44 protein-coding genes, 3 tRNA genes and 2 pseudogenes are annotated in these 45,977 nt (G+C 59.2%); 12 read left to right on the top strand and 37 right to left on the bottom strand.

Annotated elements, in window-relative coordinates:
- A pseudogene (locus tag OVO38_RS11245) lies at positions 1 to 224 on the top strand (phytoene/squalene synthase family protein); the annotation flags it as partial.
- Between the two features lie 3 nt (positions 225 to 227).
- Here OVO38_RS11245 and OVO38_RS11240 read toward each other — a convergent pair.
- Genes OVO38_RS11240 through OVO38_RS11230 form a run of 3 tightly spaced genes read right to left on the bottom strand, consistent with a single transcriptional unit; the run spans position 228 to position 2,220 of the window.
- The gene (locus tag OVO38_RS11240) at positions 228 to 815 is read right to left on the bottom strand and encodes a hypothetical protein (protein ID WP_147453259.1); all 588 of its coding nucleotides are present in this window, start codon (positions 813 to 815) and stop codon (positions 228 to 230) included.
- Between the two features lie 5 nt (positions 816 to 820).
- Positions 821 to 1,747 (bottom strand): ornithine cyclodeaminase family protein, encoded by a 927-nt coding sequence (locus OVO38_RS11235; RefSeq protein ID WP_267208534.1) that lies wholly within the window; start codon positions 1,745 to 1,747, stop codon positions 821 to 823.
- A 23-nt stretch (positions 1,748 to 1,770) separates the two neighbouring features.
- Entirely contained in the window at positions 1,771 to 2,220 is a 450-nt protein-coding gene (locus OVO38_RS11230) for a hypothetical protein (RefSeq protein WP_267208533.1), read from the bottom strand.
- Positions 2,221 to 2,344: 124 nt separating this feature from the next.
- On the opposite strand from OVO38_RS11230, the gene OVO38_RS11225 reads away from it, so the two are divergent.
- The 3 genes from OVO38_RS11225 to OVO38_RS11215 all read left to right on the top strand — a co-directional run bounded on the left by OVO38_RS11225 (position 2,345) and on the right by OVO38_RS11215 (position 4,255).
- A tRNA-Asn gene (locus OVO38_RS11225) sits at positions 2,345 to 2,417 on the top strand.
- 131 nt (positions 2,418 to 2,548) lie between these two features.
- Complete coding sequence (locus tag OVO38_RS11220) at positions 2,549 to 3,547, top strand: NADP-dependent oxidoreductase (protein ID WP_267208532.1); 999 nt, start codon at positions 2,549 to 2,551, stop codon at positions 3,545 to 3,547.
- Positions 3,548 to 3,556: 9 nt separating this feature from the next.
- Complete coding sequence (locus OVO38_RS11215; protein ID WP_267208531.1) at positions 3,557 to 4,255, top strand: type 1 glutamine amidotransferase domain-containing protein; 699 nt, start codon at positions 3,557 to 3,559, stop codon at positions 4,253 to 4,255.
- Positions 4,256 to 4,414: 159 nt separating this feature from the next.
- Here OVO38_RS11215 and OVO38_RS11210 read toward each other — a convergent pair whose 3' ends face one another.
- The 3 genes from OVO38_RS11210 to OVO38_RS11200 form a co-directional block, all read right to left on the bottom strand.
- On the bottom strand, positions 4,415 to 4,840 hold the full coding sequence (locus OVO38_RS11210) for a hypothetical protein (RefSeq protein ID WP_267208530.1): 426 nt from the start codon (positions 4,838 to 4,840) through the stop codon (positions 4,415 to 4,417).
- Between the two features lie 2 nt (positions 4,841 to 4,842).
- Positions 4,843 to 5,292 carry a Panacea domain-containing protein gene (locus tag OVO38_RS11205; protein WP_267208529.1) on the bottom strand — a complete coding sequence of 150 codons (450 nt, stop codon included), beginning with the start codon at positions 5,290 to 5,292 and terminating at the stop codon, positions 4,843 to 4,845.
- 342 nt (positions 5,293 to 5,634) lie between these two features.
- On the bottom strand, positions 5,635 to 5,841 hold the full coding sequence (locus tag OVO38_RS11200; protein WP_095275560.1) for a hypothetical protein: 207 nt from the start codon (positions 5,839 to 5,841) through the stop codon (positions 5,635 to 5,637).
- 152 nt (positions 5,842 to 5,993) lie between these two features.
- Here OVO38_RS11200 and OVO38_RS11195 point away from each other — a divergent pair, with 152 nt between their 5' ends.
- Positions 5,994 to 8,417, top strand: coding sequence for a DEAD/DEAH box helicase (locus OVO38_RS11195; protein ID WP_267208528.1), 2,424 nt, complete (start codon positions 5,994 to 5,996; stop codon positions 8,415 to 8,417).
- Positions 8,418 to 9,035: 618 nt separating this feature from the next.
- Here OVO38_RS11195 and OVO38_RS11185 read toward each other — a convergent pair.
- Positions 9,036 to 9,470 (bottom strand): hypothetical protein, encoded by a 435-nt coding sequence (locus OVO38_RS11185; protein ID WP_267208527.1) that lies wholly within the window; start codon positions 9,468 to 9,470, stop codon positions 9,036 to 9,038.
- A gap of 85 nt (positions 9,471 to 9,555) precedes the next feature.
- Between OVO38_RS11185 and OVO38_RS11180 the strand changes: the two genes are divergently transcribed.
- On the top strand, positions 9,556 to 10,395 hold the full coding sequence (locus OVO38_RS11180; RefSeq protein WP_147453294.1) for a hypothetical protein: 840 nt from the start codon (positions 9,556 to 9,558) through the stop codon (positions 10,393 to 10,395).
- 506 nt (positions 10,396 to 10,901) lie between these two features.
- On the opposite strand, the gene OVO38_RS11175 is transcribed toward OVO38_RS11180, so the two are convergent.
- The 5 genes from OVO38_RS11175 to OVO38_RS11155 all read right to left on the bottom strand — a co-directional run bounded on the left by OVO38_RS11175 (position 10,902) and on the right by OVO38_RS11155 (position 15,454).
- Entirely contained in the window at positions 10,902 to 11,336 is a 435-nt protein-coding gene (locus OVO38_RS11175) for a hypothetical protein (protein ID WP_267208526.1), read from the bottom strand.
- Positions 11,333 to 12,022, bottom strand: coding sequence for a hypothetical protein (locus OVO38_RS11170; protein WP_147453295.1), 690 nt, complete (start codon positions 12,020 to 12,022; stop codon positions 11,333 to 11,335). Before OVO38_RS11170 ends, OVO38_RS11175 begins: the two co-directional genes overlap by 4 nt.
- Positions 12,023 to 12,107: 85 nt before the next feature.
- Positions 12,108 to 12,593: a hypothetical protein gene (locus OVO38_RS11165; RefSeq protein ID WP_147453296.1), complete on the bottom strand. Its 486-nt coding sequence runs from the start codon at positions 12,591 to 12,593 to the stop codon at positions 12,108 to 12,110.
- 225 nt (positions 12,594 to 12,818) lie between these two features.
- Positions 12,819 to 13,511: an ornithine cyclodeaminase family protein gene (locus tag OVO38_RS11160; RefSeq protein ID WP_267208525.1), complete on the bottom strand. Its 693-nt coding sequence runs from the start codon at positions 13,509 to 13,511 to the stop codon at positions 12,819 to 12,821.
- A 167-nt stretch (positions 13,512 to 13,678) separates the two neighbouring features.
- Entirely contained in the window at positions 13,679 to 15,454 is a 1,776-nt protein-coding gene (locus tag OVO38_RS11155; protein WP_267208524.1) for a DUF726 domain-containing protein, read from the bottom strand.
- A gap of 367 nt (positions 15,455 to 15,821) precedes the next feature.
- On the opposite strand from OVO38_RS11155, the gene OVO38_RS11150 reads away from it, so the two are divergent.
- Complete coding sequence (locus OVO38_RS11150) at positions 15,822 to 16,259, top strand: hypothetical protein (protein WP_122086449.1); 438 nt, start codon at positions 15,822 to 15,824, stop codon at positions 16,257 to 16,259.
- Between the two features lie 63 nt (positions 16,260 to 16,322).
- Here the strand turns inward: OVO38_RS11150 and OVO38_RS11145 are convergent.
- A tRNA-Ile gene (locus tag OVO38_RS11145) sits at positions 16,323 to 16,396 on the bottom strand.
- Positions 16,397 to 16,519: 123 nt separating this feature from the next.
- On the opposite strand from OVO38_RS11145, the gene OVO38_RS11140 reads away from it, so the two are divergent.
- A tRNA-Asn gene (locus tag OVO38_RS11140) sits at positions 16,520 to 16,595 on the top strand.
- A gap of 220 nt (positions 16,596 to 16,815) precedes the next feature.
- On the opposite strand, the gene wecC is transcribed toward OVO38_RS11140, so the two are convergent.
- The 11 genes from wecC to wecB form a co-directional block, all read right to left on the bottom strand.
- Positions 16,816 to 18,054, bottom strand: a complete 1,239-nt coding sequence (gene wecC, locus OVO38_RS11135) for a UDP-N-acetyl-D-mannosamine dehydrogenase (RefSeq protein ID WP_267208523.1) — start codon at positions 18,052 to 18,054, stop codon at positions 16,816 to 16,818.
- A 103-nt stretch (positions 18,055 to 18,157) separates the two neighbouring features.
- Complete coding sequence (locus OVO38_RS11130) at positions 18,158 to 18,970, bottom strand: ABC transporter ATP-binding protein (protein ID WP_267208522.1); 813 nt, start codon at positions 18,968 to 18,970, stop codon at positions 18,158 to 18,160.
- The gene (locus OVO38_RS11125; RefSeq protein WP_267208521.1) at positions 18,954 to 19,901 is read right to left on the bottom strand and encodes an ABC transporter permease; all 948 of its coding nucleotides are present in this window, start codon (positions 19,899 to 19,901) and stop codon (positions 18,954 to 18,956) included. The genes OVO38_RS11130 and OVO38_RS11125 overlap by 17 nt, the downstream gene beginning before the upstream one ends.
- Positions 19,902 to 20,070: 169 nt before the next feature.
- Entirely contained in the window at positions 20,071 to 21,714 is a 1,644-nt protein-coding gene (locus tag OVO38_RS11120) for a heparinase II/III domain-containing protein (RefSeq protein WP_267208520.1), read from the bottom strand.
- 3 nt (positions 21,715 to 21,717) lie between these two features.
- Entirely contained in the window at positions 21,718 to 22,674 is a 957-nt protein-coding gene (locus OVO38_RS11115; protein ID WP_267208519.1) for a hypothetical protein, read from the bottom strand.
- Entirely contained in the window at positions 22,667 to 23,533 is an 867-nt protein-coding gene (locus OVO38_RS11110) for a hypothetical protein (protein WP_267208518.1), read from the bottom strand. Before OVO38_RS11110 ends, OVO38_RS11115 begins: the two co-directional genes overlap by 8 nt.
- Positions 23,526 to 26,168, bottom strand: a complete 2,643-nt coding sequence (locus tag OVO38_RS11105; protein ID WP_267208517.1) for a glycosyltransferase — start codon at positions 26,166 to 26,168, stop codon at positions 23,526 to 23,528. The genes OVO38_RS11110 and OVO38_RS11105 overlap by 8 nt, the downstream gene beginning before the upstream one ends.
- Before the next feature lie 4 nt (positions 26,169 to 26,172).
- Positions 26,173 to 26,502, bottom strand: coding sequence for a hypothetical protein (locus tag OVO38_RS11100; RefSeq protein ID WP_267208516.1), 330 nt, complete (start codon positions 26,500 to 26,502; stop codon positions 26,173 to 26,175).
- 92 nt (positions 26,503 to 26,594) lie between these two features.
- Positions 26,595 to 28,163 carry a glycosyltransferase gene (locus OVO38_RS11095; RefSeq protein WP_267208515.1) on the bottom strand — a complete coding sequence of 523 codons (1,569 nt, stop codon included), beginning with the start codon at positions 28,161 to 28,163 and terminating at the stop codon, positions 26,595 to 26,597.
- A gap of 4 nt (positions 28,164 to 28,167) precedes the next feature.
- Positions 28,168 to 29,466, bottom strand: coding sequence for a glycosyltransferase family 4 protein (locus OVO38_RS11090; protein ID WP_267208514.1), 1,299 nt, complete (start codon positions 29,464 to 29,466; stop codon positions 28,168 to 28,170).
- A 368-nt stretch (positions 29,467 to 29,834) separates the two neighbouring features.
- Positions 29,835 to 30,983, bottom strand: a complete 1,149-nt coding sequence (wecB, locus tag OVO38_RS11085) for a non-hydrolyzing UDP-N-acetylglucosamine 2-epimerase (RefSeq protein WP_095537276.1) — start codon at positions 30,981 to 30,983, stop codon at positions 29,835 to 29,837.
- A gap of 125 nt (positions 30,984 to 31,108) precedes the next feature.
- Here wecB and OVO38_RS11080 point away from each other — a divergent pair, with 125 nt between their 5' ends.
- Entirely contained in the window at positions 31,109 to 31,381 is a 273-nt protein-coding gene (locus tag OVO38_RS11080) for a hypothetical protein (protein WP_267208513.1), read from the top strand.
- On the opposite strand, the gene OVO38_RS11075 is transcribed toward OVO38_RS11080, so the two are convergent.
- Together OVO38_RS11075 and OVO38_RS11070 are read right to left on the bottom strand one after the other, a co-directional pair.
- On the bottom strand, positions 31,296 to 32,345 hold the full coding sequence (locus tag OVO38_RS11075) for an exopolyphosphatase (RefSeq protein WP_416358593.1): 1,050 nt from the start codon (positions 32,343 to 32,345) through the stop codon (positions 31,296 to 31,298). The genes OVO38_RS11080 and OVO38_RS11075 overlap by 86 nt on opposite strands.
- Positions 32,342 to 32,908 carry a DUF501 domain-containing protein gene (locus OVO38_RS11070; protein ID WP_267208512.1) on the bottom strand — a complete coding sequence of 189 codons (567 nt, stop codon included), beginning with the start codon at positions 32,906 to 32,908 and terminating at the stop codon, positions 32,342 to 32,344. Before OVO38_RS11070 ends, OVO38_RS11075 begins: the two co-directional genes overlap by 4 nt.
- A gap of 85 nt (positions 32,909 to 32,993) precedes the next feature.
- Here OVO38_RS11070 and OVO38_RS11065 point away from each other — a divergent pair, with 85 nt between their 5' ends.
- On the top strand, positions 32,994 to 33,854 hold the full coding sequence (locus tag OVO38_RS11065) for a hypothetical protein (RefSeq protein WP_267208511.1): 861 nt from the start codon (positions 32,994 to 32,996) through the stop codon (positions 33,852 to 33,854).
- Positions 33,855 to 34,054: 200 nt separating this feature from the next.
- On the opposite strand, the gene OVO38_RS11060 is transcribed toward OVO38_RS11065, so the two are convergent.
- The 7 genes from OVO38_RS11060 to OVO38_RS11030 form a co-directional block, all read right to left on the bottom strand.
- Positions 34,055 to 34,537, bottom strand: coding sequence for a DUF4411 family protein (locus OVO38_RS11060; protein WP_267208510.1), 483 nt, complete (start codon positions 34,535 to 34,537; stop codon positions 34,055 to 34,057).
- A gap of 3 nt (positions 34,538 to 34,540) precedes the next feature.
- The gene (locus OVO38_RS11055; RefSeq protein ID WP_267208509.1) at positions 34,541 to 35,695 is read right to left on the bottom strand and encodes an ImmA/IrrE family metallo-endopeptidase; all 1,155 of its coding nucleotides are present in this window, start codon (positions 35,693 to 35,695) and stop codon (positions 34,541 to 34,543) included.
- A 203-nt stretch (positions 35,696 to 35,898) separates the two neighbouring features.
- Complete coding sequence (locus OVO38_RS11050) at positions 35,899 to 36,504, bottom strand: FtsB family cell division protein (protein ID WP_267208508.1); 606 nt, start codon at positions 36,502 to 36,504, stop codon at positions 35,899 to 35,901.
- Positions 36,505 to 36,558: 54 nt separating this feature from the next.
- Positions 36,559 to 37,176 carry a hypothetical protein gene (locus OVO38_RS11045; protein WP_267208507.1) on the bottom strand — a complete coding sequence of 206 codons (618 nt, stop codon included), beginning with the start codon at positions 37,174 to 37,176 and terminating at the stop codon, positions 36,559 to 36,561.
- 60 nt (positions 37,177 to 37,236) lie between these two features.
- A complete protein-coding gene (locus OVO38_RS11040; RefSeq protein WP_267208506.1) occupies positions 37,237 to 39,351 on the bottom strand; it encodes a CAP domain-containing protein in 2,115 nt (704 codons plus the stop codon).
- 179 nt (positions 39,352 to 39,530) lie between these two features.
- Complete coding sequence (eno, locus tag OVO38_RS11035; RefSeq protein WP_267208505.1) at positions 39,531 to 40,808, bottom strand: phosphopyruvate hydratase; 1,278 nt, start codon at positions 40,806 to 40,808, stop codon at positions 39,531 to 39,533.
- Between the two features lie 132 nt (positions 40,809 to 40,940).
- Positions 40,941 to 41,753, bottom strand: coding sequence for a lytic transglycosylase domain-containing protein (locus OVO38_RS11030; RefSeq protein ID WP_244213342.1), 813 nt, complete (start codon positions 41,751 to 41,753; stop codon positions 40,941 to 40,943).
- A 161-nt stretch (positions 41,754 to 41,914) separates the two neighbouring features.
- Here OVO38_RS11030 and OVO38_RS11025 point away from each other — a divergent pair, with 161 nt between their 5' ends.
- Positions 41,915 to 42,352, top strand: coding sequence for a hypothetical protein (locus tag OVO38_RS11025; RefSeq protein WP_233125598.1), 438 nt, complete (start codon positions 41,915 to 41,917; stop codon positions 42,350 to 42,352).
- A gap of 6 nt (positions 42,353 to 42,358) precedes the next feature.
- Here the strand turns inward: OVO38_RS11025 and OVO38_RS11020 are convergent, their stop codons facing one another.
- Complete coding sequence (locus tag OVO38_RS11020) at positions 42,359 to 42,961, bottom strand: MazG nucleotide pyrophosphohydrolase domain-containing protein (protein WP_267208504.1); 603 nt, start codon at positions 42,959 to 42,961, stop codon at positions 42,359 to 42,361.
- 43 nt (positions 42,962 to 43,004) lie between these two features.
- Here OVO38_RS11020 and OVO38_RS11015 point away from each other — a divergent pair, with 43 nt between their 5' ends.
- Positions 43,005 to 43,640 (top strand): hypothetical protein, encoded by a 636-nt coding sequence (locus tag OVO38_RS11015; protein WP_095555706.1) that lies wholly within the window; start codon positions 43,005 to 43,007, stop codon positions 43,638 to 43,640.
- A gap of 68 nt (positions 43,641 to 43,708) precedes the next feature.
- Here the strand turns inward: OVO38_RS11015 and OVO38_RS11010 are convergent, their stop codons facing one another.
- The 3 genes and pseudogenes from OVO38_RS11010 to OVO38_RS11000 all read right to left on the bottom strand — a co-directional run.
- Positions 43,709 to 44,191, bottom strand: coding sequence for a hypothetical protein (locus OVO38_RS11010; RefSeq protein ID WP_267208503.1), 483 nt, complete (start codon positions 44,189 to 44,191; stop codon positions 43,709 to 43,711).
- A gap of 101 nt (positions 44,192 to 44,292) precedes the next feature.
- The gene (locus tag OVO38_RS11005; RefSeq protein ID WP_267208502.1) at positions 44,293 to 45,351 is read right to left on the bottom strand and encodes an HNH endonuclease signature motif containing protein; all 1,059 of its coding nucleotides are present in this window, start codon (positions 45,349 to 45,351) and stop codon (positions 44,293 to 44,295) included.
- A 108-nt stretch (positions 45,352 to 45,459) separates the two neighbouring features.
- A pseudogene (locus OVO38_RS11000) lies at positions 45,460 to 45,977 on the bottom strand (DNA primase); the annotation flags it as partial.

Below are 45,977 nucleotides of genomic sequence, written 5' to 3'. Positions count from 1 at the left end.
CCCACCCCTTCATCCCCCAAATCCGCACCGAACTCGCCCAGGCCAAGGAGCAGATCCCCAATCTACCGGCCCGGGTCCGCCCGGCGGTACGCGCAGCCACCGCCCTCTTCGAAGAACTCACCGACCGCATCGAGGCGACTCCTCCGGCCCAGCTGCGCACCACCCGCGTGCGCGTGCCCAATCACCGCAAGCTCGCGATCGCGGCCCGGGCGCTGCGTCAGTAACAGCTACACCGCGCAGTTGAGCAGCTTGTCGGTGAACTCCTGGGGCGCGCCCTGCTCGCGCAGGCGGCCGGTGTTGTAGCACTTGAAACCGGTCTCCGTCTTGCCGTCGGGCTCGACCACGTGCCACTGCTCGCCGTCAGCGCGGAAGGCGACGATCCAGTCGGTCTGGTTCGCGCCCGCGACCGCCCACTTGCCGTCGCAGTAGTCCACGTTCGTACCGGTGTGGTTGGGCCACCCGGGGACGAGCTGATCAAACGCGCCCGGCTGGCAGGAGGCGGCCTTCGCGTGGCTACCATTGGCCGCGCCGGCGCCGAGCGCCGGGATGGCGATGCCGGCGGCGCCCGCCAGCGCGGCGAGCTCGCCAAGCCCCGGAACCTCCGGGATCTCCAAACCGGGGACGTCGATAAGCCCCTGCGAGACGGCGACGTAGCTGCCGGCACCGACGAGCGCCAGCACGCCCAGGCTGATGCCGGCGATGGCGCCGGGGCTCAGCGACGAAGACTCCCGGGCCGGTTCGGCGGCGTAGGCGGGGCAAACGGCGGTGGCGGCGACGGCGGAGGCGACACCGAGGGAAAGCAGCGTGTTCTTCATGCCCACTACTCTAACGGGTTTTCGGCCGCCTGCGCGACGGCCTGGGCGGTGGCGAGGTCCTGCCACGGCATGCCCACCGTCTTGAACACCACGCGGCGGTCCGGGTCGAGCGCGACCTCGCCGCGCACCACCTGGGCCATCGTGATGAGGTCCTCGCGGCGCACGGTGCCTTCCTCGGTGGCGAGCACCACGTCGCCGCCCTCGCGGTAGGCCACGGTCGGGTCCTCCACGATCACCTGGGCATCGGTGAAGACGTCTGCGGCCAGCTCGCGGGCGTCCGCGGTGTGGGCGCCGACGGCGAGGACGGTGGCGTCCTTGCGAAGCTCCGCGCCCGTGACGATGGGTTCAGGCGACGTGGTCGCCGTGATGACCAGGCCGGCGCGGGCGAGTGCGTCCTGCGCCGCCGCGGAGCCGGACGCGGCCCAGGGGTAGGCCAGGTCGGCAGGCTCCGTGCGCGAGATGAAAGTGATGCGCGGCTCGCGCACCCCTTCCAGGACGCTTTCCAGGGTCGCGGCGTGGCCGAGGCCCTGCGCCCCCGTGCCGAAAATGGCCACGTCCAACGGTTCGTTCGAGGCCGTGAGCCGGTCCAGCACCCCAGCGATTGAGGCTGCGGGGGTGCGGAGGGTGGTGAGCGCGGTGGCGTCGATAAGCGTGTGCGGCGTGAGCGTCTCGGAGCCCATGAGCAGGTAGGACCCCTGCACGAGCGGGACGTCCACCGTGGAGCCCGCGGGCTGGATGCCCAGGATTTTCACGCCCACCGCGGTGCCGGCCGCCGACGGCATGAGGTGCATCTCTCCGTGCGGGAGCGGCACCTTGGTGCGGAGCGGGTCAGTGGCGGGGTCGAAACCCGCGGCGAGGGTCTGGCGCAGCTTCTCGACGGCCTCCGCCGGCGACACCGTGCGCAAGACGTCATCGTGATCAATAAAACGCATGGGCCCACCCTACGTGGAGGCGACTAGACGCGGCCCTTGAGCGAGGCTGCGCCGTCGTCGAGGTGGCGCGAGTCGTCCTTGTCCCTGTCCTGGTCCTGCTTCGGCTGCGGCGAGGGCAGCACGCCCGGCAGCGGGTTGGGGATCATGCCCTCCTGCACCATGTAGTAGCCGGTCACCGCGACCGCGCCGAGGCCAAACAGCACGGAAAGAACAACCTCCGTGGTGGTGGACTTGCCCTGCTCGGAGGAGCCGCCCTTGCCCGCGACCAGGTCGTCCAGGCTGGAGCCCGCGGCCTTTTCGTAGTTGTTCTTCACCGAGCTCATGCTGTCCAGGATCTCGGACGCGTCCTGGCGGACCACGGGCCTACCTCCCAGATTGACGGTGTCCCCATTCGCGGCGTGGGCGGGTGCGGCGGTGAGCGAAGCGGTGGCCACCGTGAGCGCGGTGGCGGCGGCGATGATGCGTGAATTCATGAATCAAACACTAACACTTGCGCATGCCTTATGCGCGATTTACCCCCTCTGAACAGGCGATTTTGTTTTTCTCCGGATATGCGCCAAAATGATTAACCGTTGCACAGAGCAACAAAGAAAATATTCCTCCATAGCTCAGTTGGCAGAGCATTCGACTGTTAATCGAAGGGTCACTGGTTCGAGCCCAGTTGGAGGAGCAGTACTTGCAAGACCCCGCGCTCCCCACGGAGTGCGGGGTTTCGCGTTTGGTCTGCGGGCATGGAATAGCGAAGCCCCGCACTGCGTTCCTACGAATACTCAAGTGCCACAACCATGAAGGAGGAATGCGTTGACTACAGCCAAACAGTGGGTTCTCGCCTCTCGCCCCGAGGGGGCGCCGAATAGCGAGAACTTCCGTCTCGAGGAGGTAGAGCTGCCAGAGCTGGCCGATGGCCAGATCCTTGTCCAGAACACCTTCGCCAGTGTCGACCCGTACATGCGTGGCCGGATGAACGACACGAAGTCTTACATCGAGCCGTTTCAAATCGACCAGCCGCTGACCGGCACTGCGGTCGGCACAGTCGCAGAGTCCCGCTCGGACAAGTTCAAAGTGGGCGACACTGTCCGGCACTTTGCCGGCTGGCGCACCCACGCTGTATTGCACGAGGACCAGGCGGAACGCATTGACACCAGCATTGCTCCTGCCGAGGCATATCTGGGCATCCTCGGCCTGACCGGTTTGACCGCGTACGTCGGGCTGACCGCCGTCGGCGAGATGAAGCAGGGCGATGTCGTGTTCATCTCGGGTGCGGCGGGCGCTGTGGGTTCCGCAGCAGGCCAAATTGCGAAGCACCTGGGCGCAGCGAAGGTGATCGGGTCTGCGGGTTCCGCGGAAAAGATCGACTACATCACCGGCCTCGGCTTCGATGCAGCGTTCAACTACAAGGACGGCGACGTCAAAGGCCAGCTCGCCAAGGCTGCGCCCGAGGGCGTCGACGTCTATTTCGACAACGTCGGCGGTGATCACCTCGAGGCCGCGATCGCGAACGCGAATACGTTCGGCCGCATCGCGATGTGCGGGGCGATCGCCCAGTACAACGACACAGAGCCGGCGCCGGGCCCGCGCAACCTGGGACTGGCCATCGGTAAGTGTCTGACGCTGCGCGGATTCGTGGTTGGCCAGTACTCCCACCTTGCCGAGGAGTTTCAGCAGAAGATCGCCCCACTCGTCGTCGATGGATCAATTGGCTACGAGACCACGGTGCGCGAAGGCATCGACAGCATGCCGAAGGCGTTCCTCGAGCTGTTCGAGGGCGGCAACACCGGCAAAATGATCGTCAAATTTTAGGAGGACACCATGACCAAGGTACTTATGATCGTTTCAGCAGCAGAGCATTGGACGCTTAACGACGGCACGCTCCACCCCACCGGCTTCTGGGCCGAAGAGCTGGTGACCCCGTATGCAATCTTCACCGATGCTGGCTGGGACGTGGACGTGGCAACGCCGGGCGGGGTCGCTCCGACCGTTGACAAGGTAAGCCTGGATGACAGCGCGGGCGACGCGGAGACCCTTGCGGCGGTAAAGACGAAACTTGAGGCGTTGGAGCCAGTTCTGGCCAAACCGCTTGATCTCGACGACGTCGAGTCCGAAAACTACGACCTCGTCTTCTACCCCGGCGGGCATGGACCGATGGAGGACCTTGCGGTCAACGAGACGTCCGCCCACATCCTCACCGAGCGCATGGCAAGCAACGCGCCAGTGGCCCTTCTTTGCCACGCCCCGGCCGCTGTCCTGGCCACTGAGAATGCGCAGGGTGGCTCCCCGTTCTCCGGGCGGACAATGACGGGGTTTTCCAATGATGAAGAACGCGCCGCTGGGCTCGCCGACAAGGCGCCGTGGCTGCTCGAGGACCGTCTCGTGGCGCTGGGGGCGGAGTACACCAAGGCACCGGAGGCGGGCGCGCCCTACGTCGCCGTCGACGACAACCTCTACACCGGGCAGAACCCGGCATCGTCGAAGGAACTCGCAGAGCGCCTCGTGAAAGACCTTGCCTAAACTGAGACGATAGGCCTCGCCGCCCATTGGGGCTACAGCGCTTGAATTCTTACAGCTGACTCTTCACCCCAAAGGGCGGTTAAGGCTCATTTCCGCCACCGCAGATGCTGTTCGCCCTACCGCAACTGCGCTAGGGCTTCTTGCGCTGCTCCGGGCCAACTATGAGTGGTTGTAAAGATCGTTGTATTCCTTTTCGATCCAGATGAGGTAGAAAATGGCCCCATCCCTCCAACCAACAAATGGCAGGTTTCCTTGATGACGGAAAACTCTAAATTTTTCTACGTCCTGGAACTGCCGGGGAATTGCTGGCTTGATTTGGCTACTCGGGATAAACTCCGACCCCAATCCATGTCTCTGGTGCTGCGCCAACTCTTTCCACGTGAACGACGATCGTTTATGCCACTTTTCCAGAAAGGCGAGGCGCATAGAGTCGTCCAAGGGACTAAAACCCCAATCCTTTTGAAGAAACCTCATCGAAAGGAGCGGATACTCGTCTTTTTGACCGCGCAGTAAAGCTAAAACATCTTGATCAGGAGCACTTGGCTTTCCTCGGGAAGGCCGAGACCCCTTACGCTTAATACTCATTCCTAACAGAAATGCTCTTTGAGGTCGGCGTCAGAGATCTCCGCTCCTCGCTCGCCGTCTACGAAATTCTTCTGCCACGGGGACTCAGCATGGGTCTTGTTGCGCAATGCCCAGGCGGAGTATGGGCCGTATTTATCCCAGGTTTCGATCAGCACTTGCTCAACATCGCGGAAATCGTCCCAGTTAAAATCTTTCGAGACGAACTCGTTGGGGTCAATAGGAAGCTTTCCATAGCTCTTGACCTGGTGATAAATGTCGACCACCACTGGCCCATGAGCCCAAGCCTCCATCCGATCTGCAAAGAGCGAGAGTCCGGCTGAGGATCGCATGTACAGCCCTTTTGCGTAGTAGAGGAGCTTTTGCAGCTTAAGTTGCGTAATGTCCGCACCATCAACTTCTTCGGCCCATGCTACAAACCATTCAGCAATTTGCCGTGCGCTTAACTGTTTCATTGTGCTCCTCCTCTCGTCGCATCGCCAACGATACATCACCTGCTTGACACCAATGCTATTACGTAAGATGCTCGGCAGATTGTGGCTTCAATAATTTGAACCCAAAAATCTCACTTGCCGAAGCAGAAACGTCAATGCCATATTGTCCCGCTCCATGAACGAGCGGTACAAGAAGATCCCCCCACAACCGTTCCACGATCTTCGTTTAACTCAACTGAAGCCGCGACGTCATTCGGAGTCTCAAGGGGGAAACTCGCAAGAACAAGATCTAGCGCATTTTGGAGGAATTTTACCGCTTCCTGTGCCTTCCGATCCGAATATTGTTGAGCCCCCGCCCAAAGTTCAGTCTTCCTGCAAAAGAATCTTTACGCGACGCAATTCATCGTAGATGGCGCGTTCTTGTTGAGTCAGAGACCCTGAATCCGCTAAGACCCGTAGGTTTTCCGGTGCAGCATCTTTTTCGCCTAACAACGCTTCGAGCTCGGACAAAAGGCTCCGCTTCCGGGCGCTCAGCTCTGCATCATTCGTACGCTGCAATTCTAACTGCATTTGGTTCCTCCTCCTCGCGAAAATTCGACCCACATACATACTTCGGAGTGGCAATCGTTTATCACCATAGCGGTAATCGCTCTATTCCAAGCTCTCCGCACCAATTACACTGACCTCGTACAATCCCACACTCTCGACCCCGTGGAGCTCTCATGCCGAATACGCACGATCTCGAGGCTCGCGTGCAGCTTCTCGAGCGCGCGCTCGCCAAGCTGCTCGGCACCGACGACTTCGAGACTTTCCTCACGCAATCAGCGCCCACAGCGACCAACCGCGCCACCAAATCCAATAGCGCCAGCACCACCAACACCGAAGATTCCGCTCCACAGCCCCCACTCGCTGCCGAAACTGCGCAAGAAGCCGAAACCGCAGCACAACCCGAAACTGCACCATTCGGAGCCGCAAAAATCACCAACACCTCCTCCCCCGACGCCAAGCTCCGCCTGTTCGCGGACTACTTTCGCGGCCGCGAGGACGTGTTCGCCACCGCCTGGCGCAACGGCGAGAAGAAGGGCTGGTCACCCGCCTCCTACGGACGCTACGACCGGAACAACCCGAATCTCAAGCCACTCACTTCGAAGGTCCTCGAGCAGCACCTCCGCCGCGACAACACCCTCCACGTCGGCCTGTACCCGCTGTGCAAGGGCGACACCTGCTTCCTCCTGGCGTGCGATTTCGACGATGCCGACTTCCGCACCGCGGCCCGCGCATACGCCACAACCTGTCGCGAGTTCGGCCTGGACCCACTCATCGAGCTCTCCCGCTCCGGCACCGGCGCACACGTATGGCTCTTCTTCAACGAGCCCGTTCCGGCCTCCCTTGCCCGAACCGTAGGCATCGGACTGCTGGCCAAGGCCAGCCCGAAGCAGTACTTCGCCAGCTTCGACCGCTTCTTTCCTTCCCAGGACACGCTGCCTGGCAAGCGCCGCGGCTTCGGCAACCTGATTGCACTTCCGCTCGCCGGTCAGCATCGAGCCGAGCAGCGCACCGTCTTCGTCAACAACGAATTCGAGTCCGCCGACGACCAGTTCGCCGCCCTCGCCAACACCACCAAAGCCTCCATACAACAGCTCAAAAAGATCGCCGCGGCCCTCCAACCAGACCCGGAGACCCAACTGCCCCAACCGCCCACAAAGGCAGAACTCAAAGCGCTCAAGCGTTCCGGCAACGTCCGAGTTACGCACGATTCCCGAGTCCATATCAGTCTCGAAGGCGTCGACGCCACCACCGCACTTCGTCACCTCGGCGCGATCCCCAACCCGCAGTTCTACATCCGCCAGGCCCAACGGCTGTCGACCTACCAGACTCCGCGCCTGATCATCCGTTTCGACGAACACGACGGCACGCTCACCCTCGACCGCGGTGCTCTCGACGAAGCCATCAGCATCCTTAAAACCGCCGGCTACACCGTCACCCGGCGCAGCAAAACCCCAAAGCCGCGCACCATGCCCACGGAGTTCACCGGCGAGCTGCGGTCCGAACAGCGCGCAGCCGTCGTCGCAATGCGCAAACATCGCACCGGCATCCTCGTCGCCCCGCCGGGTGCGGGCAAGACCGTCATGGCCTGCGCGTTGATCGCGCATCGCCAAGTCCCTACCGCCATCATCGTGCCCAACGTGGAGCTCGCCGCCCAGTGGCGCGACGCGCTCACCACCTTCCTCAAGAGCCCCGCAAACAGCCCCACACAAAGCCCCACCATCGGCCAGTACGGCGGTAAGGCGAAAAAGCTGAGCGGCAACATCGACATCATCACATCCCAGTCGATCAGCCGTACCGACTCCCGCACGGATTTCCTCGCCGACTACGGCTACATCATCATCGACGAGTGCCACCGCGTCGGCGCCGCCGGCCTTACCCGCGTGCTTGCAGACCTCAACGTCCGCTTCGTCACCGGGCTTACCGCCACTCCGTTCCGCTCCGACGGCCTTGACGCTCTCTTACCGCTTGTCTGCGGCCCGATCCGTCACACCATGGAGATTGAGCGCCCGGGCCCAAAGCACTACGTCGTGCAGACCACCGAGTTCACCTTCGACGAGCCACACCTCTACTGGCCCGACCTCGACAACGCCCTTGCCGCCGACCCCGCCCGCAACGCTCTCATCGCCGAAACCATCGCCCGCGCCGCCACCAGGGGTAAGAACGTCCTCGTCCTGGTGAAGCGCCGCGAGCACATCACCACGCTCGAAACGCTCCTCGCCCGCAACCACCCGGACCTCCCCATCCCCGTCTTCACCCTTCACGGCGCGCAGCAGACGAAAGACCGCACAGCAACCCGCAGGTCGCTCACCACCGCGCCCCGTTTCGTGCTCATCGCCATGACGCAGATCGCCGGCGAGGGCATAGACCTCCCGGCTCTGGACGCCCTCGTCTTGGCCGCCCCAGTCGCGTTCAAAGGCAACATCATCCAACAGATCGGCCGCGTCACCCGCGACGCCTCAACCTCCGCCACCATCTTCGACTTCCACGACCACCGCGTGCCCGCGCTCACCGCCGCATTCCGCAAGCGCAGCCGCGTCGTGCGCCAGCAAGGCTTCACCCCAGGGCTTTCGCTTATCGACGCCTGCCCGATCCCATAAGTGACACGTGCTATGTATCATCCAACCATCCCGGACCGTCTCCATGAAGCCACGTAACAACGCTGCATTCGCCGGTGCCACCATCACTCTGCAGCCACACTGGGCGACTTTTCAACGAGCGCCAATGGGCTACACTTCGAAGTGTTTGGGCCACGTAGTTAGTAACGGCGTGGTGGGTTTCTGGTAACGCTCGGGCGGGTATCGAGTAACAGCCGAGACAGTGCGCCTTAAACGTGCCGTGGGCCCTACTAGCTGTCCGCTCAGCCGATTCGACGTGCTGAGCTACGAGCTAGCGATGTCATGTCTAGGGACTTTTTGGACAAGGAGTCCCTAGACATGACATACGGCAGCTAAGCACTGGACGCTTAACGACGGCACGTCCCACCCCACCGGCTTCTAGGCCGAAGAACTGGTCACACCCTAGAGCGCGCCGGTGGGCTCGCCGACAAGGCGCCGTGGCTGCTCGAAGACCGGCTCGTCGCCCTCGGCGCTGAGTACGACTAGGCGCCGGAGCCGTGGGCGTCCTACGTCACTGTCGACGGCAACCTGTACACCGGGCAGAACCCGTCCTCGTCGCGTGAGTTCGCGCAGCGCCTAGTCAAGGATCTCGCCTAAGCCTCACCCCGCTTGGGCCTGGCCGGCGACAGCCCTCGCCACCGCCAGGTCCTCCCACGGCATCCCGACGGTCTTAAACACCACCCGCCGCGCCGGATCCAGCGCCACCTCCCCGCGCACAACCTCAGCCATAGTCGCCACATCCTCCCACGCAAGCGCCCCCTTCTCCACCGCGATCGCCACATCGCCGGCCTCCCGCCGCGCAGCCTCAACATCCTCCACAATCACCTGCGCGCCCCGCAGCACATCCTCATGCAACTCCCGCGTATCCACCGTGTGCGCCCCCACAGCAAGCACCGTCGCATCAGCTCGCAATTGCCCATCGACGACCACAGGTTCCCCCGCAGAAGTCGCCACCACAACCAACCCGGCCCGCCCCAACACCTCATCAGCCTCGGCACTGCCCGACTCGCCGAAAGGCGACGATTCCGGAAGCACTTCCGCCGCCGCTGGATACCCGTGTCCATCCCCTATACTCGAGCCTAATAAGCTGCGAAGAATGACCGGAGATTAGGGCCCGAGAATGCACACGCACATCAACTACTCACGACCGTTTCCCTCGGAGTGGTTAGGCGCTTTAGCACGACTCTGTCGCGAGATTTCCCAGCTAATGAAGCTTGTTGGCGACGTGGATCCGGATCTCGACGCCGCTGTTAAAGCTCGCATAAACGCGTACTTCGAAGACTCCGACTTCAATGTCGCCATGACACCGGAGGAATTGACTCGATCGATTACAGAGTTATGTGGCGGGTCGCTTCATTTCCTTAACAGGACACTGGACAATGATTTTGTCTCGCCAGTGATTGTCGCCCCTCTCTCCCGATCAGTGGTCGAAAACTGCAGCCTCCTTCTTTTCATTAACTCTTTCGGCGACATCGAAAGAACTTTTTGGGCGATGCGGGCGGTAACCTTGGACATAAAGGAGGACAAGCAACGAGATCTGGTTCCAGAGGTCGACGAAGCTCTCACCACCGCGGTGGCTGTGCATATTAATCGTCATCGAGGCCAAGATTTCAAAGTCCCCGGTTTTGGAAAGCTAGTCGCAAACACGCTTGGCGACGTAGCGGAAACCAACTTGTACAAGCTTCTCAGTAGCTATACACATCGAAATGCTTGGACTGCCTACAAGCACTTTATCTTCAATCAACATGCCCCAGCTAGACTCGAGCTACTTTCCGCCCGTTTTGTGATTAGCGCATTACGCTCGGCGGTTCTCGCCACTGAGTCGGTAGCAAGTTTTCGACCAAACGATGACGTGAAAGAGTACCTAGACTATCTCAACAATTTGATCCCTTATCTAAATACAGTTGAGCAATCTCTGAATACTTGGATGAAGACTAACGGCATTCAGCCGGCACTTTAGGTCATCCAGTACCGTAAACGTGCTTGAAGTAAGAAAATGGGGCGCCGTGGTGACTTTCCGGTAGCGCTCAGGTGGGAATCAGGTAGCGATCTACCTCGGCGATGCGGACTGCCCCAAGTTTCACCTTATACGGCAGCGCCTCGATTCACCCTCGATCCCAGACGACACACGTGCGCCATCAGATGACTGATCATCGCGCTGCTTAGGGTTCAATCAGCGGCTTGCTTATCTCGGAAGTGCCGGGGCTCACGGATCACGCTACCCAGCGTTCCGGCTACTTCAGTGGCCTCTACCGGATTAGCACTGAAACGCAACCAGCTAGTCACGGCATCGGTACCAGGAACAAGATCGCAACAGCCAACACGGGCGATGGCCGGCTTGCAGTTGATGAGTTCGAAACCTCAGCTGGAAACTTCGTACGCACAATATGTAGTCCGCGAATCAGACGTTCCCTCGACAACGCTGGACGCAGGCTAAAGCGGCACCTCGTCCAGCCACTCCCCCACCTAACGCAAAGTGTCTATCGGGAGCAACACCGGCAGTAGAGGAAGTTCATTGGTCAGTTCGTGAATTTTTTGTCGTACAAACGGGAACAAGGCGGGGGCGACATAAGATTCGATGATCTCACTTTTTCGATCGGCATCGTGAATGGCAGCTTCTGCTTGCCCCTCTGAGATGGACAAATCAACTTCGTACCAGAGCTCAATTTCTGCCAGCACTCGATCCAGGTCACCATCGGCATAAAAAGTGGTCTCTGCTCTGGCGCGTACTCGCGCACCTTCTTCAATCTTTCTGCCCTGAAATTGGCCCAATTCGAACTGAACACGGACGCCTTCATGCGGGATCTCGTATTTCAGAGCATCTGCCTTTATGGAAACCAAGCGGATGTCCACTACAAAACAATCATCCGCCGCTTTAAACCCTGCGTTTCCCGCACTCACGATGTGGCACCCTTCCCAGCAACTTCAATCCTTCGGCCCCTTTCAGCCCGTCCCGACACGATGGGCTGCGCCGAGAACGAAAAGTCCCAGTACCCCTCCGACCATTCCTCGTGGGTTGAGGATCGAACAGTCGCAGTTGATTCTTTAACCACCGCAGAAATACCCGCAACCAAGAGAGATTCCCACTCTTCCGATACCGGCTCAGTCTCTTTAACCAAAAAGGCGTCGATACTCCGCACTAACTCGGGAGTCGGCAGCTCTAGCCCAAGATCGATCTTGGCCACGTCAAAGAGCCATTCATTAACGGAGTACAGACTCCAGATCTTTTGTGGACGTTCTCCCGCTCCTACACACCCCTCTTCCCTCGGGAAGGAATAGTCAGGGTTCGTCACCCACTTCATCACTGCCTGGCGGGTCAAGCCCACTAGGCCCGCAATATCAGAGGTGTTAACTAGAAGAGGCTCAACTCTGTCGAGAACCAATCCGTCGTGGGCTTTGAGTTTGTGGAAGACATCGGTCGCTTCGCTAAAGGCGTTCTGCTGTTGCCCTTCAAGAACTATCTCCGCAACAACAACGCCGTTCGATAGGACAAACGAGACTTCCGGGACCCGTTCTTCGATGGCATCGATCCGCTCTTCATCGGAGAAGTCGATTCCTCTGACTTGCAATCTCACGACGGTTGCCATCTTCATCCCCTCTCAACAAGCGTCGAGTTGTCAATTGACAACTAGTAAATCAGTGTATTGCAGAACAAACAAACTCGCAGCGCCGTTACCGCTCCTGCCTCCCCATTTTGCCCCGGACCCTTTCCAGCCGCTCCCGAAGCTCAACGTAGCGGTTCCATGCCTGTGCCACGTTCGGGTGAGGGGGTTTATCTTTGTAGAGAGGAACCATCTCCTCCCGGGCAACTTTCAAGGACTTCTCTGCGTAGTCGCCTATCGACGATGCATTCGCCTCCACGCGATCTTCTGTTGTACCCTCAAAGCCTGCTCCCCTCAGAAAAGCCCTTGCCTTTTCTTCACATTCTATAGCGCCCTGAATGAGCGTTTCCGCGTTCTGCAAAGCTGCTTCACAGAACTTTTCTTCAGCCGTGAGCAGTTCGTCCGCCGCACAAATTAGACGTTCCGCCTTGTCTAATGCCTCAATCGCTCCCTGCAGCCCATCCCCGTGCCCAGAAGAATGCCCACACAATCGTATGGTTCGGTCGGCTTTCCTTGCTTCCCTCGTTGGGTTCTTCGGGGTTGAGTCAAATCGCACGCGGCACTGCTTTGCCGGGCACACAATCACGAATCCTCCGTGACTATTCTTCCGCTTGGCGGACCACCCGAGGGACCTAGCCTTTTGCGCCTGAACATTTAAGTCTTTGTGAGGATGGCGCGGCCACGCATCTTCTGGCCCATACGTTTTCCCGACCACTCCACTCCTCCCGAACGCGAATCTACAAAGACTGTATCATCCGCAGTTTCGAAGGCACGTTCGTAATTAAGTATCACACCCCGCGACCCGCTCCCCAGCGATCACCTTCGCCACCGCCAGGTCCTCCCACGGCATCCCGACGGTCTTAAACACCACCCGCCGCGCCGGATCCAGCGCCACCTCCCCGCGCACAACCTCAGCCATCGTCGCCACATCCTCCCACGCAAGCGCCCCCTTCTCCACCGCGATCGCCACATCGCCGGCCTCCCGCCGCGCAGCCTCAACATCCTCCACAATCGCCTGCGCGCCCCGCAGCACATCCTCATGCAACTCCCGCGTATCCACCGTGTGCGCCCCCCCCACAGCAAGCACGGTCGCATCAGGGCGCAATTGCCCATCGACGACCACAGGTTCCCCCGCAGAAGTCGCCACCACAACCAACCCGGCCCGCCCCAATACCTCATCGGCCGCAGCACTCCCCGACTGGGCCCACGGGTAGGCCAGATCCGCCGGCTCACTCCGCGAGGTAAACGTCACCGACACCTCCCGCACCCCCTCAAGCACATCCACTATCGTGCGCGCATGCGCCCGCCCCTGCACACCCGCGCCCACAATCACGCACTCCAACGGTTCACTCGACGCCCGCAACCGGTCCAACACCCCCGCCACCGCCACCGCCGGCGTCCGGATTTCCGTCAGCGCCGCGGCATCCATCACGACCTCCGGCGTGAGTGTCTCCCCGGAGAAGCTCAGCCCCATTTCGGTGCACTCCGGCGGCGGAGCCACCATCTTCGCAACCCCAGGCGGTGACCTCTTCGTACTCGACACCGCCAAAATGATTCCAGCCGGGTCGGCACAACCGCCAAGGTGCTGTTCCCCGGCTTCTCACGCACGGTTCCAAAGCACCGATTCGTAACGGCCCGCTCCTACGCACCTGTTACCGGGCCGCTGCCTACCAGCTCCACATTCTCGTAGTAGTCGGAGTGCGACTGCACCACGTCGCTCACGTCGTGATTTTCTACAAAAGGCGCCTCGGCGCCTGCAAAACCGATGGGTTTGCTGCCAAGCATTGCGGCAGGATAAAGGACGCCGAGAACCTTGTCTTTACCCGAATGGTAGTTGTGGATCACGCCTGCGAAATGCTCACCGTATAGATCGCGCTGAGGATCTGGACCGATTGCGGCACCGAGCAAGTGGACTGCCTCGACCTGAACTTGCTGTTCTGCATCCCCGGTACCAGCAAGCGCGGTCGCCAGATTTAGCATGACTCGGCCTCCCAAACTGTGTCCAACCAGGACGACGGACTCCAAATCTGTTCGCTGCAATATGGCAGCCAAAGCCAACGCCGTCTTGTTCGCGCGGTTGACTGCGGTATGCCATGGGTTGGACACGAGATCCACCGCGCCTATCGCTAGGCCTACGGGGTTAGCACGCCTAGCAATCTTTTTGCTTGCACGCTTAACCACTCCCTTAAGCGCAGCTCCCCCGGCTGCACCGGCACCTGGAGAAAGAAAGGACACAAGTTCCCGACGTTCTTTGCTACCCCATTCGACGAGGTAGATGGGTGAATTGGAGTAGGCAGATTCGACCGCTTTTACTTCCTTGCGCCAATCTGGATCCTTTTCCGTGGTGAACCCACGGGCTATGAGCACCGGTGTGCCATCTCCTTTTCGCACCCGCCGAATATCGAAAGAATTGTCCTCACCCAGGTAAGAGTTCAACGCCTGCACCCCAAACGCTGACCCCAAAAGACCACCGGCAGCGGCCACAACCATACTGCCCCCGGCCATACCCAGCCCACCGGCGGCTAAGGACCCGAATCCCAGCGCCGCAAGACCCGCGTTTGTTGCAGCAGCACCTGATAGCCCCAAGACAGTCGTACCAACAGCACTGCCCACTATAGGCGCGAGTGCGAGCCCACCTGACGCGCCAATCGCCAACGTTGCTACAGCCGTGGCAGACAGCTTTGCAGCCCGCGCTACGTGCATAGCCTTAAACTCGCGGAGCTCCCGCCACTGTGTGAGGTTTTCGATTCGGTGATCGATGCGTTCAAAATCTGGCACGCGATGGGTGTGCTCTGCGCAAAACACAGGGACTGGAACTGGCCGGAGATCAGCCACTGCAAAATGGTCACACCCAATCGCGCTACATTTCATAGTTGCCGCACCGCACGACGCACACACGTAAAGCGATTTGTCCGACGCCTTTTGGTGCTGAGTCTTGGCGAGGCAGTGCGAACACCACTCTTCTTCCCCAGTGCCGTCGAGGGAATCTACGAGATCACCAAGCCCCGTGGCTGCTTTCGCAGCCTCCTTCGCCTGTTTAACAAGTTCCTTAAATTTTCGCTCGTAATCCTTCGTGGCGGTCTTTGTCGAGTCCTCGACTATTTTCCGCTGTGCATCCGGCGTAAGGAGGCCGCCATCAAGTGCCACCCCAGCTTCGATGTCGGCTATCACTTTCTCCTTTTGGAGCACCAAATCGTTGAATTCCTGCTGAGCAACAGCAGCCAGCCAGAGGGCGTTCACAATAGCTGGCGACTGCGCTAGCTCGGGATCGCCGTCAACCACCGGATCCTGCCCCTGCCCCTCTTTTGACACCGTGACCAAGCGTCCCATTGCTGATCGCATAGTCAGAGTGAAGTTTCCACCTTCGCCTGGAGTAAACGAAATCGCATCCGACTCAATTGAGAACTTCTCGGACATGTCACCGAATCCCTACAAAATCTTTCAGTACCTAGTTTTATAGTATCCGGTCAGGGGTGGGCGTAGATATCCAACTTCACTTCACCTCATCGAGACTTGTACCCAGCCGCAGTGCTCTGTGAGATCGCCGTCAGTAGTCTCCGTCCCCGCAATCCTTCCGAAACAGGGACTCAGCGTGCGTCTTAGGTAGCAATCCAAGGGTCACTGCTTCGAGCCCAGTTAGATAAGCAGTTCAGACGGAGTGCGGGGATTTCGCGTTGCCCGGGTCGTCTCGCTTATCCACGCTTGCCAGCTCCCTCACTCACCACTACCCTCAGTGACACGTGCCATACATCCGCACGACCTGTCGACGCACTAGGAGCAAGCCATGAAATCCCGTACACACGCGGCCCTCGCCATCAGCGCCGCCACCCTCGCCGCCGCGGTCTTCGCCGCACCCGCCGCCCAAGCCTCCACGCACACCTACTCCAACCAAGGCGGCGACGTCCGCTGCGAGATCTACGACTACCCCACCTCCCACACCACCCTGTGTGTCTCCGACGCCGCGCGCCCCGCTCACCCGGAGTGCAATCCGCCGCAGCAGCTCATTCCAGCCATCAAGGTGGAAAAGGGCTGGGTCGGCGAGCTTTGTTGGAACCAGGGCTTCACCCAGCCCCCGGAGAAGCTCAGCCCGATGTCTGTCCGTAACGGCGGCGGCGCCACCGTCTTCGCGGCACCGGGTGGAGACCTCTTCGTCTTTGACACCATTAAGATGGCCCTGATCCAAGTGGGCAAGACGAACCGGGTCCTCTTCCCCGGGTTCTAATCAAGGGTTGACACCAAAACGCCGGTGGCCGGACCAATCATGGTTCCGGCCACCGGCTATGTGTGGGGCCAGCGGGGCTCGAACCCGCGACCAGCGGATTATGAGTCCGCGGCTCTAACCGACTGAGCTATAGCCCCATCATCAACGCTAGAGCGCTGTAAAAACTATACCCTTCACAACATCGCACGCGACCTTCAGCCTCGGACAAGATCCGGCCGGATTTCCCATCGCGGTCGTATCCCCATATACTGAGAAGGTATTCCTCCATAGCTCAGTTGGCAGAGCATTCGACTGTTAATCGAAGGGTCACTGGTTCGAGCCCAGTTGGAGGAGCCAAAGCCCGGGGTTTCCGCATCCCCGGGCTTTGCTCGGTTGCGCATCGGGTTACTCTCACTATAACTGGTTAGCCGAGTCCTACTTTGCTGTCATAAACAAGTCAGAGTTTAAGAACCAAATCTGAGCCCGTATGAAGCGTCAGTATGCCTACGGACTCAGTAGTAGATTCGGGCCCCGTCTACCGTTCAAAATGGAAAGGCCCTTTGCTGCCACAATTTCGCTACCGCCAAACGCCCTTGGTATCAACGACCTTTTTCCCAGCCAGGCGTTCGCGATCAAATTGCTTGAATTCATCGTGGTCCACGAGCAAAACAACCACATCTGCCTTTTCCACCGCGTCGTCCAGACCCGCGAGTTCAACATTCCCAATTTCAGCAAGGCTGTTAGGAAGTGTCTCAATGTTTGGCTCAACTGCAAGTACTTTATTAGCTGTAAGCTGTCTTGCAATATCCGCGGCGATTTCGAGGGAAGGAGACTCCCTCAGGTCATCAATATTAGCTTTAAATGCAAGACCAAGTACCGCAATAGCAACATCACCATCTACCGCTTGCTTAACCTTATCAACAACCCAGCTAGGCTTTCCGTCGTTTACGTCACGGGCCAATTTGATGAGTTTTGCATTCTCAGGATCAGCGGAAACAATGAACCAAGGGTCTACGGCGATGCAGTGGCCGCCCACACCGGGACCCGGCTGCAGGATGTTTACACGCGGGTGATGGTTGGCCAGCTCAATGAGCTCCCAAACGTCAATTCCTAAATCGTCTGCGATAAGCGAAAGCTCGTTTGCGAACGCAATATTTACATCGCGGAAAGAATTCTCGGTCAATTTTGCCAGCTCTGCAGTCTTTGCATCTGACTGAAGCAGTTCGCCCTTGCAGAAGCTGCCATAAATTTCTGTAGCCCGTCGAGTAGCCTCCGCACTCATGCCACCAATAATACGATCGTTGGTGCGGAGTTCTTCCATCGCTCGACCAGGCAGAATTCTTTCGGGGCAATGTGCAAAGAAGACCACCGACTTCGCATCCGGGTTCTCGGCACCGTCTGCCACAAGATCTGGCCGAAGCTCGAGGATCTTTGCTGCCATCTTTTCCGTAGTCAGCGGCGGAGAAGTGGATTCCAGAATCACGATCTCGCCTCCCTCCAACTTCGGTGCGATCGCTTGCGCTGCCGAGTAGATGAACTTCATGTCCACCGAGTGATCCGGCAGGAACGGCGTAGGAACGGCAATAATATATGCGTCTGCATGGGGCTGTTCTGTAGCTGCAGTGAACCGTCCGCTGTCTAGAGCCTGTTTCAATTCCTCCTCGAGGCCGGGCTCAACAATTGTCACTTCTCCGCGGTTAATCCGCTCCACATTTCCGGCGTTTACATCAACACCCGTGACATTCACACCGCTGTTCGCCAAAACAACCGCGGTTGGCAAACCAATATAACCTAATCCTACAAAGGCGACGTGCATAGAATCTCCCACTAATCGGAATCTTTTAGCCCATTCTGGACCGAATCGGCTACGTCTCAGATCCTAGCAGACCCAAAACTCTTCAATCTGATGGCTGATGATCCTATACCGAATGAGTTTCTATTCTCACGGGCACGTACTTCTTTTTTGTATACTCTAAAATCGCTTCGGCTTGCTTAGTTCGGCCTGATGCAACCGCCTTACTCCAGCGGCGGTATAGCGTGACAACCCACTTCGGCGTTCCGTCAGTGACAAGTTCACCTTGATGCAACCAGATTGCGCGATCACAATTTTTTTCAATAGTCGATGCTGAATGCGACACCAAAAAGACCGTTCCGGAAGCGTCTAGAAATCCATCCATCCTCTTCTGCGCCTTTGCCGCAAATGTGCTATCGCCGGTAGAGAGCGCCTCATCGACCAACAGGATGTCAGCTCTCACGGCGGTGGCAATTGCAAACTTGAGTCGAGCACCCATCCCTGATGAGTACGTTTTCAAAGGTCGATCTATTGCGTCGGTAAGGTCGGCCCATTCTATGATCTCCGATTCCAAAGTCCGAACCCTCTCTGGAGGCAGTCCCATGGCCAAAAGACCGAGCTTAATATTTTGCCGACCGGAAAGGTTCTGCTGCAATGCCGCCGACACTCCCAGAAGAGTTGGCCGTTCAGAAACCAGTATGCGACCAGTGGTAGGGCTCTCGGTGCCGGCAATCAACCGGAGCAATGTGGATTTCCCCGAGCCATTCTTACCCAAGACGCCTATGGACTCTCCGGAGTAGGCAACAAAGCTCAGGGGTTTCACTGCCGGTACCGTACGAGTACGACGTTGAAGAATGAACTTGTCCGAACCTTGAGCGTTTAGCGTGTAGTTCTTCGATACATTTTGGACAACCACAGTTGGCTTAGCCGACTGTTGCATAGCGCTCCTCCGCATTCCAGAAATAGATCAATCCCAGCAGAAAGAGCGTTGCGGTCCAAGCCAACAAAGCCAGAACCGTTGTCGATGGTGGCACCACCCCGTAAATAGTGATGTCCCGAGCAGCGGTAAGAAATTGGTAGACAGGGTTGCCCTGCATGATTGCCGCCATGACAGGGTGTCCATCAAAACGCTCTAGCGAATAGAAGATTCCCGAGGTGAAAAACAGGGCCCTATTAAAAAGCCCGATGAGCGGCTTAATGTCCGGGATGAAAGCGGTCACCCTCGATATGAAAAGCATCAACCCGAGGATGAACACGTGCACTAAGACGTAAAGAGGAGGAAGAAGAACAAGTGTCCAGCTCGGCCCGGCGGGAAATTGATAGGCGAACGCGAGGGTCAACGCAACGACCAGGGGAATGAGGTTGTCCAGAAACTGTCGTATCACCGCCGAAAAGACAACCGCAGCTCGAGGGAAAGTAAAAGATGCTATAAGTGACCGCGATGATTGAACCAAACCAGCCCCTGAGGAGATCCCTCTCGAAATGTAGCGAAAGAACACGACGCCGATCACAAGGTAGCCTATGTAATTTTCGATTCCTCGGGATACGTGGAGAATCAAACCGAAAATTACTGCATACACAGAAACATCAAAAAGAGGCTGCAGAACAAGCCAGGCACGCCCCAAAAACATTCCACGGCCAGAATTCAGGGCTTTGCTTCTTGCGTCCGCGAAAATAAAGTGTCGCCAGTCGTGAAGATCACGAACATACCGCACGAGGCTCGGTCTACAATTTAGCTCCTTAAGGCCGGAAGTATCAATTCTCAGCAGATCAGATGTTGAGGTAGCGTCGTCGACCTCGTCCTGAATCGATGGAGTTGAAAACACCCCGCTTCCACCTTTAGCGCCCATTTCTTTCAGGTGCTTGGCCACTTCGTCTTCCTCCTGCGCATGCGTTATGCGATCTCAAAATAGTACACAGGACGTCAAATGTACTCTTCTGCTACCGCACCAATCAAACACGAGCTGAACTTGGACCGGGAACTCCGCAACAATGAAGCAAAGAGCGCTCGACGGTTACGTTGCATTGAAGATCACAATCTCAGATCTGAAACTTCGGTAGCTGGACCGTGCCGTGCGAATTTTGGCTTGACACAGCAAAATAGGTGCCACAATCATCCACACGAGTAGAGGATCCGGGACCGAGGTGGATTACAAGGCTCGCATCGACAGCCTTTCCTCTCTTGCTTGTAAACACGAGATGTTTGGTTTTTGCGACGCGGTTGGTCGCTTGTGAAATCACAGCTTTTACAGAGTTCTTTCCGATTGCACCGCTCTCGATAGATGGATTTGGCATTTCTGCACCCAACCACTCGAGAGTCACTTCAGCCTCGCCGGCCTTCAGCGTCGCACGTCCGGGCCCGACATCAGAGACTTCAACTTTAGGTGACAAGACAAAACGGTGAACCCAAGCCTCATTATTTGACGATTGCCCCAAATCATTAATCACAATCGCTGAGTGACCTGGAACCATATAAACGGAGCGTCGCAATCTTGCACCTTTAAACCCCCGATTGTGCCCAGAAGCTACTTTAAACTCTGACGAATCCAGGTAATGATCCGTTGCTATGACGCGCGAGTACCTATTGTCTTCCGGGCGAGCGTAAGCACGGTTTGGAGTAAAAGACGAATGCGCCTTGTAAGACACTACATAACTCCGGAATTTGTTTTTCCCATAGTTATATTTGCCAGAGTCTACAAAAAAATCCTCACCCTGGAAGTTGAGTAAGATGCTTAAGTCATCAGCATGCTTATGAGCTTTCGCCGAATATCCACAAATAAATGCCAAATAAGCTCGACATTCCTCGCTCTTGAGGATAGAAAAGCCGCTCATGGAATCATGAAAACTATCCCAGTTGAAGGATTTCACCGCCCGTTGGCTGCCGGTGTCACCAATAGCGGGGATTTTTCCATCTGGCTTAGCTAGTCGATTCATATGCCGACTTGAGAACTCAAGTTTGCGGAGAACACCTGAACCAAATGACATTTCATTTTGCATCAAAAAGTGTTCGAGCTCGCGGTACATCCTGGACACCATATTGTGATACTCGGGAGAGTTTTCCTGATGCATTCCAGTTTCGCTGAAGGTTTGCCAGAAGATACTTTCCGCTCGACCAAGTCCGTGGTAAACGTAGTCCATGCGCTCAAGCCCGAGGCCCATTGAAATCAAGGCCATGTCCATCATCAAACCATGGTTATTCATCCGATGCAGTGAATCATCCATCAGCAGGTTCGCATGGCGCTCGAGCAGCGCACGGAAGCGCGCGTGATCATAATCCCGCCCCGCTTCATCCATGCAAGCGAGGAATTGCATCAAAACCCTCGACCGTGCGCCTACAGCATGGTCATACCAGGTCATCTCTGTAGCGTTTCCGGCCTCCACGTACTCGACCCAGCTAAGGACAATCTCCTCTGATTTCTCCAAATATGCGATGTTCTGCGACCTGCTAAATTCAGCGAGCAACGTACCGACCACTCTCAGATTTTGGAGGTAAAGCTGAAAGGACGTCTCAATTCCAGGTTCTTTGTGTTCCCAATCAAAATTGGGCCCAAACTTAATGTCGGCGTAATTCGGAAATGGCTCGATAATGTTTTCCAAAGCTTTGTCCGCTATTCGCCTTTGAACTGCGGTTGGCTTGCTTTGAGATCCTCCGATAAGGGGCAAAACACATTTTTCGTCGAACATATCCTATTTTCCCATCTCAATTAGTTCCAAAATCTGTTTTTGAACAGTCTGAAAATTAGCCGGTAGCGAAAGATTGACGAGGTCGTTTCGTCCGATCGAGAGTTCCTCGATATACTCACAAGTGAAACGGTCCCGCGAGGCCTTGTCAGGGATTAATTGTAGTAGGACTTCAGCTTTTGCAAACTGCAGAACAATCAGGAACTCATCCAAAGTCAGTTCGCAGTTGGGCCATCCCGCTTGCAGCTTACTGATCGGCTGCCCAGCACATCCGAGAGGAACAAGCCTTTCGTTCTCTCGCAACAGCCAAAAAATGTTCTCCGGAGTCGACAAATCCCTTTCCCAAACAGACTTTATCGACTCCTCCTTGCCGATGCCCACGATGTTGATGGGCCAGAGGACCGACAAGGAACCCAGAAGTTCAACGAAGCTCTCAACGGAAATTTCGTTGAACGAATCCGCGTCGAAAAGCAACGTCTCATTGCAAAACTTCAAATCGTCATTGAATACAACTCGCAGGAGGCTTTCCACTCCATCTTCCAACGCCAACCGGGTGCCTGTACCCTGCTGCCCTTCACATTTTACGAACAGAGCATCGCCAATTGGATGTACATAGAACAAGCCGGCTTTAGCCCGCGTAGCTGGTGGACGCACGGAGTCGTGAACGGAACGAAGCCGCCGTAACTGCCACCCCTTCTTAGAATCGGTAATTCCGTGACCCGCGAACGGCAGAGCCGCCCACTCACAGGCTTGTTGGCACAAAACGTCTGTCACGAAACGGCTGCGAACCCTGGAACCATCCCACAGAGCAAGCTGCATTAGCATCCGCTTCGCAAGATTCGACTCAGCCGCATCGAATAACAACTTTGCGATTGTTGAAGACTGTTTGGTCCGCCCAACGGATAGCTCAGCGCGGTCGGAAAACCGTCGCGCTACGTCGAGTATGTAATTGAGGTCAGTCAACGCTCGCTCCCTCTACACTTACCCCTTCTAGCAGAGAGGCAACTTCCCTTAATGTCGCCTTTCGATTCAAAGGCATATGACCGGCTTTGGGATCGGCATAATAACCAACCGAAATATCCATACCAATACTAGGCTGTAACTTGGCTCGAGCCGACATAAAAGAAGTGAGCACGGGGAGTTGCTTACCGAAATCAGCCGGACTGGCGACGTTTACCAAGTAGCGACCAGCGATAGGTATGCGGTCATTTACAAATCGAGAAAACACGTTGCACATGTTGGGATACAACTTTCGAACATGGCGAATATCGAGCCCCCCATAAGAGTGAGCAGCGATCCTTTTAGAATGAGTCGGATGATAAAGGGTCCAATCAAACTGGGCATTGTTGACCAAGAACCTAGATCCTGGAAACCAGCTATGTAGCGCTACTGCTTGGAAGCCTCCGGCAGAGCTACCGAAAAATACTATCTCCTCATTCCTCGCTCCGAGTGAATCACGAACAAACTCAACGCTCTTCGCCATTCCCGAGATCAGTGCATCAGTGCCGTTCCCCTGCGCCCATCCAATTTGGATATTGTTGGACGGGTGCAGCGTAGCATCCGAAATCATCAGCACATTGGACTCAAACTCATCCGACCAAGTTCTACGTTGGAAAATCTCGCGCGGATCTTTGTCAGCCTCCCGCTTTACAGCTCCGTTTAGAGTAACCAGTAGACGTGATGACGATTTTTCGCTCTTCACAAAGTTACACGGAACAGCGTAACCGTTGAAAAGAAACTTAAATCGCCCGCTTGACGCTGAGATTGCGGTCGGGCTCGTTTCGGGGTGGAAGCACGGCCATTCCTCAAAAGCATTAGACATCCGCATCAGCGTCGGCGAACAACGCGATAACGTCTGGATCGTTCACTACGCTTTCCCCATACAACGCAGTAATTTCTCTTAGAATTGACAAGCACTCGGCACGTTCGGCGGGCGCAACCTGGTTGAGCTTGCCGAAATACCATCCCTCGAGGAATTTCTTAAATCTTGTCTTTCCATACTCATCGTACAGCCCAACCGACTTCAGCCATGAACTTCGAGCTTCCTCCAGGCTTACATACTTCCTGTAAAAGTTTGGAGAGATCGAATTCACCGTCGAGTTCGTAACCGCTGCGTAGTATGCGTGGATCGGGCGCGTAGTGATCGTGATAGAACGCGCATAGAAAATCATCTGCTGGAAGAAATACGAATCTTGCCCTACGGCACCGACCGGCTGCTCAAGTCCGAGTGATTTTAGCCACTCAGTAGACGCGACAAGAGCCTGAATACTCATCGGCTGAAAGTTCATTTTTTGGATGAGATCTTTGTTATAGCCGTCTAATGGCGCACTCTTAGCCTTAGCTGCCCTCAAAACCTTCGCGTTGTTTACCGTGACAACGTTTCCTTTGAAACGAAGCATATTGCCAATTGCAAAGTCGACATTTTGACTTCTACAAGCATTCAATAGGGTCGCATACGAATCACGTACTTGCTCGTTATCAGGATCCAGATAAGTCACATACGGCGTGGTAGTGAGTTCCAGTCCCTTGTTTCTAGGACGTGAGGCGCTTCCTGAGCCTCCCTCAGGGAATCGGTAAACTTCAACGTTTGGAAACCGCTGCTCTAGCAGTTCGACGCAAGCACGTGTCTTTCGACTGGTTGATCCATCGTCGACTATTAAAACCTTTGTTCGTTCAAAGGCACTTCCCCGATAAAGAGAATTGAAGCACTTGTGAATGAGGTGCTTGCCGTTATTGTAGGTCGGCACAATGACAGTTAAGTCATAAGAGTTCTTTTCCTCACGAACTTTAAATGTTGAGCAACTCGTCAGAATCGCCAAAGAGGATGCGACGCGCGTCTCAGCAGCCTTTTGACCTTGCTCTAACCAGAACACCTCACACTGGTTCGCAGGGTAGTCGACGTTTTCAGGTTCATACGCCAACTCTTCGGTATCAAAAGGCAGCAATTTCAGAGACGCCACATCCGAATACCTGAAGGTCGCGACAACATCATTCACGATGTCTGGACCCGACACCGTGAGACGATCCAGGCGAATTACTACGTCGCCGTCGACGCCACCGACCAGAGAGTCCCACTCTTCGGCGGATACGTAGGTCAGAGGACGTTCAGTCTCTTGGCTTTCACAGAACTTCTCAAACTGAGTGCGCGATGCCGCGACAACTAGAATTCTGTGATCCTGTCGGGCGTAGTCCACCCCAACAGCGTCGAGGATCTGGTCCACCCGGTCAAATGCCGTGTCATTGTTAAAAACCTCACGAATACCTTCAGCCTGACAGTATCTGATATACGCGGGAGATAGGGTGTCGATGAAATTCTTTGTGTCTAGCTCTGAATGCAACAACGCAACCGAAGGATAGAGTGAATTGACGCCAGCACTGTAGTTCGAGATAACCAACGTTCCCATCGCCAAAAGCTCAACTACGCGGTTAGCAAACATCGTTTGGCTTCCCACTACCGAATTCAAATTAATCGCTAGAGGCAGCAACTTCTGCAGACGGAGGACCTCATCATGGTCGAGTGGACCGTGAAGGTTTGGAAGAAAGTCCTCGGGATAAAGGTATCGGTCAGGATCCGAGAACTTCTCCGGATCCAAATCGAGATTTCGATCCACAATCGTGAGGCTGGACGATGAATCATTTACCCCGTCAAAAATTCGCTTTGCGTCTCGCGCACGAGTCTTGTATTTATGAGCCATCCACGAGCCGGCAAAAACTAATTCCCGACCCTCGTGCCTCATACACCCTAGAGGGTTGTGTTTCTTGTAGTTGACGCCGAACCGGATCGGGAATACCGGTACCGATTCCCCAAGATCCTTCTTGTATGCTTTCACTTTTTCTATAGAAGAAGTGAAAACCACATCAGCACGCTTAGCAGTGCTTAGGAACGTTTCGTAATTTGGCGGATCTTCTTTCGAATAAAATGCAACTGGGACACCTCTTTCTTTGGCAAGAGGAATAACCTTCAATTCCAGGAGCTTTCGCTTCGATGAAGCCTTCTGCGAAGCCCCGTGCCATTCTCCGTCCAATCCACGCCACGTTGAAACAACTAGAAGAAGGTCAATTTTAGCAACCACCTCCTCGTAGTTAAGCGGTGTGACCGGAATAAAGTTTGCGGCTGGTTCGAGAGATTCAAATAGGAAGGGATCTGCGACGATGCCGATATTTACATTGCGTCTTCTGTCCCAACGTTGCGCTTCAGAGGCCGGCAGCTCAGCCGACTCCGCCAGCAAAGATGAGATTCTGGATTCGACTTGGGGACGATAGTGATCCCATCGCTTCATATATTCCTGTCTGCCAGTGGACGGACGAAAGAAGTCGTGCTCGCCTTCAACTGCGTCTCGAAATACTAGGTTCGAGGAATAACGCTTGAGCTTCTTGAGGTCTTTTTTCGCCCTCTGCACTGTAACCCGCAGGGCATCAATTCGTTTCAGCTGATTAGATATTGCACTACTTTTCATTTTTTCACTTCCCTGCAGCTTTACGAAGTCGCCAATAGCGTTGTTGCAATCTATAACCCTTCGTATTCTTCAACCGCTGCAACTCTGCTTCCAATTGCTTTTCTCGTGTCTCGAGGCTCGAAATTCGACTCTTCAGCAGTTCGATTTCCCGTTCCCGCTTTGAGATGCCTTTCAAGAGACGTTCATCTCGATCCGCTTCATACGCTAACTTGGCATAAACCCCATCAAGCTCATCAATCAACTCACCTACAAAATGGGTCACCCCAGCATAGTTTGTATCCACGTCTCCGCTGCGAGAATTCTGCGCTCGCAGTCGTAAGCTTTCCTGCGCCATTCGTCTCTCCATACTCCGCCAATTCAAGAACAGCGGTCTACCGTTTCAAATCTGCCTAACCACACAGTTCATCTATAGGTAAAAGGTAGACCCTACTTTGCCCGATTTTCGGGTTTTAGCACCTTGATTTTTGAACTATTTCTCCGCTTAAGACGATTGAATATTACCTCATATTTCACAGCATTGCGACTCCAGGTGTGCGACTTAGCCCATTGAATTAGTGGCTCAGGATCCGGTGGAGCCTCAAGAAGTTTTTGCATTTTATCCAGGTACTTGTCGGCAGATCTGCCCTTCACATAGGTTCCCAAATTCCCAGTTATATACCTAAGCGCTGGTAGGTCAGCGCTCAGAATTGGCACCCCCAACGCCATGGCAGTGAGAACCTTGAGCGGAGGAACACTTCGACATACATCCCAGTCCTCGCGGGGAACTACAAACATATCTAGACACTTGTACCAGATGGCGACTTCCTCGGGTCGCTTCCACCCAACAAAATGCACGCGGCCTTCGACGCCTAGCGCTTGCGCCAAACGCATCAACCTCGGCAAATCTTCCCCATCCCCTACTATCAGTACACGAACGCTTCTATCCAAGGCCACCATATATAGCAAAAGTTCCAAGCCTTCGTATCGAACTATGGACCCGACGTACCCGATGATGTTTTCGTCTGGCAGTCCGCACTGACGGCGCGCGCCTTGCTTGTTCAGCTTGATGTCAAAGATGGTATCGCCGATAGCATTTGGTATTTCAAAAATTTTAGGTTCGGAGACCCCTCTACTTATTGCAACATCCGAAAGCGTGCTAGCCAAAGTCACAACAGCGTCCGCATCTTGGGCGAATTTAGCCTCTTGACGGACCGTCCACAGATATTTGTCAGAATTGCGCGCAAACTGTCGGTCGGCAGCAGGAAGCTTACTCAACCAAGTTTTCTCTTGCTCCCCACGCATCTCGTAAATCCACGGAACCCCCAATCGCGCTGCGACCCGCTGCGCGACAATTGCATTGTGAAAGTCCGTGGTAGTGAGAACAATATTTGCGTGAAAGCTTTGGGCAATTGTGCTAGCCCGGTCTACGGCGAAGTCAATCTGCTGCATCACACCAGGATGAAATGCTCGAGGAAGCACACGCCAATATCGAATCCCGTCTACCACTTCGCTGTCCTGCACCGGCCGTTCACCTATCACCAGGGGATAGCCGTATCGTGTAACCACCTGCACTTCCATTCCACTGGCTACAAGCGCTTTCGCAGTTTCGTGCGTGCGAAGGGTATAGCCCGATTGCGTATACGGTAAGGAATTTGTTGCAATAATTAATACGCAATGCTCGGATTGGAAGGTTTGTGTATTGTCAATCGATCTCGCTGTCGGATCAATAGTAAAGAGAGTCATTTCTCGCTTTACCTGCAAGAAACGACCAGTATTTCGTAGTTTTTGAAGAAACGGGAGCGACTCATATGATGATAGGAAATCCGAATAGTTCCATATCTTTTGTTTGGAACTCGCCCCGAACGCTGACCAAAAAAGCTCGATGCAACGATGGAGATTCCACTTTCCCTTCTTGCGGGACCACTCGCTAGCCTTCCCAACGAGTTCCGACGGGCTGATTACCATTTGAAAAAACAAGTATCCAGCTAAGAAGACGGTGCCACGAAGTTTCCGCATGAGCCTAGACCCCTTCACCGCCCAAAGCCGAGAGAAAGCTATTTAACCGGCGCGGTACGACCGACTCTCTCTCGTGTCGTACCCATTGCGATGCTTTACGATCTACCTGAAGGAGTTTGCGGTCCCGAGCTAGAGAAAGCCAAAGCTGAGCAAGCGCGTAAGGATCCTCAGGCTTAACAACATGTCCGGCACCTAGCTCACGAATGAGGTCTGCAGCCTCCCCTTCGACGACGCCACTGATGTGTTTTCCTACTTCCATCAATTCATATGTTTTTGATGGAACCGCGCGCCTAAGTGGTTCCCAATCCGTTAGGTGAACTAGCGCGGTATCCGCCCAATCATAAAAATTCGACAATTCATCTGACGGATGCTGTGACACGAATTCAATGGATACCCCTCCCTCTTCAGCATCCTTAATGAGAGTCTTTTTTGCAGAACCTGCGCCGACAAATCGGAGGGATACTACTAGACCCAAATCGCGCGCGATTCTTGCCGCCTGAATTACATTTTGAAGGTGCTGCGCGCGGCCAAGAGTCCCAGCATAGAGAACGTTGAGTTCACTACGAGACCGCATCTCGACTGAGCTTTCTTGGGCGGTCGAGTGTGAAGGGAAGACGTTTCGTATGGTAGTGATTGGCCTCTTAGCGGAAGTTTCAAACTTCCTGCTGAGCTGCCTCTCCAAATAGCCAGACGTAACGATCAATCCATCTGCTCGTTCAAGGACCATATCAAGCACTTTCCGCACAGTAAATTGCAGGATCTGTAGGGGCCCCCTGCTTAAGAGCAGCTCCTTGAATGACTTCTTACCCAAACCACGATTCCACTCACTCGATTGGTCTAGAAGGTCCGGCCATGCGTCGCGCAAGTCGATAGCGTACGGCGTTCTCATCACTCTTGAAGCCAAAAAAGCTACTAACGCGGTCGGGATTGCAGGTACGGTACCAACGATTAAATCTGGATTAAATCTCGTTAGTGTTTCACGGGATTTAACCAACTCTAACGACATGCCGACGGCCACCGAGGCCTGATTTACTATTTTTTCAGTCACCGAGTTCCCCGCAGGCAAGAAACCACTTCTCAAGATTTGCTCACCGTGTACGCCTCTGTCGATACGACCTACTCGGTAGCTCTTCCTCTGCTTAATCCAATCCCCGAGCTGAACTTTTCGAAGGTAATGGGGTGGCGGAGCTACTACTAAAAGTTCGTGCCCCTCACCAATCAAGAGCTCCGTCAGCCATTGCCAACGGCGTTGCGGAACCCCGTTTTCAGGCGCCCAATATTGAGAAAACACGAGTATCTTCAAATCGAGCTCCTTTTAGATACTAATAAGTTGAATAAACGTACTAACCAACTTCCTCAAGTCTACCCTCACGCGCCCGGCATCGAGGTTCGCCCCCTGTCGCTCCGGTGGGCTATTTTCATTGCCGATTCGTGGCTTGGAGGCTTCTACTTCTTGGCGGGCAGAATACGATTGCCGGTCTTGACTCAATTTGCGGACAGAACACCAGGCAAGTCGCAACCTACTAGCTTATGTTCCTAATAGACGAGCATTTTGAAAAACCCACCTGTTGGTGATTCTAATAACAAGAGAATGAGCGAAATCTCTGGTAGTTCGGCACCAGACAGGTTCACAGTTTCCTATTGTGCTCTATCGAATAAGTCGTGATCTGTTCAAACTGATTTTGGAAGCTCCGTCGGCATGAAATCCGCCAGCCGTTTTCCAACTTCAAGCATCTCTGCCACCGCTGCAACAGATCGTTGAGCTGCTTGTCCATCTCCGTAAGGGTTAATCGCATTCGCCATCGCTTCATAGGCAGCGTCCTGATCGAGAAGGTTTTTCGACTCCGCCACAATTCGTTCGCGATCTGTTCCCACGAGCTTCACTGTGCCAGCGACCACAGCTTCAGGGCGTTCAGTGTTCTCGCGCATGACCAGAACCGGCTTACCGAGCGAGGGCGCTTCTTCCTGCACACCGCCCGAGTCGGTGAGCACGAGGTACGCACGATTCAGTAGTGCAGTGAACTGGTCATACGGGAGCGGATCTGTGATGATCACGTTTGGCAGATCCTCAACCTCAGGAAGCACCGCATCGCGGACCTTCGGATTCAGGTGGAGCGGGAGTGCGAACGCGTAATCGGGGTATGCCTTCGCAAGGTCCTGCACCGCACCTCCGATTTCGGTCATCGCGTCGAGGTTCTCGCGACGGTGGGTGGTCACCAGCACGACCTTCTGATCATTGTCCTGCAGGGTCTGGAGGCGCTCGTCATCAAATGCGACGTCCCATTCCTTGGCAGCCAAGAGGGCGTCGATCACCGTGTTGCCCGTGACCACGATGTCCTTGCTGCGGAAGTTCTCACGGCGAAGGTTTTCCTTGGACTGCTCGGTCGGCGCGAGATGGAGGCTGGCGAGCTGGCCAATAATTTTGCGGTTTGCTTCCTCCGGGAACGGGGAGAAAATATTGCCGGTACGCAGCCCCGCTTCGAGGTGAACGATCTTAACCCCACTGTGGAAGCCTGCGAGAGCAGCAGCCATTGCCGTCGAGGTGTCGCCCTGAGAGATGATGACGTCGGGGGCTTCGGACTTAATGATTGGATCAAGACCCTGAATTGCCCGGGAGACGAGCTCATTGAGGGACTGTCCCGGCTTCATCAGTCCCATGTCGTGATCAGGCTCGATCCCGAAGCGCTTGTTCACCTGCTCGAGCATCTCTCGATGTTGGCCGGTCGACACAACGACAGACTCAAATCTGTCATCTTCCTCCAGTGCCTTGATAACTGGGGCTACCTTGATCGCCTCTGGGCGGGTGCCGTAAACGGTCATAACTTTAGGTTGTTGAGAAGACACAATTCCTCGCAGCCGGGTCTAGTTCTAGGTACTCCTACTCAAAGTACCGTATCCGGCATAACAACGTTGCCTTGGCGTGCCCCACAAGTAAGGTGGGGGCCATGTATCAATTCGTTGTCGGAGCAGCCGCCGGGTACGTGTTCGGCACGAAGGCCGGCCGCAAGCGCTACCACCAGATTGTCAACGCCACCCAGGCGGCGGTGAACTCGCCAGTAACCAAGCAGGTGGTGGAGTCCACCCGCAGGGCCATTGCGAACAAGATTGACCCCGAGCCGCGCATGCGCGAGGTCAAGGACCTGCGCAAGGGTCGCAGGCTGCGGGGGAAGAAGAACCCGGAGCTCGAGGACCAGATTCTCGAGCCGGACGAGGACTAAGGCGGGCTAGGCCGGTCAATAGGCCGGACACGATGCCGTCGAGAATGTCCTTCTCGCTAATGATGAAGGAGGACGCGTCGGCCTCGCCGGCGAATGCGTCCATCATCTCCTCTACGACGGTGGAGCCGGAGCCGATGACGTCGGCGCGGCCGGGGTGCATCGGGCCGTACTCGAGGCGCTGCGACGCGGTGCGAGCACGCAGGTCCGCAGTGACCTCCCGCATGCGCTCGAAGGGGATCTCCGACATGTGGATGCGCGTGGGGTCGTAGGAGTCGAGGTTCTGGGCGAGTGCGGAAAGCGTCGTAAAGGTGCCCGCACAGCCCACGAACGTGCGGGCCTGGGCGAAGGGGACGACCTCGGCAGCCTCGGCGATGCGATCGCGGATGTAGGCGCGCGCGGACTCGGTTTCTTGGGCGGTCGGTGGGTCCGTGCGCATGAAGCGCTCGGTGATGCGGACGCACCCCATTTGGGTGGAGCGCGCACCCTGCTCCATGACGAACTCGGTGGAACCGCCGCCGAGGTCGATGACGCAGAAGGGCCCGCGGGCGGGGTCGATGTCCGCCGTGGCGCCACGGAACGACAGGTACGCTTCCTCTTCGCCGGAAATGACTTCGGCCTGCGCACCCGGCTGAATCTGACCGAGGAGTTCGCGAGTCATAGCGAAGAAGTCCTCGCGGTTGGAGGCGTCGCGGGTGGCGGAGGTGGCGACCATTCGGACGCGCTGCACGCCCTCGGCGCGCATGCGCTCGGTGTAGCCGGCAAGCGCCTGGCGGGTGCGCTCGATGGCCTCCGGGTTGAAACGACCGGTTTCGTCCACACCCTGGCCGAGGCGGACGATGGTGTTCTCGCGGGTGACCTCCGTCAGCGAGCCGTCGTCGTCGCGGCGCGTGATGAGGAGGCGGATGGAGTTGGTGCCGCAGTCGACGGCAGCGACGGTCATTGGTGCGTGCTGTGGGGCGGTCATGCGAGCCCCTCCCCTGCCTCGTCGAGGGTGATGCCCAGGTCCTCGAGCGTGGGCCAGTCCGCGGGGATCGCGGAGCCGCGGAGGTTGCCGTGCTCGGCGGCAAGGGCGACGGCCTCGTCACCGAAGCGGACGCGGCCTGGGCCCTCTGCAAGCGCGTAGGCGATAAGCACGTGGAGGCACTTCACCCGCTCCGGCATCCCGCCGCCGGAGAAGTCCGTGCCCAGGTCCTCGATGGCGTTGCGCTCGGCGAGGTAGTGCTCGTGCGCGGCGAGGTAGTCCTTGCGCAGCGCCTCGCCGTTGTCGGACTCCTCATTCAGGCGGGACTCCATCCACTTCATCACCTGGGCGACCTCGAGCCGGGACGCCTCGGCGGTCAGGCGTCGGTCTGTGAGGTAGTAGAGGGTTGGGAAAGGCGTGCCGTCGTCAAGCTTTGGCGCGGTCTTGAGCACAGCTGGCTGGGCGTCGGGCGTGCGGTAGGCGATGGCGAGGACGCCGCGGGGCGCGCGGCCGAGCTGCTCGGCGACGGTGGCGAGGTCGTCCTGCGTGGGGGTTTCGTGTTGCATGGGGCTATTGTCGCATAGCGTGCGCACGGGGCACTGGGCGCGGCGGGTAGGTTGGATGCAGTGTCTGGCCACGATTGGAGGAACCGTGCATCCTGAGCGCGACTACTCGCGGTACACGGGCGACGTGTACACGTACGGGAGCCTCGACGAGTTTGCGGCGAGGAACGTGCCGAGCGGGATCCATGCCATGAGCTACGGCGCTGGGGCGTTGGAGGTGCGACTGGTGCGGCGCTCGAGCAACGCGCTCGTGGTGGCGTTCCACGCAGCGGTTGACCTGTCTTCTGCCACGCTTCCAGTGTTTACGGGCCAGAAGGTCACGCAAGATCTCGACGCCTCCGTGCTGTTCGTATCGGACCCGTCGCTGGAATTGGGGCTGTCCATCGGCTGGTTCGCGGGAGACCGGGAGCGGCCACTCCAACGGGATCTGGTGCGCGTGATTGAGCACGTGGTGGAGGAGCTTGGTGCCGAGGTGGTCGTGTGCCAGGGACCCTCAGCCGGCGGGTTTGCGGCGCTGTACTACTCGCTGCAGTTGCCGGGGTCGCTAGCAGTAGCGATGAACCCGCAGACCGACATTCTGAAGTACTACCAGCAGCGGGTGCGCGAATACGTGGACACGTGCTGGCTGGGAGGCGCGGATGATGTGACCACAGACTTGGTTGCGGTGTATTCGGCAGTGATGCCAAACAAGGTGCTCTACCTGCAAAATCGTGACGACGCGTTCCACATTCGGAACCACTACCGCCCGTGGGCCGATGCATTGAGCGACAGGTACGGCGTGGACTGGTGCGCAATGCCGGGCGACTGGGGCGACGGGCACGCGGCACCGCCCTCGTTCGTGCAATCCGCGGTGCTGGAGTACGCCCTGTCGTTCGGCGGGGACTGGGCCGCGCTCATGTGCGACGACGAGTTCCGGGACGGGCTGCGGCTTCTCGGCGAATCGGGTTAGTGCTGCGCCGGGTCCGGGTTCGGGGCGTCGGCGGGCGGTTCGGCGTTCTACGGTGCTTCTGGTGCCTGGTGCGCGGATTGCTCAGGTAGTTCTGCGGGATCGGGCGCTGGTTTATCCGGTCCCGGGAGCTCGCGGAGTGAATCCCGCAAGGTGCGGGTAAACACCGAGGACGAGTCAAGTCGTATCCAGCGGATAAAGTGTCACACCTTGATCCGGCGGACCCTCAAAAATTCGAGAAGCGTCACGCACTCCACCTGGAATGCATCTGCCGCATCCGGAATCTTAATTTTGCTCACTGAATTAGGAGCTGGCTTCTCATTGGACACGATTGTGTACCCGTAACGTGCGCCCGAAGCCACGAGCCACGAGTCAGCCGCGTTAAGGAAGGTCGTTGCAGCCGAATGATTGTACGTCGGGTGATTGTCGGCCCACTCCGTGACCTCGCGATAGGCATTGATTTCGTCGCCATCTGGGTGAAGAATTTGCTTTGGTTGATCCACGTTCTTCAAGTACCAATTCAATCGCGGGTGACTCCACTTTTTCAGCTCCGTGTCGACACTACTGTGGAAAAACACATCACCAGTGAAAAGCGTACGTTCAAGCTCGCGCCAAAATGTTGGGAAGACATCCTCCGGATAATGGGTTTCAGCAGTGCCCAGGAAGTTCGTATCAACCAAAAACACTGGTTATACAACCTCCTGGGTCGCCCAAGCGCTATTCTGAATCAATTTTCTAAGCGACTCGTACGAGGCAGCTCCAAGGTACCGTGCGGCATCTCTCTCGTCTATCTCTCCTGACTGGGCCGCCAGGGTAACCGTCTCATAAAACCGTCCGCCCACGCGAGACCGCACCAGAATATGGAACGCTGGACCACCCGTACTGCTAACTTTAGGGGTTTTCGCCTCTGTATTTGCGCGGACAAGTGCCAGTACCTTGCTGGCCGCTTCAGCATCGATGAGGCCGATCTCCCGTAACCTCCAAAGCACCGCCTCGCGGCTCATGCCAAACTCAGCTGCCAGCGATGCAATGTTCTCTAGGAGAGGTTTTCCCTTGACGTACCGTGACTTCACTGACACCTCGGGAGCGAGAAATGCTGATGCAAACGAGTTACACCAACGCTCGACTTTGTGGTGCTCACTATGATTTGAAATACCGGCCTTCCCCAAAGCCACGTGTGCCAGTTCATGGGCAAGACTAAACAGCTGGGCTGTCTTTGCATCTCGAGTATTAATGAACACCAGACAGTAAGTACCACTGATCAAGGTAAACCCCCGAAATTCATCAACGTCGAGGGGACGGCTCGTGGAGTTTCCGACAACGGAGTTCCGAGACACAAGCATTCCGGCATCCTCCATTTGGGTCACCAGGGCCCCGACCTTGTCTCGCCCTGGGATTGGGGAATCCGCGTCGAACCCCAGGGCAAGCCTGGTCCGATGCGCGGCTGCGCTCGGAGTGAGTTCCTCCTGAACGAGTCGGAGAATTTGAGGACCAGGAATCCCCACCTCTGCGGCGTACTCCGCGTACCAAGCCAAACGACCCTCAGCTGAGTGAATCACCTCCTGGAGGTCAGGGCTCATCCCACCGAGTCGCTGATTTCCTACGGTACGAAAGTCTGGGACATCAGTCCTTTCGCCCGTAGGTTCATCAAGAAGGAGGCGGCCAAACGGGATGTGAGCTTTCTCCGCCAGGGACTTCGCCTGCTTAAACGTGGGGGCAACGTCGCCTTTGCGCCAATCGTTGAGTTTAGGAAACTCCTCGAGGAGCTTTTCTTCATTTAGGCCTGTACGTTGCAGTGCCCAGTCCAGAACATCTTTGTTAATTTCAATGCGCAGAGTCCCCATTATTGCCCTCCCTTCAATCTCGCTTTGGCACGTTAGTGGTCACAGCTGGACGTAGTTTTGGCTGTCTCACATGATTAAATTCAAACAAGAGCCAGAATATTCCAGTTCGACCACGGTTTTCAATACCTATATCCGGTCGCTCTTCAAAATGAAGAGTGGCATCTGCAAGCCACTATTCGAAAGGCCTGCAGTCTAAGCCGCGTTTATTCAGCAGGTGCTTCGAGCTCATCAGGCGCCTCCGCTGCCGGGGGCTCCACGGACTCCGGTGGCTCCGGGGACTCCGGTGACTCCGGGGCTTCCGGGAGCTCGCGGAGCGAATCCCACATGACGGCGGGCCAGGAGCGCTCGTCGGGAAGCTCATCGGTGGTAATGGAAGGGCTGTGGGACATGCGCGGGTCGATGATACGCCAGGCGGACTCCCCCTCCGCCATCACGCCCAGGCGGCGGCGCGTCTCCTGCTCCACGTAAGCGGGGTCGTCGTACTTGGCGATGTCCTCTTCCAACTGCGCTTTCCGGTGCTCCAGCTGCTCGATGGAGGACTGCGCGCGGGCGATCTCGGCGCGGCCCTCGTAGTAGTTGCGCAGCGGGACCGCGATGGCGATAAGGACTGCGATCACGAGCGCGATGAGGATGGCCATGCTGGTGATGTCCTGCTGGAACAGCGCGGGCAGGCGGCGCTTCTTCACGCCAGCGGCGGCCTCTTCGGCGCGGCGGCGCTGCTCGCGCTCGCGCGAAGCCACCGGCACCCTTCGAGGTGCTTTGTTGCGCCCGCGCTTCCGGCCGGGCTCCTGCGTTACGCGTGAGGACATAGTGATTGGAAGTGTAGCCCTCCGGGCCGGGCGCGTGTGAAGGCGCGCGGGCGACTACGGCAGCTGGATGCCGTACTGGGAGAGGTCGATTCCCAGCCGCGGCGCGAGCGCCACACCGGCTCCCAGGGCGGCGAGGACGCCCAGGACCACTGCGACGGCCGTGCCCGTGGCGCTGCTGGTGGCCTGGCCGGTGCCGTCGCCAGCCGCTGGCGTCTCCGGGGCATCCGTCTCCGCCGGCTTGTCCGCTCGCGCCTTCGCCAGCGCGACGGTGGCGCGCCGCAGCTCCTCCCGCGCGTCCTCCACCGCCTGCTTGCGCACGGAGAGTTCGACGCGTTCGGTTTCGGCGTCGATGTTGGCGTCGTTGACTGCGTCGGTGGCGTCGGCAAGCGCCTGCTCGTCAGCGGCGGCTGGTGCGAGCGCCTCGAGCTTGTGCTTTGCGACGTTGCGCGCCTCCACCTTCTGACCCAGCGTCACCTGCGCGACGTCAACCTTGGCCTGCTGCGCTTCAACCGCCTGCTTCGCCTCCGCGAGCGCGGCCTTCGCGTCGGTCACGGCCTGCTCGGCGGCGGCGAGTTGGGCGTCTTGGGCGGATGCAGCGGCATCAGGTGCGAGCGCCAGCATGACGGAGCCGGCCGCCGCGATGACGAGGGCGCGCGCGGAGCGGGAAGACACGGGGTGGCCTTTCTACGAGCATGGGGATGACACGCACAAGCCTAAGCGCCCGCCCTGTTATCAGGGCAGCTGGATACCGAACTGGGAGAGGTCGATACCCAGCTGCGGTGCGAACGCGATCCCCGCGGCGAGGATTGCCAGCAGGCTGGCGACGACCGCGATGGCGGTCCCAGCCGAGCTGCCGTCCTCGGTCTCTGCGGGAGCATGGGCCGCGGTGGTGGCCGTCTCGGTCGGTGTGGCCGCCGTGGTTGTCTCGGCCGGCGTGGCTGGCGTGGCTGCCGTGGTCATCTCGGCCGGCGTGGCCGCCGTAGTCGTCTCGGCCGGCGTGGCCGCCGTAGTCGTCTCGGCCGACGTGGCCGCGGTGGTCGTCTCGGCCGGAGTGGCCGCGGTGGTCGTCTCGGCCGGTGTCACGTCCTCCGGCGTCGTAGCCGGAGCGGGAGCCGGTGCCGGCGGCTGCGGTTCCCGGGCGCGCACCTGCGCGAGGGCAGCGCGGGCGGATTCGACGGCGTTGCGCGCGGGGCCCTGCGCCGCCGAGAGCTCGGCGGCTGCTGCGCGTTCCGCTTCGAGGGTGGACTTGGCCTGGTCGAGGGTGACGGTGGCGTCGGCAAGCGATTGCTCATACGGCTCGCGCGGGATCGCGCGCTTGCGCTCCAGCGTTGTGGATGCGGAGGTCAGGCGGGCCTTCGCGCTGACGACCTCGACGTCCGCGTCCGCCTCGGCCTGATCCGCGTTCTGCTGCGCGGCGGTGGCCTCGTCGTGCGCGGCGTTCGCCTCGTCGAACTGGCTAGTGAGGCGGTCCAGCTCCGCGGAAGCCGCAGCCGCCTCTTCCGCGGCCTCGGTGGAACGATGCTCCAGCGCGATGTACTGCTGGGTGAAGGACTCGATCGCCTCGGTAAGGTCAACCGGTTCAACTGACGGATCCAGTCCTGCATCGGTGTACTCGGACTTGTCCAAGCCGTCGAGGATTAGATCGCCGTAATCTCGTTCGTCGCCGGGGTTGAATTCTGGGTTGGCCAGGGATTCTGCTCGCATGAGGTCGGTCGCGCCCGCGGGGAGGTAGAACGGCTCGCCGCTTTCCAACGCCATGCGGGTCATCTCGTCGAGGCCGTAGCTACCAGTATCAGTGCGCGCGTCTTCGATGAAGAACATCGTTGTGCCAAAAATTCCGCCTTTGCTGTCGGTCGCGATGCCCACGCCCATGCGCTGCACATGCGGTGCGAGCATGTTCCGGTTGTGCCCAGGCGAGTGGCGCCACCTGTCAAAGAACATGTACGGGACCGACTCCCAAGTCTGGCGCGTCCACGTGTCGACCTCTTTGCCACGACCCGAGTTGTAATCAAAGATGATGTTCTCTCCGGAATGGCCCCACCCGTCCATATCCGAGTGGCGGAACGCGGCGTCGAGGTCGCCGGACTCGTCGTAGTCACGCGCCATCACTTCGGACCAGGCCTCGGCTTGCTCGGTAAATACGGGGTGCACCGTCAGCGGGTGGAGGCCGTGGGCCTCGCGGTACTCATTGATCATTTCCTCGATGGACTGGGAGGCAAGGCGCTTCCAGTCCTGGACGGAGTAATCCGAACCGGAGATGTCGCGGCGCTCAAGGTCGTCGAGCTCCGCGCCGACGGAGTACAGCTGATCATCCGCCTCGTCGCTCGTGCGCTCGAGCTCCGCGACAACGTCCGCCTGCGCATCGCGCCGCTGTTCCGCCTCGCCGAGGCGCTTTGCCGCCTCAGCCTCCGCGGCCGCGGCGTCCTGGGCAGACTGGGCGGCTGCCGACGCGGCGGCTTCCGCCGCGGCGAGCGCGTCCTTCGCCTCCTGTTCGGCCCGCTCCAGCGCGGTCACGTCGAGGTCGGCTAGGTCGGCCTTGGCCTGCTCGTACAGTGTCGTGGCGGCGTCCAGGTCCGCCTGCGCAGCGTCGACCTTTGCCTGCTGCCGCTGGGCTTCCGATTGCGCGGCGGCAAGCGCTGCGTCGGCGTCGGTGACGGCCCGCTCGGCGTCGGCGAGTTCCTGCTTCCAGGCGGCCAGGTCGGCCTGGTACTGGTCCGCAGGATCAGCGACAGTTGCGATCGTGGCGCTGGCGGTGTCGGAGACGGCGGCGAGCGCCGCCGGCGCCTGGACGAGGGCAAGGGAAAGTGAGGTCGCCGCAGCAACGGCGACGAAAGTACGGGAATACACGGGGACGGCCTTTCTCAGCACGAAAACAATGCACGGGAAGTTGCACACACAACCTTATCCGCCCGCACACAGAAAGCCCCAAGCATTACCCAAGAAAATTGGAAGAATATGCGGGCACGCGAAACCCCCTTGCTGCCCGCGTCGCGTAGGGCGGGCTGCAAGGGGGCGTCGAAAAGCGCTTACTTGTTAAAGCGCGGGAACGCGGAGCGGCCGGCGTACACGGCGGCGTCGTCAAGCTCCTGCTCGATGCGCAGCAGCTGGTTGTACTTGGCAACGCGCTCGGAACGGGCCGGGGCGCCGGTCTTGATCTGGCCGCAGCCCAGGGCGACGGCGAGGTCCGCGATGGTGGTGTCCTCGGTCTCGCCGGAGCGGTGGGACATCATGGTGCGGTAGCCGTTGCGGTGAGCCAGGTCGACTGCGTCGAAGGTCTCGGTGAGGGTACCGATCTGGTTAACCTTCACCAGCAGGGCGTTCGCAGCCTTCTCCTCGATGCCGCGCGCCAGGCGGTCCGGGTTGGTGACGAAGAAGTCGTCGCCGACGATCTGGACCTTGTCGCCGATCGCGGCGGTGAGCTTGGTGTAGCCCTCCCAGTCGTCCTCCTGCAGCGGATCCTCGATGGAGACGATCGGGTACTGCTCGATGAGCTCCTCGTAGACCTTGGCCATCTCCTCGGCGGAGTGCTCGCCGCCCTCGAACTTGTACACGCCGTCCTCGAAGAACTCGGACGATGCGACGTCGAGCGCCAGGGCGATGTCCTCGCCCGGCTTCAGGCCGGCCTTCTCAATGGCCTCGACGATGAGGTCGAGCGCAGCCTTGGTGGAGTCGACGGACGGGGCGAAGCCGCCCTCGTCACCCAGGCCGGTGGACAGACCCTTGGCCTTAATCACGGACTTCAGCGCGTGGTAGACCTCGGCGCCCATGCGCAGCGCCTCGGCGAAGGACTCGGCGCCGATCGGGGCGATCATGAACTCCTGGACGTCCACGCCGGAGTCAGCGTGAGCGCCGCCGTTAACGATGTTCATCATCGGGACCGGCAGGACGTGCGCGTTCGGGCCGCCGATGTAGCGATACAGCGGCAGACCAGCGGACTCAGCAGCGGCCTTCGCAGCGGCGATGGACACGCCCAGGATGGCGTTAGCGCCCAGGCGGGACTTGTTCTCGGTGCCGTCCAGGTCAATCATGGCCTTATCAATCAGGCGCTGGTCATCAGCATCGATGCCGGCCACAGCGTCAGCGATCTCCTCGTTGACGTTCTCCACGGCCTTCTGCACACCCTTGCCGATGTAACGGTCGCCGCCGTCACGCAACTCGTGGGCCTCGTGCACACCCGTGGACGCGCCGGAGGGCACGCCAGCGACGCCGTTGGACATATCGTCGAGCAGCACCTCTGCCTCGACGGTGGGGTTGCCGCGGGAATCAAGAATCTCGCGGGCGAAGGCGTGGATAATGATAGCCATTGGGGCTCAACTCCTTGAGAGTGGACATTGAAGTTTCCGCCTCCCGATTCTTCCAGAGTTTTGCCGAGAATGCTCGCCCCGACGGGGAATCGGTAGCCCCGTTTACGTTTGGATGCGCCCGGTCGTGTGGTGTTAGCGGGGCGCCGACTGGTTCAGCGCGTAGTTCGCCGCGGCGTTGCGCACCTTGCGCACGTACTCGTTGGACTGATTGTAGGCGTGCACCGCGTCGTACCAGCCGTCCTCCGTGTCCAGGTCGCGCCCGTTCGCGCACAGGAGGTTGGCGGTGCCGAGGGCGGCGTCGTCGATCTGCTGCGGGTCCGGGTAACCGTCGCCGTTCGCGTCGCGCCCGTAGCGCTGCCACGACTCCGGGATGAACTGCATGGGCCCGAGCGCGCGGTCAAACGTTGTATCGCCATCAAACTCGCCGCCGTCCGTGTCGTGGACCACCGCGAAGGATTCGCTGCCGTCGAGCTGGGGGCCGATTATCGACGGCACCGCCACCCCATCCTCACCCAACCGGGCAGAATCAAACGTGTGCCCCGTGTACGTGCCGTGGCGCGTCTCCACCCAGCCGATACCGGCGAGCGTATTCCAGTTCAGGTGGCAGGCCGGCCACGCCTCCGCCGCGATGAGGGCCGCGTTGCCGTAGGCGCGCACCGCCTGCGCATCGACGCCCGTCTGCTCCGCGATCGGGGCGGCCCACTCGGCGAGCTGGTCGGAGGTGCGGCCGGGGGCGTGGACGTCGATGAGCGGGGGCGCCTCGGCGGCCGCCGGGGGGATCGTGTCCGGGACCGGGGTGCGGGTCTGGCGCGGGATCGGCTGCCCGAGGAACGACAGGACCCACGCCACCACGGAGATGGCCAGCACGACGGCGAGCGTCATGACGAGGAGGCCGACGCAGCCGCAGCCACGGGCGGCGCGACGGGCGTGAGTCGAATTTGCCATAGCTGCCGAGCATACCGGCCCCGCGGTGCCAGACAGGAACGGGCAGGCCGTGAGTCACACGAGTCACACACGTCACTTGCGTAACGTGTAGGCTGTTGCGCGGACGGCCGAACGGCCCACGCCACGTACCCGAAAATTCTTGCTTCCCGGAAGGAACCCCCATGACCGCAATCGCTGCACTGCGCCGCACCGCCCTCGCCGCCGCGGGCGTCCTCGTCGCCACGTCGCTCATCTCCCCCGCCACCGCCGGCGCCGACACCAACTACGTCGAGCTGGTCCGCGTCCTCAACGGCAACGTCAAGACGATGGACTGCAACGCCCTGCGCACCGTCGTCCGCGGCACCGGGCTTGCCGACGAAAACACCACCCGCTCCCAGTTCGTCGGCAACGTCAACAAGGCCGTCGGCGAGGACGCCGCGCTGCGCCTCGTCGCCGCCCCCACCGTGAACACGCTCGGCGACCGCGCCCTCGAGTGCGGCGTGGTCAAGCCGGACCAGGCCACCCCGCTCTCCCAGGCCATCGCGATGAGCTCGCAGATGTCCTCGCAGGCCGGCCTGCCGGAGATCCGCAACCTGCTGCCCGCCGTCGCCGCGCAGTAACCGCGGCTAGTCCGCCTCGCGGGCTTTGCCCTCCGCCCAGAGGCGGTCTTGCGTCGCCTGATCCACGAGCCCCGTCGACCCGTCGAAGAAATACGGGGCCCGCGAGCGCATCTTCGCCACGAACGCCGCAGCCACGTCGCCGAAATCGAACGCGCCGCGCTCGTCGGCGATTTCGGCGTGGAAGAGGACTTGCAGGAGGACGTCGGCAAGCTCATGCTTCAACGCCTCATCACCCGCGCCCTGCTCGATCGCCTCCGCCAGCTCGGCTGATTCCTCGCGAAGAAACGGCAGCAGGCTCACGTGCGTCATCTGCCGCTCCCACTCGCCGCGGCGACGGGCGTCGCGCATGACGCGGCGGGCCTCCACGATCGGGTCCTCAAGCGACGGCACGCGCACGACGTCCTCGCCGGCCGCGGCGCGCTCGCGCACCTCGGGGTCGGCGGGATCCGTCGTGACCAGCCACGGCTCGCCCACCGTCGACGGCGCGCTCAGCGACCACCGCACCGACACCGGCACCTCCGCGGTGAACGCCAGCGGCCCAACCAGCCGCTGCACCACGTCCACCGGCACCATCTGCGGCCACCGAGCATCAAGCACCAACACAGTCATACCGCGCATTGTAGCGGCCACCCGGACATGCAAGGATGGACGCATGACAATCGCAGAAGCGCTTCACGACGCCACCCCAACCCCCGAGGACGTCGCCGCAGACTCCTCGACCTTCTCCCCCATCCGCTGGAAAACCGGATGGCCGCACCACCTCCGCCGCGTCCCGCCGTTCCGCGACGACGCCACCGCGTCGCTGACCCGCCGCGACGTGTTCCTCTTCGCTCAGGACGTGGTCGACTCGGACTACAACCGCGACCAGATCATCGACTTCCTCGGCGCCGCCTTCGCGTTCGCGGCCGGCCAGTCGAACCAGGTCATGCAGCTGCAGCAGTTCTTGCGCAACAAGCACAAGGCCAACCAGCTGCTGCAGGCGATCCGCAACATCGGCGGTAAGTCCGCGGTGGACGCCTACGCGTCGCTCGTTGAAACCGGGCTGGCGCCGAAGTTCGCGTCGCACGTGGCCTATTTCCTCGCCGGGCCGCAGGAGGCCGGCGACGAGAAGCCGGTGATCATCTGCTCCAAGCGCGCCGCCGGCGCCGGGCTGCCCAAGGACGCCGACTGGACCGCCGAAGACTACGCCGAGTACCTCACGGCGCTTCGCGAGGCCCGCGACGCCCACGACTCCTCCCTGCCGCTCGACGCGGTGGAGTACGCGCTGCGCAAGCACGCCGACGCCTAACGCCCGCGCAACGCAGACGGCGCCCGTCCCCCAATGTTTCGGGGACGGGCGCCGTTCGTTTTTGGGCGTTAGCTGCTCAGGCCGCTGATGCCGGTGAGGCCGAGGTTGCTGAACCTGTAGCCGAGCGCCAGGACGATGCCGACGACTGGCGCGAGCATCGCGACGGTCGGGTCCGTGGTGATGGTCTTCGGAAGTCCCTGGAACTCCGTGATCTTCTGGCCCTCGACCTCGCAGGACTGCATGCCGGCCTTCGCGTTGGACAGGCAGAGGATGCGGTCGCCCTCGAACTTGCCAAGGACACGGACGCCGTCGGCGCCGTAGTCGAAGAAGCGGGGGTCGCCGAAGCGGATGACGTCGTAGCTGCGCCACGTGGTGGCGTAGCCGGGGTCAGACGGGAACTCCTCTTCGGGGACGTAGTAGCCGCCGGTCCAGTCTTTGCCTTCGAACGGCTCTTCTGCGGACGCGGGGGCGGCATTGATGACGGAGGTTGCGGACAGGGTCAGGACTGCGGAGAGGGCGGCGACGCGGGCCGCGCGGTGTTGTGTGCTCATACTCATTTAATCTACGGGTATGCGGCGCGCGTTACAGCTGTTCGGAAATCTTTGGCACGCCAAAGCGGCGCAGCCTCACCGGCGCGCCTTGGCGTGAGCGTTTACGGGGACGTCGGCGGCGGCTCCCCGTCCACCGCGGAATAGGCGCGCCCCGTCGGTACGACGTGGCCGCCCGGGCTGATCCACACGATCCGCCCGGCGCGCCGCTCCACCCGTCCGAACTGCGGCAACCCGTTGACCCCGTTGTGGAATGAGCACAGCCAGCACAGGTTCCCGGCGTGCGTCTCGCCGCCGTCGCGGTACTCGTGGATGTGGTGCGCCTGCGCCTTCGCGGCCGGCGCGCGGCAGTCCGGCCAGCAGCACCGGGCGCCGTCGGTGTCGATCATCCGCCGGTGCTTGTCGTGGGCAAACCGCGCCCGGTACGTGTTGAGCGGCCCCTCCATCGGCGAGACAAGCGTGATGTAGCCGTTGCCCTGCAGCTTGCGCTCGAGCAGTTCCGCGCCCGTGAGCACGGCGCCGTTGGACATCTCGACCCGGATGTCGTCGCCGTCGCCGGTGAGGATCCGGACGTAGTCGGTCACGGTGAGCACAACGTTGGCGACGGCCGTGGTTTCGGCGACGGGTTTGCGGCTGAGGAGCCAGGCGGTGGCGTCGAAAAGCGAATCGCTTTGCGCGTCGGCCTCCATCGAGTCGACGACGTCCTGGAGCTGCGCCGAGGGCCCGACGAAGGAGAGCCGCATCGTGCCGTCGGCGTAGCGCGCCACGCGGTAGCCGTGCGCGGGCGGCGGCGTGGGTGTGCGTTTGAGGGCTCGCGCTTGACGACGCACCTCCGCCCCGTCGCCAGACGTCGCGCACAACGCCTCGCGGAACTGCCAGCGCTCCGTGGGGTCGGTGATCGTGCGCGACGCGCGGGCGATGTACGCGAGGGTATCCAGGCGGTGGCCGTTCTCCAGCGCCTTGTCACGGCAGCGGCCCTGGTAGGCGCTGTGGGAGGTCGGGCCATAGAAGGTGGTGGCGACGGTGACAAACTGCTCGGCGCGATCCGCCTCCATGCCGCGCGCGGTGAGCTCCGCGGCGGTCATGCCCGCGACGAGGCCCGCGAGCGCGATGGCGCGGCGGTCCAGGTCGATGAGCGCGTCGATGTCTGTCAAGGTGTCCATGCCGACCACACTATGGGCCCATCTGGGCAGGTCACAAGGGTTTGTGATTCTTCTCCGATTTTGCGGGCGGGAGGGAACCGAGGCGGTGTTCGCTGCGTCTAAAAGGGGTTAGGCGCGCGAGGCGCGGTCGTTGAGCTCGCGGCGCGCCTGCTCCAGCGCCACGAGGTCCGAGAACAGGGCGTTGTAGGCCTCCGGCTCCTCGGAGGGGCGCATGCGCTGGAGCTGGGACTTCAGCTGCGCGATCTGGTCGCCCACGCGCGTCTCCTGCAGGCGCGAAAGCACGGAGTCGACGTAGCGGTCCATGTCGTCGGCGTGGATCGGCTCGACGGCGAGCTCGGAGACGAAGTTGCGGCCGGCCAGGTCGCGCATCTCCGCGGCGACGGCGGCGAGGAAGTTCGCGCCGTGCTCGGTGGCGGAGGCGACGCCGCCCGCGCTGGCGATGGCCTCGCGGACCTGGCGGTAGGCGTCGTTGGTGAACGCGTCCGGGTTGATGCCCTCGAAGTAGGTGCCCGCCTTGTCCGGGTATTGCAGCGCGATCTTCAGCGCCTCGCGTTGCGGCCACAGGAGCGGGTCCTGCGGGTCCGGCGGCTGCAGGGCCGGGGGCTGGCCGGGGGCCGGTTCGGAGG

Origin of the sequence: Corynebacterium sp. Marseille-P8863 (assembly GCF_946902955.1) — a bacterium.
In the GTDB taxonomy this organism is placed as follows: domain Bacteria; phylum Actinomycetota; class Actinomycetes; order Mycobacteriales; family Mycobacteriaceae; genus Corynebacterium; species Corynebacterium gottingense.
This window is presented reverse-complemented; position numbering and strand designations above follow the sequence as displayed.

What these genes read in the sequence shown, in the direction of transcription:
- OVO38_RS11130 (WP_267208522.1), bottom strand. Translation starts at nt 18,970, where the DNA reads ATGCAACAGTCGGCTAAGCCAACTGTGGTTGTCCAAAATGTATCGAAG.
- OVO38_RS11100 (WP_267208516.1), bottom strand. Translation starts at nt 26,502, where the DNA reads ATGGCGCAGGAAAGCTTACGACTGCGAGCGCAGAATTCTCGCAGCGGA.
- wecB (WP_095537276.1), bottom strand. Translation starts at nt 30,983, where the DNA reads ATGACCGTTTACGGCACCCGCCCAGAGGCGATCAAGGTAGCCCCAGTT.
- OVO38_RS11160 (WP_267208525.1), bottom strand. Translation starts at nt 13,511, where the DNA reads ATGGGGCTGAGCTTCTCCGGGGAGACACTCACGCCGGAGGTCGTGATG.
- OVO38_RS11095 (WP_267208515.1), bottom strand. Translation starts at nt 28,163, where the DNA reads ATGCGGAAACTTCGTGGCACCGTCTTCTTAGCTGGATACTTGTTTTTT.
- OVO38_RS11215 (WP_267208531.1), top strand. Translation starts at nt 3,557, where the DNA reads ATGACCAAGGTACTTATGATCGTTTCAGCAGCAGAGCATTGGACGCTT.
- OVO38_RS11170 (WP_147453295.1), bottom strand. Translation starts at nt 12,022, where the DNA reads ATGGCAACCGTCGTGAGATTGCAAGTCAGAGGAATCGACTTCTCCGAT.
- OVO38_RS11235 (WP_267208534.1), bottom strand. Translation starts at nt 1,747, where the DNA reads ATGCGTTTTATTGATCACGATGACGTCTTGCGCACGGTGTCGCCGGCG.
- OVO38_RS11205 (WP_267208529.1), bottom strand. Translation starts at nt 5,292, where the DNA reads ATGAAACAGTTAAGCGCACGGCAAATTGCTGAATGGTTTGTAGCATGG.
- OVO38_RS11070 (WP_267208512.1), bottom strand. Translation starts at nt 32,908, where the DNA reads ATGCAACACGAAACCCCCACGCAGGACGACCTCGCCACCGTCGCCGAG.
- OVO38_RS11230 (WP_267208533.1), bottom strand. Translation starts at nt 2,220, where the DNA reads ATGAATTCACGCATCATCGCCGCCGCCACCGCGCTCACGGTGGCCACC.
- OVO38_RS11050 (WP_267208508.1), bottom strand. Translation starts at nt 36,504, where the DNA reads ATGTCCTCACGCGTAACGCAGGAGCCCGGCCGGAAGCGCGGGCGCAAC.
- OVO38_RS11180 (WP_147453294.1), top strand. Translation starts at nt 9,556, where the DNA reads ATGCACACGCACATCAACTACTCACGACCGTTTCCCTCGGAGTGGTTA.
- OVO38_RS11200 (WP_095275560.1), bottom strand. Translation starts at nt 5,841, where the DNA reads ATGCAGTTAGAATTGCAGCGTACGAATGATGCAGAGCTGAGCGCCCGG.
- OVO38_RS11210 (WP_267208530.1), bottom strand. Translation starts at nt 4,840, where the DNA reads ATGAGTATTAAGCGTAAGGGGTCTCGGCCTTCCCGAGGAAAGCCAAGT.
- OVO38_RS11110 (WP_267208518.1), bottom strand. Translation starts at nt 23,533, where the DNA reads ATGTCTAATGCTTTTGAGGAATGGCCGTGCTTCCACCCCGAAACGAGC.
- OVO38_RS11120 (WP_267208520.1), bottom strand. Translation starts at nt 21,714, where the DNA reads ATGTTCGACGAAAAATGTGTTTTGCCCCTTATCGGAGGATCTCAAAGC.
- OVO38_RS11195 (WP_267208528.1), top strand. Translation starts at nt 5,994, where the DNA reads ATGCCGAATACGCACGATCTCGAGGCTCGCGTGCAGCTTCTCGAGCGC.
- eno (WP_267208505.1), bottom strand. Translation starts at nt 40,808, where the DNA reads ATGGCTATCATTATCCACGCCTTCGCCCGCGAGATTCTTGATTCCCGC.
- OVO38_RS11005 (WP_267208502.1), bottom strand. Translation starts at nt 45,351, where the DNA reads ATGGACACCTTGACAGACATCGACGCGCTCATCGACCTGGACCGCCGC.
- OVO38_RS11155 (WP_267208524.1), bottom strand. Translation starts at nt 15,454, where the DNA reads ATGTCCGAGAAGTTCTCAATTGAGTCGGATGCGATTTCGTTTACTCCA.
- OVO38_RS11055 (WP_267208509.1), bottom strand. Translation starts at nt 35,695, where the DNA reads ATGGGGACTCTGCGCATTGAAATTAACAAAGATGTTCTGGACTGGGCA.
- OVO38_RS11080 (WP_267208513.1), top strand. Translation starts at nt 31,109, where the DNA reads ATGTATCAATTCGTTGTCGGAGCAGCCGCCGGGTACGTGTTCGGCACG.
- OVO38_RS11075 (WP_416358593.1), bottom strand. Translation starts at nt 32,345, where the DNA reads ATGACCGCCCCACAGCACGCACCAATGACCGTCGCTGCCGTCGACTGC.
- OVO38_RS11020 (WP_267208504.1), bottom strand. Translation starts at nt 42,961, where the DNA reads ATGACTGTGTTGGTGCTTGATGCTCGGTGGCCGCAGATGGTGCCGGTG.
- OVO38_RS11030 (WP_244213342.1), bottom strand. Translation starts at nt 41,753, where the DNA reads ATGGCAAATTCGACTCACGCCCGTCGCGCCGCCCGTGGCTGCGGCTGC.
- OVO38_RS11105 (WP_267208517.1), bottom strand. Translation starts at nt 26,168, where the DNA reads ATGAAAAGTAGTGCAATATCTAATCAGCTGAAACGAATTGATGCCCTG.
- OVO38_RS11025 (WP_233125598.1), top strand. Translation starts at nt 41,915, where the DNA reads ATGACCGCAATCGCTGCACTGCGCCGCACCGCCCTCGCCGCCGCGGGC.
- wecC (WP_267208523.1), bottom strand. Translation starts at nt 18,054, where the DNA reads ATGCACGTCGCCTTTGTAGGATTAGGTTATATTGGTTTGCCAACCGCG.
- OVO38_RS11015 (WP_095555706.1), top strand. Translation starts at nt 43,005, where the DNA reads ATGACAATCGCAGAAGCGCTTCACGACGCCACCCCAACCCCCGAGGAC.
- OVO38_RS11010 (WP_267208503.1), bottom strand. Translation starts at nt 44,191, where the DNA reads ATGAGCACACAACACCGCGCGGCCCGCGTCGCCGCCCTCTCCGCAGTC.
- OVO38_RS11150 (WP_122086449.1), top strand. Translation starts at nt 15,822, where the DNA reads ATGAAATCCCGTACACACGCGGCCCTCGCCATCAGCGCCGCCACCCTC.
- OVO38_RS11240 (WP_147453259.1), bottom strand. Translation starts at nt 815, where the DNA reads ATGAAGAACACGCTGCTTTCCCTCGGTGTCGCCTCCGCCGTCGCCGCC.